Annotated in this window: 57 protein-coding genes (2 of these 57 only partly in view); 27 read left to right on the forward strand and 30 right to left on the reverse strand. The window is 70.4% G+C overall.

Going from position 1 to position 55,391, the window contains the following annotated elements:
* The 4 genes from ABD355_RS32520 to ABD355_RS32535 form a co-directional block, all read left to right on the forward strand.
* Window positions 1-914, forward strand: partial view of an ATP-binding protein gene (locus ABD355_RS32520; protein ID WP_344404459.1) — the 3' portion only. 652 nt of this gene lie to the left of the window's left edge; the window shows 914 of its 1,566 coding nt (coding positions 653-1,566); its start codon lies beyond the left edge, outside the window; its stop codon occupies window positions 912-914.
* The gene (locus tag ABD355_RS32525) at window positions 911-1,513 is read left to right on the forward strand and encodes a hypothetical protein (protein WP_344404460.1); all 603 of its coding nucleotides are present in this window, start codon (window positions 911-913) and stop codon (window positions 1,511-1,513) included. The genes ABD355_RS32520 and ABD355_RS32525 overlap by 4 nt, the downstream gene beginning before the upstream one ends.
* Window positions 1,514-1,595: 82 nt before the next feature.
* Complete coding sequence (locus tag ABD355_RS32530; protein WP_344404462.1) at window positions 1,596-2,147, forward strand: VanZ family protein; 552 nt, start codon at window positions 1,596-1,598, stop codon at window positions 2,145-2,147.
* Between the two features lie 95 nt (window positions 2,148-2,242).
* Window positions 2,243-2,446: a PspC domain-containing protein gene (locus tag ABD355_RS32535; protein WP_030929945.1), complete on the forward strand. Its 204-nt coding sequence runs from the start codon at window positions 2,243-2,245 to the stop codon at window positions 2,444-2,446.
* Between the two features lie 77 nt (window positions 2,447-2,523).
* Here the strand turns inward: ABD355_RS32535 and ABD355_RS32540 are convergent, their stop codons facing one another.
* Window positions 2,524-2,874, reverse strand: a complete 351-nt coding sequence (locus ABD355_RS32540) for an ATP-binding protein (protein ID WP_344404463.1) — start codon at window positions 2,872-2,874, stop codon at window positions 2,524-2,526.
* A gap of 140 nt (window positions 2,875-3,014) precedes the next feature.
* On the reverse strand, window positions 3,015-4,172 hold the full coding sequence (locus tag ABD355_RS32545; protein ID WP_344404464.1) for an adenosine deaminase: 1,158 nt from the start codon (window positions 4,170-4,172) through the stop codon (window positions 3,015-3,017).
* A gap of 113 nt (window positions 4,173-4,285) precedes the next feature.
* On the opposite strand from ABD355_RS32545, the gene ABD355_RS32550 reads away from it, so the two are divergent.
* Window positions 4,286-5,047 carry a prolyl oligopeptidase family serine peptidase gene (locus tag ABD355_RS32550; protein ID WP_344404465.1) on the forward strand — a complete coding sequence of 254 codons (762 nt, stop codon included), beginning with the start codon at window positions 4,286-4,288 and terminating at the stop codon, window positions 5,045-5,047.
* A 112-nt stretch (window positions 5,048-5,159) separates the two neighbouring features.
* On the opposite strand, the gene ABD355_RS32555 is transcribed toward ABD355_RS32550, so the two are convergent.
* On the reverse strand, window positions 5,160-6,122 hold the full coding sequence (locus ABD355_RS32555) for a LysR family transcriptional regulator (RefSeq protein WP_344404466.1): 963 nt from the start codon (window positions 6,120-6,122) through the stop codon (window positions 5,160-5,162).
* A 63-nt stretch (window positions 6,123-6,185) separates the two neighbouring features.
* On the opposite strand from ABD355_RS32555, the gene ABD355_RS32560 reads away from it, so the two are divergent.
* Together ABD355_RS32560 and ABD355_RS32565 are read left to right on the forward strand one after the other, a co-directional pair.
* The gene (locus ABD355_RS32560) at window positions 6,186-7,499 is read left to right on the forward strand and encodes an MFS transporter (protein WP_344404468.1); all 1,314 of its coding nucleotides are present in this window, start codon (window positions 6,186-6,188) and stop codon (window positions 7,497-7,499) included.
* A gap of 173 nt (window positions 7,500-7,672) precedes the next feature.
* The gene (locus ABD355_RS32565; RefSeq protein WP_344404469.1) at window positions 7,673-8,677 is read left to right on the forward strand and encodes a sigma-70 family RNA polymerase sigma factor; all 1,005 of its coding nucleotides are present in this window, start codon (window positions 7,673-7,675) and stop codon (window positions 8,675-8,677) included.
* On the opposite strand, the gene ABD355_RS32570 is transcribed toward ABD355_RS32565, so the two are convergent.
* Window positions 8,561-8,947, reverse strand: a complete 387-nt coding sequence (locus ABD355_RS32570; RefSeq protein WP_344404470.1) for an STAS domain-containing protein — start codon at window positions 8,945-8,947, stop codon at window positions 8,561-8,563. The genes ABD355_RS32565 and ABD355_RS32570 overlap by 117 nt on opposite strands.
* A 144-nt stretch (window positions 8,948-9,091) precedes the next feature.
* Here ABD355_RS32570 and ABD355_RS32575 point away from each other — a divergent pair, with 144 nt between their 5' ends.
* Window positions 9,092-10,012, forward strand: a complete 921-nt coding sequence (locus ABD355_RS32575; RefSeq protein WP_344404471.1) for an AEC family transporter — start codon at window positions 9,092-9,094, stop codon at window positions 10,010-10,012.
* Here the strand turns inward: ABD355_RS32575 and ABD355_RS32580 are convergent.
* From ABD355_RS32580 to ABD355_RS32615, 8 genes are all read right to left on the reverse strand, one after another.
* Window positions 10,001-10,612 carry a Uma2 family endonuclease gene (locus ABD355_RS32580; protein ID WP_344404472.1) on the reverse strand — a complete coding sequence of 204 codons (612 nt, stop codon included), beginning with the start codon at window positions 10,610-10,612 and terminating at the stop codon, window positions 10,001-10,003. The genes ABD355_RS32575 and ABD355_RS32580 overlap by 12 nt on opposite strands.
* Before the next feature lie 94 nt (window positions 10,613-10,706).
* Window positions 10,707-11,984, reverse strand: coding sequence for a thymidine phosphorylase (locus ABD355_RS32585; protein ID WP_344404696.1), 1,278 nt, complete (start codon window positions 11,982-11,984; stop codon window positions 10,707-10,709).
* Window positions 11,985-12,069: 85 nt separating this feature from the next.
* Entirely contained in the window at window positions 12,070-12,471 is a 402-nt protein-coding gene (locus ABD355_RS32590; RefSeq protein ID WP_344404473.1) for a cytidine deaminase, read from the reverse strand.
* Window positions 12,468-13,754: an ABC transporter permease gene (locus tag ABD355_RS32595; RefSeq protein WP_344404475.1), complete on the reverse strand. Its 1,287-nt coding sequence runs from the start codon at window positions 13,752-13,754 to the stop codon at window positions 12,468-12,470. The genes ABD355_RS32590 and ABD355_RS32595 overlap by 4 nt, the downstream gene beginning before the upstream one ends.
* On the reverse strand, window positions 13,754-14,881 hold the full coding sequence (locus ABD355_RS32600; protein WP_344404477.1) for an ABC transporter permease: 1,128 nt from the start codon (window positions 14,879-14,881) through the stop codon (window positions 13,754-13,756). Before ABD355_RS32600 ends, ABD355_RS32595 begins: the two co-directional genes overlap by 1 nt.
* Complete coding sequence (locus ABD355_RS32605) at window positions 14,878-16,425, reverse strand: ABC transporter ATP-binding protein (RefSeq protein WP_344404697.1); 1,548 nt, start codon at window positions 16,423-16,425, stop codon at window positions 14,878-14,880. Before ABD355_RS32605 ends, ABD355_RS32600 begins: the two co-directional genes overlap by 4 nt.
* 200 nt (window positions 16,426-16,625) lie before the next feature.
* The gene (locus ABD355_RS32610) at window positions 16,626-17,687 is read right to left on the reverse strand and encodes a BMP family lipoprotein (RefSeq protein ID WP_344404479.1); all 1,062 of its coding nucleotides are present in this window, start codon (window positions 17,685-17,687) and stop codon (window positions 16,626-16,628) included.
* Between the two features lie 289 nt (window positions 17,688-17,976).
* On the reverse strand, window positions 17,977-19,197 hold the full coding sequence (locus ABD355_RS32615) for a M20 family metallopeptidase (protein ID WP_344404698.1): 1,221 nt from the start codon (window positions 19,195-19,197) through the stop codon (window positions 17,977-17,979).
* 232 nt (window positions 19,198-19,429) lie between these two features.
* Between ABD355_RS32615 and ABD355_RS32620 the strand changes: the two genes are divergently transcribed.
* Complete coding sequence (locus tag ABD355_RS32620) at window positions 19,430-20,098, forward strand: class I SAM-dependent methyltransferase (protein WP_344404480.1); 669 nt, start codon at window positions 19,430-19,432, stop codon at window positions 20,096-20,098.
* A gap of 116 nt (window positions 20,099-20,214) precedes the next feature.
* On the opposite strand, the gene ABD355_RS32625 is transcribed toward ABD355_RS32620, so the two are convergent.
* The 4 genes from ABD355_RS32625 to ABD355_RS32640 form a co-directional block, all read right to left on the reverse strand.
* The gene (locus ABD355_RS32625; protein WP_344404481.1) at window positions 20,215-21,297 is read right to left on the reverse strand and encodes a hypothetical protein; all 1,083 of its coding nucleotides are present in this window, start codon (window positions 21,295-21,297) and stop codon (window positions 20,215-20,217) included.
* Between the two features lie 52 nt (window positions 21,298-21,349).
* Window positions 21,350-22,288 carry an N-acetylneuraminate synthase family protein gene (locus tag ABD355_RS32630; protein ID WP_344404482.1) on the reverse strand — a complete coding sequence of 313 codons (939 nt, stop codon included), beginning with the start codon at window positions 22,286-22,288 and terminating at the stop codon, window positions 21,350-21,352.
* A 14-nt stretch (window positions 22,289-22,302) separates the two neighbouring features.
* The gene (locus ABD355_RS32635) at window positions 22,303-23,532 is read right to left on the reverse strand and encodes a cytidylyltransferase domain-containing protein (RefSeq protein ID WP_344404483.1); all 1,230 of its coding nucleotides are present in this window, start codon (window positions 23,530-23,532) and stop codon (window positions 22,303-22,305) included.
* A 428-nt stretch (window positions 23,533-23,960) separates the two neighbouring features.
* Window positions 23,961-25,322 (reverse strand): DUF6716 putative glycosyltransferase, encoded by a 1,362-nt coding sequence (locus ABD355_RS32640; RefSeq protein ID WP_344404484.1) that lies wholly within the window; start codon window positions 25,320-25,322, stop codon window positions 23,961-23,963.
* A 197-nt stretch (window positions 25,323-25,519) separates the two neighbouring features.
* On the opposite strand from ABD355_RS32640, the gene ABD355_RS32645 reads away from it, so the two are divergent.
* The 3 genes from ABD355_RS32645 (at window position 25,520) to ABD355_RS32655 (ending at window position 29,188) form a co-directional block, all read left to right on the forward strand.
* The gene (locus ABD355_RS32645) at window positions 25,520-26,506 is read left to right on the forward strand and encodes a glycosyltransferase family 2 protein (RefSeq protein ID WP_344404485.1); all 987 of its coding nucleotides are present in this window, start codon (window positions 25,520-25,522) and stop codon (window positions 26,504-26,506) included.
* The gene (locus ABD355_RS32650; RefSeq protein WP_344404486.1) at window positions 26,506-27,846 is read left to right on the forward strand and encodes an alpha-2,8-polysialyltransferase family protein; all 1,341 of its coding nucleotides are present in this window, start codon (window positions 26,506-26,508) and stop codon (window positions 27,844-27,846) included. Before ABD355_RS32645 ends, ABD355_RS32650 begins: the two co-directional genes overlap by 1 nt.
* Before the next feature lie 217 nt (window positions 27,847-28,063).
* Window positions 28,064-29,188: an acyltransferase family protein gene (locus ABD355_RS32655; RefSeq protein ID WP_344404487.1), complete on the forward strand. Its 1,125-nt coding sequence runs from the start codon at window positions 28,064-28,066 to the stop codon at window positions 29,186-29,188.
* 29 nt (window positions 29,189-29,217) lie between these two features.
* On the opposite strand, the gene ABD355_RS32660 is transcribed toward ABD355_RS32655, so the two are convergent.
* On the reverse strand, window positions 29,218-29,868 hold the full coding sequence (locus ABD355_RS32660) for a TetR/AcrR family transcriptional regulator C-terminal domain-containing protein (protein WP_344404489.1): 651 nt from the start codon (window positions 29,866-29,868) through the stop codon (window positions 29,218-29,220).
* 73 nt (window positions 29,869-29,941) lie between these two features.
* On the opposite strand from ABD355_RS32660, the gene ABD355_RS32665 reads away from it, so the two are divergent.
* The gene (locus ABD355_RS32665) at window positions 29,942-31,411 is read left to right on the forward strand and encodes an FAD-dependent oxidoreductase (RefSeq protein WP_344404490.1); all 1,470 of its coding nucleotides are present in this window, start codon (window positions 29,942-29,944) and stop codon (window positions 31,409-31,411) included.
* Here the strand turns inward: ABD355_RS32665 and ABD355_RS32670 are convergent, their stop codons facing one another.
* On the reverse strand, window positions 31,412-31,984 hold the full coding sequence (locus tag ABD355_RS32670; RefSeq protein ID WP_344404700.1) for a Uma2 family endonuclease: 573 nt from the start codon (window positions 31,982-31,984) through the stop codon (window positions 31,412-31,414).
* Window positions 31,985-32,083: 99 nt separating this feature from the next.
* On the reverse strand, window positions 32,084-33,664 hold the full coding sequence (locus tag ABD355_RS32675; RefSeq protein WP_344404492.1) for an acyl-CoA mutase large subunit family protein: 1,581 nt from the start codon (window positions 33,662-33,664) through the stop codon (window positions 32,084-32,086).
* Between the two features lie 232 nt (window positions 33,665-33,896).
* On the opposite strand from ABD355_RS32675, the gene ABD355_RS32680 reads away from it, so the two are divergent.
* Entirely contained in the window at window positions 33,897-34,769 is an 873-nt protein-coding gene (locus ABD355_RS32680) for a L,D-transpeptidase family protein (RefSeq protein WP_344404494.1), read from the forward strand.
* Window positions 34,770-34,979: 210 nt separating this feature from the next.
* Here ABD355_RS32680 and ABD355_RS32685 read toward each other — a convergent pair whose 3' ends face one another.
* The 6 genes from ABD355_RS32685 to ABD355_RS32710 form a co-directional block, all read right to left on the reverse strand.
* The gene (locus tag ABD355_RS32685) at window positions 34,980-36,050 is read right to left on the reverse strand and encodes a hypothetical protein (RefSeq protein WP_344404495.1); all 1,071 of its coding nucleotides are present in this window, start codon (window positions 36,048-36,050) and stop codon (window positions 34,980-34,982) included.
* Complete coding sequence (locus ABD355_RS32690) at window positions 36,050-36,712, reverse strand: RNA polymerase sigma factor (protein WP_344404496.1); 663 nt, start codon at window positions 36,710-36,712, stop codon at window positions 36,050-36,052. Before ABD355_RS32690 ends, ABD355_RS32685 begins: the two co-directional genes overlap by 1 nt.
* A 384-nt stretch (window positions 36,713-37,096) precedes the next feature.
* Complete coding sequence (locus tag ABD355_RS32695; protein WP_344404497.1) at window positions 37,097-37,864, reverse strand: hypothetical protein; 768 nt, start codon at window positions 37,862-37,864, stop codon at window positions 37,097-37,099.
* Window positions 37,857-37,982: a hypothetical protein gene (locus tag ABD355_RS32700; RefSeq protein WP_344404498.1), complete on the reverse strand. Its 126-nt coding sequence runs from the start codon at window positions 37,980-37,982 to the stop codon at window positions 37,857-37,859. Before ABD355_RS32700 ends, ABD355_RS32695 begins: the two co-directional genes overlap by 8 nt.
* Window positions 37,979-38,596: an RNA polymerase sigma factor gene (locus tag ABD355_RS32705; protein WP_344404500.1), complete on the reverse strand. Its 618-nt coding sequence runs from the start codon at window positions 38,594-38,596 to the stop codon at window positions 37,979-37,981. Before ABD355_RS32705 ends, ABD355_RS32700 begins: the two co-directional genes overlap by 4 nt.
* A 168-nt stretch (window positions 38,597-38,764) precedes the next feature.
* Window positions 38,765-39,205 carry a hypothetical protein gene (locus ABD355_RS32710; RefSeq protein ID WP_344404501.1) on the reverse strand — a complete coding sequence of 147 codons (441 nt, stop codon included), beginning with the start codon at window positions 39,203-39,205 and terminating at the stop codon, window positions 38,765-38,767.
* Window positions 39,206-39,509: 304 nt separating this feature from the next.
* On the opposite strand from ABD355_RS32710, the gene ABD355_RS32715 reads away from it, so the two are divergent.
* Window positions 39,510-41,738: a peptidoglycan recognition protein family protein gene (locus ABD355_RS32715; RefSeq protein ID WP_344404502.1), complete on the forward strand. Its 2,229-nt coding sequence runs from the start codon at window positions 39,510-39,512 to the stop codon at window positions 41,736-41,738.
* A gap of 129 nt (window positions 41,739-41,867) precedes the next feature.
* Here ABD355_RS32715 and ABD355_RS32720 read toward each other — a convergent pair whose 3' ends face one another.
* Window positions 41,868-42,260, reverse strand: a complete 393-nt coding sequence (locus tag ABD355_RS32720; RefSeq protein WP_344404504.1) for a hypothetical protein — start codon at window positions 42,258-42,260, stop codon at window positions 41,868-41,870.
* A 167-nt stretch (window positions 42,261-42,427) separates the two neighbouring features.
* Between ABD355_RS32720 and ABD355_RS32725 the strand changes: the two genes are divergently transcribed.
* Window positions 42,428-42,922, forward strand: a complete 495-nt coding sequence (locus ABD355_RS32725; protein WP_344404505.1) for a DUF1877 family protein — start codon at window positions 42,428-42,430, stop codon at window positions 42,920-42,922.
* A gap of 978 nt (window positions 42,923-43,900) precedes the next feature.
* Here the strand turns inward: ABD355_RS32725 and ABD355_RS32730 are convergent.
* The 3 genes from ABD355_RS32730 to ABD355_RS32740 all read right to left on the reverse strand — a co-directional run bounded on the left by ABD355_RS32730 (window position 43,901) and on the right by ABD355_RS32740 (window position 46,773).
* Window positions 43,901-44,458: a hypothetical protein gene (locus ABD355_RS32730; RefSeq protein ID WP_344404506.1), complete on the reverse strand. Its 558-nt coding sequence runs from the start codon at window positions 44,456-44,458 to the stop codon at window positions 43,901-43,903.
* Window positions 44,459-44,554: 96 nt separating this feature from the next.
* The gene (locus ABD355_RS32735; protein WP_344404507.1) at window positions 44,555-45,058 is read right to left on the reverse strand and encodes a hypothetical protein; all 504 of its coding nucleotides are present in this window, start codon (window positions 45,056-45,058) and stop codon (window positions 44,555-44,557) included.
* 104 nt (window positions 45,059-45,162) lie between these two features.
* Window positions 45,163-46,773 carry a beta-N-acetylhexosaminidase gene (locus ABD355_RS32740; protein WP_344404701.1) on the reverse strand — a complete coding sequence of 537 codons (1,611 nt, stop codon included), beginning with the start codon at window positions 46,771-46,773 and terminating at the stop codon, window positions 45,163-45,165.
* A 218-nt stretch (window positions 46,774-46,991) separates the two neighbouring features.
* Between ABD355_RS32740 and ABD355_RS32745 the strand changes: the two genes are divergently transcribed.
* From ABD355_RS32745 to ABD355_RS32795, 11 genes are all read left to right on the forward strand, one after another.
* Window positions 46,992-47,510, forward strand: coding sequence for a 2-oxo-4-hydroxy-4-carboxy-5-ureidoimidazoline decarboxylase (locus ABD355_RS32745; RefSeq protein WP_344404508.1), 519 nt, complete (start codon window positions 46,992-46,994; stop codon window positions 47,508-47,510).
* A gap of 191 nt (window positions 47,511-47,701) precedes the next feature.
* Entirely contained in the window at window positions 47,702-48,082 is a 381-nt protein-coding gene (sdhC, locus tag ABD355_RS32750) for a succinate dehydrogenase, cytochrome b556 subunit (RefSeq protein WP_115906317.1), read from the forward strand.
* Window positions 48,083-48,087: 5 nt separating this feature from the next.
* Complete coding sequence (locus ABD355_RS32755) at window positions 48,088-48,570, forward strand: succinate dehydrogenase hydrophobic membrane anchor subunit (protein ID WP_344404510.1); 483 nt, start codon at window positions 48,088-48,090, stop codon at window positions 48,568-48,570.
* Window positions 48,571-48,592: 22 nt separating this feature from the next.
* Window positions 48,593-50,347, forward strand: coding sequence for a succinate dehydrogenase flavoprotein subunit (gene sdhA, locus ABD355_RS32760; protein ID WP_344404512.1), 1,755 nt, complete (start codon window positions 48,593-48,595; stop codon window positions 50,345-50,347).
* Window positions 50,347-51,108: a succinate dehydrogenase iron-sulfur subunit gene (locus ABD355_RS32765; RefSeq protein WP_145879711.1), complete on the forward strand. Its 762-nt coding sequence runs from the start codon at window positions 50,347-50,349 to the stop codon at window positions 51,106-51,108. The genes sdhA and ABD355_RS32765 overlap by 1 nt, the downstream gene beginning before the upstream one ends.
* A 107-nt stretch (window positions 51,109-51,215) precedes the next feature.
* On the forward strand, window positions 51,216-51,758 hold the full coding sequence (locus ABD355_RS32770) for a hypothetical protein (RefSeq protein WP_344404514.1): 543 nt from the start codon (window positions 51,216-51,218) through the stop codon (window positions 51,756-51,758).
* 94 nt (window positions 51,759-51,852) lie between these two features.
* Window positions 51,853-52,080: a hypothetical protein gene (locus ABD355_RS32775; RefSeq protein WP_344404515.1), complete on the forward strand. Its 228-nt coding sequence runs from the start codon at window positions 51,853-51,855 to the stop codon at window positions 52,078-52,080.
* Window positions 52,081-52,132: 52 nt separating this feature from the next.
* Complete coding sequence (locus tag ABD355_RS32780; protein WP_344404516.1) at window positions 52,133-52,543, forward strand: VOC family protein; 411 nt, start codon at window positions 52,133-52,135, stop codon at window positions 52,541-52,543.
* A 102-nt stretch (window positions 52,544-52,645) separates the two neighbouring features.
* The gene (locus ABD355_RS32785) at window positions 52,646-53,041 is read left to right on the forward strand and encodes a hypothetical protein (protein WP_099930911.1); all 396 of its coding nucleotides are present in this window, start codon (window positions 52,646-52,648) and stop codon (window positions 53,039-53,041) included.
* Window positions 53,038-53,553: a thiol-disulfide oxidoreductase DCC family protein gene (locus ABD355_RS32790; RefSeq protein WP_344404517.1), complete on the forward strand. Its 516-nt coding sequence runs from the start codon at window positions 53,038-53,040 to the stop codon at window positions 53,551-53,553. The genes ABD355_RS32785 and ABD355_RS32790 overlap by 4 nt, the downstream gene beginning before the upstream one ends.
* 11 nt (window positions 53,554-53,564) lie before the next feature.
* Complete coding sequence (locus ABD355_RS32795) at window positions 53,565-54,299, forward strand: TetR/AcrR family transcriptional regulator (protein ID WP_344404518.1); 735 nt, start codon at window positions 53,565-53,567, stop codon at window positions 54,297-54,299.
* Window positions 54,300-54,313: 14 nt separating this feature from the next.
* Here ABD355_RS32795 and ABD355_RS32800 read toward each other — a convergent pair whose 3' ends face one another.
* Window positions 54,314-55,391, reverse strand: the final stretch of a protein-coding gene (locus tag ABD355_RS32800) for an MMPL family transporter (RefSeq protein ID WP_344404703.1). It continues 1,325 nt past the right edge of the window; 1,078 of the gene's 2,403 nt are visible here — the last part of the coding sequence; its start codon lies off the right edge, out of view — the gene reads right to left on this strand; it ends in the stop codon at window positions 54,314-54,316.

Here is a 55,391-nt window from a genome sequence, read left to right on the forward strand (position 1 = left end):
CGCAGGCCGCCGCCTCGACGGTGCTCAAGCCGGTGCAGCGGCTCGGGGTCGCCGCGCGCAGGCTCGGCGAGGGCAAGCTGGACACCCGGCTCAGGGTGTCGGGGACCGACGAACTCGCCGATCTGTCACGGACGTTCAACTACGCGGCCGAGGCGCTGGAGAAGCGGGTCGAGGACATGGCCGCGCGGGACGAGGCCTCCCGGCGGTTCGTCGCCGACATGAGCCATGAACTCCGTACGCCGCTCACCGCGATCACCGCCGTGACGGAGATCCTTGAGGAGGAGCTGGAGGCGGACTCCGGGTCGATGGACCCGATGATCGAACCCGCCGTACGGCTGGTCGTCAGCGAGACCCGGCGGCTCAACGACCTCGTCGAGAACCTGATGGAGGTCACCCGCTTCGACGCGGGCACCGCACGGCTGGTCCTGGACGACGTCGACCTCGCCGACCAGATCACCGCCTGTATAGACGCCCGCGCCTGGCTGGACGCGGTCGAGCTGGACGCCGAGCGCGGCATCCACGCGCGTGTCGACCCGCGCCGCCTGGACGTGATCCTCGCCAACCTGATCGGCAACGCGCTCAAGCACGGCGGGTCGCCGGTGCGGGTGTCGGTGCGGCCCGAGGACGACGTGATTGTGATCGCGGTCCGGGACCACGGGCCGGGCATCCCCGAGGACGTCCTGCCGCACGTCTTCGACCGCTTCTACAAGGCGAGCGCCTCCCGCCCGCGCTCCGAGGGCAGCGGCCTCGGCCTGTCCATCGCCCTGGAGAACGCGCACATCCACGGCGGTGAGATCACCGCCGCCAACTCCCCCGACGGGGGTGCGGTGTTCACGCTGCGGCTGCCGAGGGACGCGTCGGCGCTGACGGAGGGGTCCGAGAAGGACACGGGGAAGAACGGGAACGCCTCATGACCGTACGACGCCTCCTGGCGCTCCCCGTTCTGGCCGCCGTGCTCACCGGCTGCGGCATCCGGCCCACCGAGGTGCCCACGGACTTCGGGGCGGCGCCCTCCCAGGTGCAGTGCTCGCCCGCCGAGCCGGACGTCTCGACGCAGGCCTCGCGCGGGCTGCCCGTGCAGGTGTTCCTGCTGTGCGGGTCCTCGCTGGTCGCCGTGGACCGGACGGTACGGGTTCCGGACGGCTCCCCGGACTCGCAGCGCCGGGTGCTGGTGGCGCAGGGGCTGCTCGACCAGCTCGCGGCGACGCCGTCGACCGCCGAGAAGGAGGCCGGGTACACCACGGACGTACGCGGCGGCATGACCGTGACCGGCCCCCGCGCCGGCGACCCCGACGACACGCTCCGGCTCAGCAACCCGCCCGGCGGCCTCACGTCCTTCGCGCTGGCCCAGCTCGTGTGCACCTTCTCCGACTCGACGGCGGCCGGGGGCGACGGCTCGGTCATCCTCGGCGGCCCCGGCAAGGAGCCGCTGCGCCGCTACGAGTGCACGGACGAGGTCCGCTCCCGCCCGGGCACCGAGCAGCCGCCGTCCACCCCGGTTACGGGCGGCTGACGTACGGGTGTGGCGGAAGCCTCATCCAGGTACCTCCGGACAAGCCGGAACCGATCCTGCCGCACCCGGCGTCTTGGGGGTCGTGCAGCGTCAAGGCTCCATCGGCGGCAACGCCGCGATCCGCATCCGTGTGACAGGGAGTGTCCTCCTTGTCGCACACCTCGCGTTCGTCGCCTGGCTCACGCTGCGCCCGCTGGACGTGCCCTGGGTGATGCCCCCCAACCTGCATCCGTTCGCCGGGATACGCGCCGACCTGGCCCTGGGCCGGCCGGAGGCGGTCCATCGCATCGGCGAGGGAGTCGGCCTCCTCGCACCGCTCGGCGTACTGCTCCCGATGGCGCACGGCAGGCTGTGGGCCTTCCCGTTCGCCTCGTTCGTCCGTACGGTCGCCGCGGGCGCGCTGGTCTCCGCGGGCATCCTGCTGCTGCAGACGGGGGTGCCCGGACGGGTGCCGGACGTGGACTCGCTGCTGCTGAACACCGTGGGTGTGGCCCTCGCCCATCTCGCCGTCGTCCCCGCGGCCCGCTCCTGGCTCCGCCGCAGGTCCGAGCGGAGGGAAGGGGCGGCCGTCCGTCAGGAGGAAGCGGTTCAGGGTCGAACCCCGACGTTTCCCAGGGTCGGGATCGCCCCGTAGAGCGACGTTTTGCCCCCTTCGTCTCCGTAGCGTTGACGGCAGATGAGGAAGCCACCAAGAGGCCCCTCCTACCGACGCTCACGAAGGAGCCGCACATGTCCGCCCTCGTCCGCCCCACCCACGGCCGCATGATCGGCGGCGTGTGCGCCGGTCTGGCGCGGCGCTTCGGAACCTCCGCGACCACCATGCGCGTGATCTTCCTGCTGTCCTGTCTGCTGCCGGGACCGCAGTTCCTGCTCTACATAGCGCTGTGGATCCTGCTGCCCTCGGAGGAGAAGGCCGCCCGCACCGCCTGGTGAGCCCCTTTTGGCAGGTACGCCGATGGGGCGCACCCCGTTCCCGGGGTGCGCCCCATCGGCGCGTTCGCGAGGCGGACTCAGCCGATCGGCATGCCGTTCACGGGCAGGCCGTGCGTGGGCAGGCTCGACTGCACCGGCAGACCGCCGAGCAGCCCGGCGACCGGCGCGGACCCGTCGGTGAGCGCACCGGCCGACGGCTGCACGGAGGACAGACCGCGTTCGAGGGTGGGCTTGCCCTGGGCCACCGCCGCCTGGGCACCCGGCAGCGCCTGGGAGACGTTCTGCGCCGGGAGCGCGCTGGTGACGGAGCCCAGCATGCCGGTGGCGTCCGGGACCGCCGGGGCCGCGTTCGCGGCGCCCGCGCCCGTGGCGGCGAAGGCGGCACCGAGAGCGGCGACACCGAGGGTCTTGGCAGCAGACTGCTTCATGAAATGAATCCTCGAAATGGGGTTGGAGAAATGTGAGCGGTGTCCACGACCGTAAACACGGGCACCCGCCCGCCGCAAACATCGAAATGCGAACGGGTTGTGAATACCCGTCCGCATTCCATACACCCCAATATCCCCGGTTACTCCTCCGAGGAGACAGAACCCCTGGTGGAGGCGGTCTGCTGGAACAGCCATTCGGACTTCAGCTCGGCATATCCGGGCTTGATCACGTCATTGATCATCGCCAGTCGTTCATCGAAAGGAATGAACGCTGATTTCATCGCATTGACGGAGAACCACTGCATGTCGTCGAGCGAATAACCGAAGGCGTCGACAAGGTGCTCGAATTCCCGGCTCATACTCGTGCCCGACATGAGTCGATTGTCGGTATTCACGGTCGCACGGAAGTGCAGTCGGCGCAGCAGCCCGATCGGGTGTTCGGCATACGACTCCGCCGCCCCGGTCTGGAGGTTCGAACTGGGGCACAGTTCGAGCGGGATGCGCTTGTCCCGTACGTACGAGGCGAGCCGCCCGAGCTTCACCGAGCCGTCGGCGTGCACCTGGATGTCGTCGATGATGCGCACCCCGTGTCCGAGTCGGTCGGCGCCGCACCACTGCAGGGCCTGCCAGATGGACGGCAACCCGAAGGCCTCACCGGCGTGGATGGTGAAGTGGTTGTTCTCGCGCTTCAGATACTCGAAGGCGTCGAGGTGCCGGGTGGGCGGGTAGCCGGCCTCGGCGCCGGCGATGTCGAAGCCCACCACCCCCAGGTCCCGGTACCTATTGGCGAGTTCGGCGATCTCCAGGGCGCGGGCGGCGTGCCGCATGGCGGTGAGCAGGGCGCCCACTCGGATCCGGTGACCGCTCTGCCGCGCAAGCCGCTCCCCTTCCCGGAAGCCCTCGTTGACGGCCTCGACGACCTCTTCGAGGGTCAGCCCGCCCTCCAGGTGCTGTTCGGGGGCGTACCGCACCTCGGCGTAGACGACCCCGTCCTCGGCGAGGTCCTCGGCGCACTCGCGCGCGACCCGGACGAGCGCGTCCCGGGTCTGCATCACGCCGACGGTGTGGGAGAAGGTCTCCAAGTACCGCTCCAGGGAACCGGAGTCGGCGGCCTCCCGGAACCAGACGCCGAGCTTGCCGGAGTCGGTCTCGGGGAGGCGGTCATAGCCCGCGTCGCGGGCGAGTTCGACGATCGTCCCCGGGCGGAGACCGCCGTCGAGGTGGTCGTGCAGCAGAACCTTCGGCGCCCGGCGGATCTGCTCCGGCGTCGGGGTGTTCGAGATGGTCTGGCTCGTCATTTCCGCACTCTACCTCCTACGCGCGTAGATCGCGGGTTGTACAACTCCGTCGATACGTAACGGTGACCGCATGGACGGGGCACGTACACCTGCGCTTCTGACACTGTTCTGTCATGGCACACCAAGCGACGCCGGTTCGACGGGCCCGGCTGGGGAGGGCGCTCGGCCCGGAACCGACGGCGGTGAGCGGAGTGGTTCTGCTGCTCCCCGGTGGCGACGAGGAGTCGGCCCGCAGACCGTCCCCCATGCTGGCGACCGCCTCCGTCCGCGCACTGGGCCGCCGCCTGGCCCGCGCCGGGCGGGAGGAGGGCCTCGCCACCCATGTCGTCCATTACCGCTACCGCGGCTGGAACGGCAGCGAGGCCCATCTGGCGCAGGACGCCTCCTGGGCCGCGGACGAAGCCGTACGGCGCTACGGCGACGTCCCCGTCTGCCTCGCCGGCCTCGGCATGGGCGGGCGGGCCGCACTGCGCGCGGGCGGGCACGAGGCGGTCAACTCCGTACTGGCGATGGCGCCTTGGCTGCCCGAGGAGGACGTCGCCGCTTCGCCTGAACCGGTGAAGCAGCTGGCGGGGCGGCGGGTGCTGATCGTTCACGGTACGAATGACGAGCGGACCGATCCCGAGTTGTCCTTCCGGCTGGCGGCGCGGGCGAAGAAGGCGAACCGGGACGTCTGCCGGTTCGAAGTGCACTCCGACGGTCATGGGTTGCATCAGTACCGGAGTGAAGTGCATGCCTTGGCAGAGGACTTCGTGATGGGGGCGTTGTTCGGGCGGTCGTTCTCGCGGCCGGTGGAGGATGCGCTGGCGGCTCCGCCGCCGTTGGGGTTGCGGATGCCGTTGGCTGCGGGGTTTGGCAAGTCGTTGCGCCGGTGACCAACTGGGGGTTCCTGTCGTCTGCGGGGTGCGGGTCGTTCCTGGCTGGTCGCGCCCACGCGGCGGAGGCGCATATCGACACAGCCCCGCGCCCCTTTCGGGGCGCCGCCGTTCAGGCTGGTAGCAAGTTGCCCCTTCTTGAGAGCAGGAACTTCTTGAAGGCTGCCACCGGGGGTGTGTCCGGGTGGCCGTCCAGCCATGCCACGCCGATCTCTCTTGCCGCTCTCGGGGCTGTGACCGTGAGTTCCACAACTCCTGGGCGGGGGAAGGCGGGTGGAGGGAGGAGGGCCACTCCGAGGCCTGCTGCCACCAGGCCCCTCAGGGTCTCCGCCTCTTCTCCCTCGAAGGCGATTCGAGGCCGGAAGCCGGCCTCCTTGCAGAGGTCGTCGGTGATACGGCGCATGCCGTAGCCCGGTTCGAGGGTGACGAAGGTTTCGTCGGCCGCTTCGGCCAGGCGGATGCGGCGGCGGGACGCCAGGGGGTGGTCGGCCGGGACGACCAGGCGGAGTTTCTGTTCGTCGAGGCGGCGGGCCACCAGGTCGGGGGCGTCGGGGACCGGGGAGGTCAGACAGAGGTCGAGTTCGCCCGCGCGCAGCTTCTCCAGCATCGCCTCGCCGTAGTTCTGGACGAGGCTGAAGCGGACGCGGGGGTGGTCGGCCCGGAAGGCGTGGATGAGACCGGGGACGGTTTCGGCGCCCATGGTGTGCAGGAAGCCGAAGGCGACCTTGCCGGTGGCCGGGTCGGCGTCGGCGCGGACCTCCTCGGCGGCGCGCTCGATCTCGGCGAGGGCGCGTTCGACGGAGTTCAGGAAGGTGCGGCCGGCCGGGGTGAGGGAGACGGTGCGGCCGCGGCGGGCGAACAGGTCGACGCCCAGGTCCTGTTCGAGGCGGACCATGGCCCGGGAGAGGGTGGACTGCGGGACCTGCATCTCCTGGGCGGCGCGCGTGACGTGCTCGGTGCGGGCGACACCGGCGAAGTGGGCGAGGCGCGGGGCGAGCAGGGAGACGATGTCCTCGGTGTCTTTTGTGTCACTGGACGGTGACAGGCGAGCTTGTGACCTCTGCTGATGCACCATGGGAACGATTATGGCGATTCCATGCATTGGACGGATGAGCGGGGTCGTACGTAGCTTCGAGGCATGTCTCCCGCCAGTACCGGGGCGTCCACCGTCGTGGGCGCCGCATCCGTTGTCCCCACTGTTCCTGTCCTCCCCGCCGTCGATTCCCGTATGACGCCGGGCGGCCCCGGATACCGCCGGATGAGCTTCGCCCTCTTCCTCGCGGGGGTCGCGACCTTCGCGCTGCTCTACTCCACGCAGGCCCTGCTGCCGCTGATCTCCGGCGAGTTCGGGGTGGCGGCGAGTGCGGCGAGCTGGACGGTGGCGGCGGCGACCGGTGGCCTCGCGGTGTTCGTCCTTCCGATGAGTGCGCTGTCGGAGCGGTTCGGGCGTCGCACGGTGATGACGGGCTCGCTGGCGGTCGCGGTGATGGTCGGGCTCCTGGTGCCGTTCGCACCTTCGCTGACCGCGCTGGTGGTGCTGCGGGCGGTGCAGGGGGCCGCGCTGGCCGGGCTGCCGGCTTCTGCGACCGCGTATCTCGCCGAGGAGGTCCGGCCGAAGGCGCTGGTCACGGCGATCGGGCTGTTCGTCGCGGGCAACAGTGTCGGCGGGATGAGCGGCCGGGTCATCACCGGGTGGGTCGCGCAGGAGTGGGGCTGGCGGGTCGCGGTCGGTGTCATCGGGGTGATCGCGGTGGTGTGCGCGGTGGCGTTCCGACTGCTGCTGCCCGCTCCGCGTCATTTCAAGGCGGGTTCGCTGCGGCCGCGGGTCCTGGCCCGCACGGTCCGCGACCACCTGTCGAACCCGCTGCTGTGCCGGCTGTACGCGATCGGCGCGCTGTTCATGACGGTGTTCGGCGGTGTGTACACGGTGATCGGTTACCGCCTGACGGAGGCGCCGTTCTCGCTGCCGCAGGGCATCATCGGGTCGATCTTCCTGGTGTACCTGGTGGGTACGGTGTCCGCGTCCACCGCCGGGCGGCTGGTGGGGCGGCTGGGCCGCCGTGGGGCGCTGTACCTGGCGGGCGGTACCACGGCGTCGGGACTGGCCCTGACCCTGGCGGGGTCTCTGGTACCGGTGCTGCTGGGGCTGGTGCTGATCACCGCCGGGTTCTTCGCCGGGCACGCGGTCGCGTCGTCGGCGGTGAGCAAGACGGCGACGACGGGGCGTGCGCAGGCCTCCGCCCTGTACCAGTCGGCGTATTACATCGGCTCCAGCGCGGGCAGCACGGTCGGTGCGCTGGCCTTCCACGCGAGCGGCTGGACCGGGACGGTACTGGTCGGTCTGTTGGCGGTGCTGGGGGTCGTGACGATCACGGTGTTCGGAACACGGGCGGCACGGGTCGCTGCGCGACAGGAACGCCGGCCGGCATCTTTCAGCCCGTCCGGCGTTTGAGGACGAGGCCGTCAGGCCGATCGGGGGTCCAAGGGGCGGAGCCCCCTGGGGACGGGACCGCCACCCACCTGCACATTCCTCTGCTCGGCACGCCATTGTCAGTGCCCTGCGCTAGCTTCGGACGTGCTGGGCGCAAAGGCGCGACACAGAACGGCCACAGGGGTGGGTGGACCATGACGACAGACCTCGACGTCAGGCTCGAGAAACACCGCGTCGAGCTGACCGGTTACTGCTACCGCATGCTCGGCTCCTCCTTCGAGGCCGAGGACGCGGTACAGGACACGATGGTCCGCGCCTGGCGCAGCTACGAGAAGTTCGAGGGCCGCTCCAGTCTGCGGTCGTGGCTGTACCGCATCGCGACGAACGTCTGCCTGGACATGCTGACCGCCGGCAACAAGCGCGCCCGTCCGATGGACCTGAGCGAGTCGACGCCCCTCGCCAGGGCCGCCCTCTCTCCCCGCCCGGACAACACCTGGCTCGAGCCGATGCCCGACGCCCGTGTGCTGCCGACCGTCGAGGACCCGGCGGAGGCCGCCGTCGCGAAGGAGTCCGTGCGCCTCGCCTTCATGGCGGCCCTGCAGCAGCTGCCCGCCAAGCAGCGCGCGGTGCTGATCCTGCGCGAGGTCCTCGCCTGGAAGGCCAGTGAGGTCGCCGAGCTGCTGGACACCTCGGTGGCGTCGGTCAACAGCGCCCTGCAGCGGGCCCGGGCGACGCTCGCCGAGCGCGAGCAGGGCGACAAGGCGGCAGCCGCGGCCGTCTCCGACCCTCTCGACGAGGAGCAGCGCAAGCTCCTGGACCGCTATGTGGCGGCCTTCGAGGGCTACGACATGACCGCGCTGACGGCCTTGCTGCACGAGGACGCCGTGATGACGATGCCGCCGTTCGACCTGTGGCTGACGGGCCACGACGACATCACGGGCTTCATGACGACCCTGGGCTCCGCCTGCGAGGGCTCCCGGTTGCTGCCGGTCCAGGTCAACGGCCTGCCGGGGTTCGCCCAGTACAAGCCGGACCCGGAGAAGGGCGGCTTCACCCCGTGGGCGGTGCAGGTGCTGGAGATATCAGACGGCGGGCTCTCCGGGTTCCACTTCTTCCTCGACACGCAGCGCTGGTTCCCGCTGTTCGGCCTGCCCCTCCACCTCGAAGCGGAGCCCGACCAGGTCGAGGAGGGCGTGTAGGGAGGGCGCCGGGTCCTGCAGCCGGATCCGGCCTCCGGCCCGCCGGGCGGCCAGCTCCAGCCGCGCCAGCAGATCCACGGCAGCCAGCCCCGGCGGCCCGATTGCGGCGACGTCGACCACCACCACCCCGGCACCGGTGGCCTCCAGCAGCGCCCGCACGTCCTCGCACAGCCCGCTCACCTCGTCACGGGTGACGGGGCCGGGCAGCACGAGTACGGCGGGTGTCATGGCATCCACGGGGGGTAGACCGGACGGGCGGGCGGAACTCATCGCGGCGCACCCGCCTGCCGGGCGTGTCCGCCGACCGGGATCACATTGACCTGCCACCCTCCTCCCCCGGAGGGTTGGGTGTATGCCCCAAGCATCAGCACCGCCCCGGATACCCGACGGCCTCCTCCCCGCCGAGGGGGCACCGTGCAGGGAGTGCTGACGGGCTTCGCGGTCATCGCGGTCGTCATCGGGGTGGGCTACGTCATCGGACGGCGGGGGTATCTCGGCGAGCAGGGGCGCGAGGTGCTGACCAAGCTGGCCTTCCATGTGGCGTCCCCGGCGCTGCTGTTCACCACGCTCGCGCGGGCCGACCTGTCGGTGATCTTCTCCAGCCGGCTGCTGGTGACGGCCATGAGCACGGCGGCCGCGGCCGGTGTCTTCGTGGCGGCCGGTGTCGTACGGGGCTGGAGTGTGGGCCGTACGACGATCGGCGCCCTGTGCTCCAGTTACGTCAACTCGGGCAACCTCGGCATCCCGATCGCGGTGTATGTGCTGGGCGACGCCTCGCTGGTGGCGCCGGTGCTGCTGTTCCAGATCATCGCGGTCACCCCGATCGCCCTGACGGTCCTGGACCTGTCCGGCAAGGGCGAGAAGGGGCCGCTGTGGCTGCGGCTGCTCACGCCGCTGCGCAACCCGATCGCGGTCGGCTCACTGGCCGGAGTGGCCGTCTCGGCGCTCGGCGTGAAGGTCCCGGCCCCGGTCATGGACCCGGTGACCCTGATCGGCAACATGTCCGTCCCGGCGGTCCTGCTGGCCTTCGGCATCTCCCTGTGCGGCAGCACGATGCCGGGGCGGGGCGCCGACCGGTTCCCCGTGTTCCTGTCGGTCGCACTGAAGGCGGTGGGCCAGCCGGTGGCTGCCTGGGCGCTGGCGGTGGGGGTGTTCGGGCTGCACGGCCACCAACTCCTCGACGTGGTGGTGACGTCGGCGCTTCCGGCGGCGCAGAACCTGTACACGTATGCGAGCAGGTACCGGGTGGCGGAGGGCTTGGCGCGGGACTCGATCCTGTTGTCGACGGTGTTGTCGGTGCCGGTGTTGGTCGTGGTAGCAGCCCTACTCGGTTGAGCCTCCTGCAAACGGCGGGAAGACACTCGTATCGACTTCGAGGTTGAAAGGCTCCGGCAGTGTCAGCTTCTCGCCGTATTCCACGGACGCGAGGACCCGGTATGTGCCGTCCTCCGGTTCTCCGTAGAGCGTGGCCGTAGGGCGACCGCTGTGCCAGGGGTCCAGAAGGAGGTAGAGCGGTGCGCCGGCTCGCGCGTATCCGTGCACCTTCTTGATGCGGTCGTGGTTGGCATTGCTCTGGGAGGTGACCTCTACCACCAGTTCTGCCTCGCTGGCATGGACACGTTTTCCTCGACGCAGCGCGGCTCTCGGCACAACGCACAGGTCGGGCTGGAACAGTCCTGCGGTTTCCGGAACGGCCAATCCGAGCGTCTGGTAGATCCCCCAATCGGAGCCGGGAGGTCGTGCGCCGTACAGGAGCTCGTGAAGCAGCTCAGCCGTGTCGTTGTGCTCTTCGGACGGCGGAGGGGGCACGGTGACGATCCCTTCGATGATCTCCACCTTGCAGCCCTCGGGAGCATCCGTCTCCTCCCAGACACGGACGATCTCGTCCCAGTCCGTGTCCCCGGGGGACTCGGACTCGGCGGCGAGTGCGCTCATGGCGGTCTCCAATCGGTCGTCACCGATCCCAGCATGCCGAACGGGACCGGCGGAGGTCCACCGATCCCGTCCACCCGAACGAGGAAAGTCCAGGTCAGGCAATACGTTCCAGCACCACCGGTGAAGCCGAGAACTCCGTGCCCGCCGCCCCGATGTCGTAAGAACCCTCCACCGCCTGGAGTGCGTACTCGAAGCGCTCGGGGGTGTCGGTGTGCAGGGTCAGCAGGGGCTGGCCCTCGGTCACCGTGTCGCCCGGCTTGGCGTGCAGCTCGACGCCCGCGCCCGCCTGCACCGGGTCCTCCTTGCGGGCGCGGCCCGCGCCCAGGCGCCAGGCGGCGACGCCGATGCCGTAGGCGTCGAGGCGGGTCAGGACGCCTGAGGACGGGGCCTTGATGACGTGCTGCTCGCGCGCCACTGGCAGCTGTGCGTCCGGGTCACCGCCCTGGGCCGCGATCATGCGGCGCCAGACGTCCATCGCGGAGCCGTCGGCCAGGGCCTTCGCCGGGTCGGCGTCCTTCACTCCGGCCGCGTCGAGCATTTCGCGGGCCAGGGCGATGGTCAGCTCCACCACGTCCGACGGGCCGCCGCCCGCGAGGACCTCCACCGACTCGCGGACTTCGAGGGCGTTGCCCGCGGTCAGGCCCAGCGGGGTCGACATGTCCGTCAGCAGCGCGACCGTCTTCACACCGTGGTCCGTGCCCAGGCCCACCATCGTGGAGGCAAGTTCCCGTGCGTCCTCGATCGTCTTCATGAAGGCGCCCGTGCCCACCTTCACGTCCAGGACCAGGGAGCCGGTGCCCTCGGCGATCTTCTTGGACATGATCGAGGACGCGATCAGCGGGATGGCCTCGACCGTGCCCGTGACGTCGCGGAGCGCGTACAGCTTCTTGTCCGCGGGGGCCAGACCGTCGCCCGCCGCGCAGATCACCGCGCCGGTGGTGTCGAGGACGTGCAGCATCTCCTCGTTCGACAGCAGCGCGCGCCAGCCGGGGATCGACTCCAGCTTGTCCAGGGTGCCGCCGGTGTGGCCGAGGCCGCGGCCCGACAGCTGCGGAACGGCGGCGCCGCACGCGGCGACCAGGGGGGCCAGCGGCAGCGTGATCTTGTCGCCGACGCCGCCGGTCGAGTGCTTGTCGGCCGTGGGGCGGGACAGGGAGGAGAAGTCCATGCGCTCGCCGGAGGCGATCATCGCGGCGGTCCAGCGGGCGATCTCACGGCGGTTCATGCCGTTGAGGAGGATGGCCATGGCGAGCGCGGACATCTGCTCGTCGGCGACCTCCCCGCGGGTGTACGCGTCGATGACCCAGTCGATCTGCTCGTCGCTGAGCTCACCGCGGTCCCGCTTGGTGCGGATGACGGAGATGGCGTCCATGGCCATGGGTGCGTTCCTTCCGAGGTTCATGGAAGTGTGCGGCCCCTCCGCTCGAAGGGTTCAAGCCGGAGGGGCCGTACGGGAGTTACTTGGTGAGATGGTCCGGGCCGAAGGCCTGGGGAAGCATCTCCGACAGGGGCAGGATTCCCGCCGGTGTCTCCAACAGCAGGTCGGGGCCGCCGAACTCGTACAACAGCTGGCGGCAGCGGCCGCACGGGACGAGGACCTCGCCGCGGCCGTCCACGCACGTGAAGTGCGTCAGCCGCCCGCCGCCGGTCCGCTGCAGCTCCGAGACCAGCCCGCACTCGGCGCACAGGCCGAGGCCGTAGGAGGCGTTCTCGACGTTGCAGCCGGAGACCGTACGGCCGTCGTCGACCAGGGCGGCGACCCCGACCGGGAAGCCCGAGTAGGGGGCGTACGCATGGGACATGGCCTCGCGGGCCAGCTCCCGCAGCGCCTCCCAGTCGACGGCGGCCTGCGGGGTCACTTGCCCTGGCCCTTCCGGTAGCGCATACCGTCCGCCTTCGGCATCCTGAGGCGCTGCGCGGACAGCGACAGCACCAGCAGGGTGACGACGTACGGGGTGGCGCCCACGAAGTCGCTCGGGACCTCGTCGGTGACCAGGTACCAGACCAGGACGCCCGCGCCCACCAGGAGGCTGATGCCGCCCTGCCAGAGCGCCTTCTTGTACAGCTTCCAGCCGGCCAGGCCCGCGAGGAGCACGACCAGCAGGAGCAGCAGCGCGTGGACGGTCGCGCCGCCGTTGCGCAGCTGCAGCGCGTCGGAGTAGCCGAACAGGCCCGCGCCCATGGCGAGGCCGCCGACGCGCCAGTTGCCGAAGATCATGGCCGCGAGGCCGATGAAGCCGCGCCCGCCGGTCTGGGCCTCCAGGTAGGTGTGCGAGGTGACCAGCGCGAGGAAGGCGCCGCCGAGGCCGGCGAGGCCGCCGGAGACGGCGACGGCCGCGTACTTGTACTTGTAGACGTTGACGCCGAGGGACTCCGCGGCGATCGGGTTCTCGCCGCAGGAGCGCAGCCGCAGACCGAACGGGGTGCGCCACAGCAGCCACCAGCTGCCGACGAACAGCAGGACGGCGAAGACCGTCACGACGGACAGGTCGGTGACCAGGCCGCCGATGATGCCGGCGAGGTCGGAGATCAGGAACCAGTGGTGGTTCTCGATGGAGTGCAGCCCGCTGGAGAGGCCCGGTACGTCGAAGTTGGGCAGCGAGTTGACCGGCGGGGACTGCTTGGGGTTGCCGCCCGCGTCGGCCGCCTTGCCGTTCGTGAAGAAGATCTTGGCGAGGTACTGCGTGGCGCCCAGTGCGAGGAGGTTGACCGCGACACCGGAGACGATGTGGTCGACGCCGAAGGTGATGGTCGCCACCGCGTGCACCAGGCCGCCGAGGACACCGAAGCCGATGCCGCACAGCAGGCCGAGCCAGGGGTTGGACTGCCAGCCGATCCAGCCGGCGCCGAAGGTGCCGAGGATCATCATGCCTTCGAGGCCGATGTTGACCACACCGGACCGCTCGGACCACAGGCCGGCCAGACCGGCGAGACCGATGGGTACGGCGAGGCTGAGCGCGGCGGAGACCTGGCCCTCGGAGGTGAGCTGGTCGGAGCCGGAGATGACGCGGACCGCGGCGACAAGCAGCAGCGCACCGGCGACGATCATGAGGATCTGGCCGATCGAGCGGCCCGAACGGCCACGTGCGGTGTCCGTCTTGGGAGCCGCGGGGGGCGGCGTGTCGGTCATCGTGGCAGTCATCACGCCACCTCCTGCTTCTTGGTCGGGGCGGCGGCCTGGGCGGCGAGCTCGGCGCCGACCCGCTGCTGCTGGCGCCTGAGGCCGTAGCGGCGTACGAGCTCGTAGGCGATGACGACGCACAGGACGATGACGCCCTGGATGACGCCGAGGATCTCCTTGTCGTAGCCCTCGAACTCGAGGTGGTTGGTGGTGCGCTCCAGGAAGCCCCACAGCAGGGCGCCGAGCGCGATGCCGACCGGGTTGTTGCGGCCGAGCAGGGCGATGGCGATGCCGGTGAAGCCGATGCCGGTCGGGAAGTCGTTGCTGAACTGGTGGCTGTCGTTGAGCAGGGTCGGCATGCCGATCAGACCGGCCACCGCACCCGAGATGACCATGCTGGTGGCGACCATCTTCTTGACGGAGACACCGCTGGCGGCGGCCGCGCTCTCGGACTGGCCGACGGTACGCAGGTCGAAGCCGAAGCGGGTGCGGCCGAGCACGAACCAGTACGCGACGCCGACGACCACGGCGATGACGATGAAGCCCCACAGCTCGCCCGCCGCGCCGGTGTTGATCTGGAAGAAGTACGAGGACTGCGGCAGCGGCTTGGTGGAGATCACCGTGCCGCCGCTCTGCAGCTCGGCGAGCTTCCCGGGCTGCAGGAGGTAGGCGATGATCGCGGTGGCGATCGAGTTCAGCATGATCGTCGAGATGACCTCGCTGACACCCCGGGTCACCTTGAGGACGCCCGCGATGGCCGCCCACAGGGCGCCGGTCGCCATGGCGCACAGGATGATCAGCGGGATGGAGATCCAGCCGGGCGTGGTCAGCGCGCCGCCGAGGACCGCGGCGAAGAACGCGGCGATCCGGTACTGGCCGTCGACGCCGATGTTGAACAGGTTCATCCGGAAGCCGATGGCCACCGAGACGCCCGCCAGGTAGTACGTCGTCGCCTTGTTCAGGATGTAGACCTGGCTGTCACTGGCGGAGCCGTAGGTCAGCATGTCGCTGAAGGCGGAGCCCGGGTTCTTGCCGGTGGCGAGGATGACCAGAGCGGTGACGACGAGCGCGGCGACGATCGCCAGCAGCGGTGCCGCGATGCCGAGGAGCAGCCGCTCCTTGTCGATGCGTTGGGTCAGCTTGTTCATCGGGCGTCGTCCTCGTGGTGCTCGGCGGAGTCCTCTGTGTGCTCCAGGTGGCCGGTGGCCGCACCCGTCATGGCGGAGCCCAGCTCCTCCGGGGTGATGGTGGCGGGGTCGGCGTCGGCGACCAGGCGGCCGCGGTACATCACCCGCAGGGTGTCGGACAGGCCGATGAGCTCGTCCAGGTCGGCGGAGATCAGCAGCACGGCCAGGCCCTCGCGGCGGGCCTCGCGGATGTGGTCCCAGATCGCCGCCTGCGCGCCCACGTCCACACCGCGGGTGGGGTGGGCGGCGATCAGCAGCTTGGGCGCGTGGCTCATCTCGCGGCCGACGATCAGCTTCTGCTGGTTGCCGCCGGAGAGGGAGGCGGCGGTGACGTCGATGCCGGGGGTGCGGACGTCGTACGCCTGGATGATGCGCTCGGTGTCGGTGCGCGCGGCCTTGATGTCGAGGAGCTGGCCGCGGGAGTTGGGCTTCTCGGTGACATGGCCGAGGATGCGGTTCTCCCACAGCGGCGCTTCCAGGAGCAGGCCGTGGCGGTGGCGGTCCTCGGGGATGTAGCCGACGCCGGCCTCGCGGCGGCCCCGGGTGGGGGCGTGCGAGATGTCGGTGCCGTCGAGGGTGATGACACCGGCGTCCGGATCGCGGATGCCCATGATCGCCTCGACCAGCTCGGACTGGCCGTTGCCCTCCACGCCGGCGATGCCGAGGACCTCGCCCTTGTGGATGGTGAAGGAGATCGCGTCGAGGATGACGCGCTCGACGCCGTCGAGGTCCGTCTGGCTCAGGTGCAGGCCGTCCACCTTGAGCAGCGGCACGTCCGTGACCGTGGACTCCTGGGTCTCCGGGGTGGGCAGTTCGCTGCCGACCATCAGCTCGGCGAGCTGCTTGGGGGTGGTGCCGGCCGGCTCGACCGTGCCGACGGTGGTGCCGCGGCGGATGACGGTGATCTCGTCGGCCACGGAGAGGACTTCGCCCAGCTTGTGGGAGATGAAGATGACCGTGAGGCCCTCGGCCTTCAGCTCGCGCAGGTTGTCGAAGAGGGCGTCGACCTCCTGCGGCACGAGGACGGCGGTGGGCTCGTCGAGGATGAGCGTCTTGGCGCCGCGGTAGAGGACCTTGAGGATCTCCACGCGCTGGCGATCGGCGACGCCGAGCTCCTCGAGGAGGACGTCCGGCCGCACGTTCAGGCCGTACGCGTCGGAGATCTCCTTGATCTTCGTACGGGCCTTGGCGCCGATGCCGTGGAGCTTCTCCGCGCCCAGGACGACGTTCTCCAGGACGGTGAGGTTGTCGGCGAGCATGAAGTGCTGGTGCACCATGCCGATGCCGCGGGCGATGGCGTCGGCGGGGTTGTTGAAGGTGACCGTCTCGCCGTTCACCGTGATGGTGCCCTCGTCCGGCTGCTGCATGCCGTAGAGGATCTTCATCAGGGTGGACTTGCCGGCGCCGTTCTCACCGCACAGGGCGTGGACGGTTCCGGTACGGACGGTGATGTCGATGTCCTTGTTGGCGACGACGCCGGGGAATCGCTTGGTGATGCCGCGCAGTTCGACGGCAGCGGGAGGGCTGGACGCGTTGATGGCGCACTCTCCTCGGGGACAAAGGGGGCTGAGGGGGAGGGCAGGCGTCGGCGACGCTAGCGCGGCAACTCCATGCTACACGCGTAGAGTTGACACATTGTTATGGCTCGGCGAGGGGCTGTGGGAACGCGCCCTCGCCGAGCCTTGGTTCGGCGGGAACCGTCAGGTCACGGGGTCGTCTTGACCTTGACGGTGCCGTCGACGATCTTCTTCTTCGCGGCGTCCAGCTGGGCCTTGATGTCGTCGATGAAGCCACCGCTGGTGGCCAGGCCGACACCGTTCTTGGCGAGCGAGTACACCTGGTTGCCGGTCAGCGGCTTGCCGTCGTGCACGGACTTGATGAAGTCGTAGACACCGACGTCCACGTTCTTGACCATCGAGGTCAGGATCGAGCTCTTGTAGGCGGCCAGACCCGGGATGTTGTACTGGTCCGAGTCCACGCCGATCGCCCAGGCACCCTTGACGCCGTGGACGGCCTCGATGGAGCCGTTGCCGGAGGAGCCGGCCGCGGAGTAGATCACGTCGGCACCGTTGTCCAGCATGCCGGACGCGGCCTCCTTGCCCTTGTCGGGGCTGGAGAAGCCGGACAGGTCGGAGCCGTGGGTCAGGTACTGGACGTCGACCTTGACGCTGGACTTGGTGTCCTTGACGCCCTGGACGTAGCCGGCCTCGAACTTCTTGATCAGCGGGGTGTCGACACCGCCGATGAAGCCGACGTGGTTCTTCTTGGTCTTCAGCGCCGCGGCGACACCGGCCAGGTAGGAGCCCTGCTCCTCGGTGAAGGTGATGCTGTCGACGTTCGGGGCGGTCGCGACCGAGTCGATGAGACCGAAGTTGACCTTCGGGAACTGCTTGGCGACCTTGTCGACCGAGGTGGCGTAGGAGAAGCCGACGGCCACGATCGGGTTGTAGCCGGCGCTCGCCAGGTCGGTCAGGCGCTGCTCGCGGTCGGCCTCGGTGTCGGAGTTCTTCGCGGTCAGCTCCTTGATGGAACCGCCGAACTCCTTCTCGGCCTTGTCGGCACCGCGCGCGGCGGAGTCGTTGAACGAACGGTCACCACGGCCGCCCACGTCGTAGGCCAGGCCGATCTTGATGCCCTTGCCGCCGCCGGAGGCGGAAGCGGAGGACGAGTTGCCCTGCTGGGAGGAAGTGCTGCCACACGCGGTGGCAGTCAGTGCGAGAGCTGCGGAAACGGCACACGCAGCAGAAAGCTTTGCTACCCGGCGCACGGGAAGGCTCCTTCACCTGACCTGAGCGCCTTGTCGGCGCTTCATGTGAGCACCATGCCAGTGCTCGGGCCCGGACGCCCCTGCGGCGTCGGCTTCGCGGCATCGTAACGCGCGTAGATGTCAGAAAAACACCCCTCTCGAAGCCGTTATCGATTCGAGGCAAACACCGTCTGAACTCGGGCTCCGACGCCGTCACACACCCGGATTTCGATGCGTGCACGATTGGCTTACGAGCATGTTGCGCCGCTCGGCGGAACGGCCCCCGAGGGGGCCGCCGGGCACGCTCGGATCACTCAGCCGCGTCCAGCAGGGCCGCCGCGGTGAACAGTTCGACACCGACGGTGATCGCCGACTCGTCGGCGTCGAAGTCGCCCTGGTGCAGATCGCGCACCGTGCGCTCGCCCGGGGTGCGGACGCCGAGGCGGGCCATGGAGCCGGGGACGTGCTCCAGGTACCAGGAGAAGTCCTCGCCGCCGAGGCTCTGCTCGGTGTCCTCGACGGACTGGGCGCCGCGGCGGGCGGTCATGGCGTCGCGCAGCAGGTCGGTCACGTCCGCGTCGTTGACCACGGGCGGGACGCCGCGCACGTAGTTGATCTCGGACTTGGCGCCGTGCAGGTTGGCGACCTCGTCGATGGCGGCGACCACGAGGTCCGGCGCCTGCCGCCAGGCCTCGATGTCGAGGCAGCGGACGGTGCCGGAGAGCTCGGCGTGCTGCGGGATGACGTTCGGGGCGTGTCCCGACTCGATGCGGCCCCAGGTCACGGCGAGACCGGAGCGGGTGTCCATACGGCGGCCGACGAGCGCGGGCACGTCGATCGCGACGCGGGCGGCGGCGGTGACCAGGTCCGTGGTCAGATGCGGGCGGGCGGTGTGCCCGCCGGGCCCGTCGAGCGCGACCTCCAGCCGGTCGCAGGCGGAGGTGATGGCGCCTTGGCGCAGGCCGATCCGGCCGGCGTCCACCCGGGGGTCGCAGTGCACGGCGATCATCCGGCCGACGCCGTCCAGCACACCGCAGTCGATCGCGTCCGCTGCGCCGCCGGGCAGCACCTCCTCGGCCGGCTGGAAGACCAGGCGCACGGGCCGCGGGAGCTTGCCCTGCTTGTGCAGCTCGGCGAGGACCAGGCCGGCGCCGAGCACCACGGTCGTGTGCACGTCGTGGCCGCAGGCGTGGGCGCGGTCCGGCACGGTCGAGCGGTACGGGCACTCACTCTTCGTGTCCGGGATGGGCAGGCCGTCGATGTCGGCGCGCATGCCGAGCATGGGCCGCCCGCCGTCCCACTCCCCGATGTCACAGACGAGACCGGTACCGGTGGCGAGGACGCGGGGCCGCAGGCCTGCCGCCTCGAGCCGCTCCTTGATGGCCGCGGTGGTACGGAACTCCTGGTTGCCGAGCTCGGGGTGCATGTGCAGGTCACGACGGAAGGCGACCAGTTCGGCATACAGCGCCTCGGGCAGCGTGCCGTCGAGCACCGCTTCCCCGGCGAGGTCGACCTCGGACTCTGGTGACATCAGTTGCTTCACCCTCTTAAGCGTAGGACGCCGGGGTGGCCAACTGACCCTCGATCAACAAAAGTTCAACCCCTGAGGGGAAGAAAATCTGGCCGCTCGACGCATGGGCAAGGGTTGTGATGGGTATACCTTGCCTTTCTCTACGCATACCACGCCCCGCGTCTGTCCGGTGGTTCCGTTCCACCTGTCGGGACCACACTGTGGGAAACAGGGGCTAGTAGGGTGCGGGCCCGTGAGCTCCGCGATACCGGGCAGCCCGGATTTCCTGTATGCCACCCGAACCTCCTACGACGCGATCGCCCGCCCGTACAGCGAGCAGTTCGCCGACCATCTGAGCGGCAGACCGCTGGACCTGGCCCTGGTCACCGCCTTCGCCGAGCTCGTCCGTGCGGCCGGTACGGCCCCTGTCGCCGATGTCGGGAGCGGGCCCGGTCAGGTCACCGCGCGGCTCGACGCGCTCGGGGTGCCGGCCTTCGGGGTCGACGTGTCGCCCGGCATGGTGGCGCTGGCCCGGCAGGCGCATCCCGGACTGCGGTTCCACGTGGGGTCCATGACCGCGCTGGACCTGCCGGACGAGACGCTGGGCGGGGTGCTCGCGCTCTACTCGATCATCCATGTCCCGGACGATCACCTGCCGGTGGTCTTCGAGGAGTTCCGGCGCGTGCTGGTGCCTGGCGGGCACGTCCTGCTGGGCTTCCAGACCGGTGCGCAGGACGGGCGGCTGCACCTGGAGGAGCGGTTCGGCCGCGAGATCTCGCTGGACTACTACTGGCGTACGCCGGATGCCGTGGCCGAGCAGCTGGTCAAGGCGGGGTTGCGGGTGGAAGCGCGGGTGCTGCGTGAGCCGGCGGAGGACGAGGTGCGGGCGCGGGCGTTCTTGCTGGCCCGCAAGGGTGACTGATCGCTCCGCGGGTGCGGCTGTGGGTTGCTTTTCGTCTGCGGCGGCGTCGTGGCTGGTCGCGCCCACGCGGCGGAGCCGCATATCGGCACAGCCCCGCCCCCCTGCGGGGCGCGGCCTCACGCCGCTGTGACCGCCGACAACCGGTGTACGTCCCGTGCCGTGCCCGTCACGCCCGACAGGAAGCCCTGTGCTCGGGGTGAGGCGTTCTGGGTGAGCCACTCGGGGTCGATGTCACAGACCGCGACGCGGACCTCCGTGCCGGTCAGGGCGAGCGGGAGGGTGTGGACGACCGTGGAGGGGAAGCTGAGGACCGTGCGGCCGATGGGCCCGCGGCGGGCGATCAGTTCCAGGGGGAGGTCGGGGCGGACTATCTCCAGGCCCGTCTCGGCGGCCAGGCGGTGAAGTTTGTCCGTGCTCTCGCGGCGGTGGGCGAAGTAGCGGGTGGCGCCGTGGGTCTTGGCCAGGGTGCGGACGGCCTCCAGGTAGCGGTCGCCGTCCACCACGCCGGTCTCCACCAGCGAGGTGCCCACCATGTCGGCGCCCTTGGTGATGCGGGGCGGGCCGAAGCGGGCCCGGGTCCAGGCGAAGTCGTTCGCCGTCACCGTCACGCCCTCCGGCTTCTCGTCCATCGGCATGGAGGAGAAGATCTCCACGTGTCGCTTGGCGCTCGGGGTGAGCCGGCGGCGGGCGGAGGACGAGACGGGGGCGAAGATCAGGTCACGGGCGCCGGGGCGGCCGCCCTTGCGGTGCCAGCGGACCAGACGTTCGCCGCGGGCGAGCTGGGCGACGAACTCCATGGTCGCCGTGCCGTCGTCGACGACGACGAGGTCACGGGCCTTGGTGATGGTCAGCAGGAGCTGTACGTAGCGGGAGAAGGGGTCGCCCATGACGACCCGGTGGGCCCTGCGCAGCAGCGGGGTGAGCCCGCCGATGGTGTGGAAGGGGGCGCCCGGACCGCCGCGCGCCTCCTCCCAGCGGACCTCGTACCCCTCGTCCCGGGCCAGCTCGGCCATCCGGCGCAGCTGACCGCGGGTCATGGGGTCGTTCGGGGACAGGACGACGAGGGTGAGAGCCGGGCCGGGTGCCTCCTGGGCCCCGAGGGCGTGGAGATGCGCCCACTCCAGCACGTTCAGCAGCTGTACCGGGCTCTCGACGAACGCGAGAGTGTGGGGGCCGGCTGACCCGGCGCGGCGGCTCATCCTACGTACGACCGTCCCGTCGTAGAGCGTTACAGGGTGTGCGGATCAGAGGTCAGACCGCGACCGGCTCGCCCGCCGCCGCGGCGATCTCCGCCTCGGCGACGACGCCCGGGACGCGGCGCAGCTTCTTCATGGGGCCGAGCTCGGAGTCGTAGACCTTCTTGACGCCGTCGCCGAGGGAGGCCTCGATGGTGCGGATGTCGCGGACGAGGCGGGTCAGGCCCTGCGGCTCGACGGAGGCGGCCTGGTCGGAGCCCCACATCGCGCGGTCCAGGGTGATGTGGCGCTCGACGAAGGTGGCGCCGAGGGCGACCGCGGCGAGGGTGGTCTGCAGGCCGGTCTCGTGGCCGGAGTAGCCGATCGGGACGTTCGGGTACTCGGCCTGCAGCGTGTTGATCACGCGGAGGTTGAGCTCCTCGGCCTTCGCCGGGTACGTCGACGTGGCGTGGCAGAGCAGGATGTTCTCCGAGCCGAGGACCTCGACGGCGTGGCGGATCTGCTTCGGGGTGGACATGCCGGTGGAGAGGATGACCGTGCGGCCGGTGGCGCGCAGGGCGCGCAGCAGCTCGTCGTCCGTGAGGGAGGCGGAGGCGACCTTGTGGGCGGGGACGTCGAACTTCTCCAGGAAGGCGACGGCCTCGGTGTCCCACGGGGAGGCGAACCAGGCGATGCCCTTCTCCTTGGAGTACTCGTCGATCTGGCGGTACTCGTCCTCGCCGAACTCCACACGGTGGCGGTAGTCGATGTAGGTCATCCGGCCCCAGGGGGTGTCGCGCTCGATGTCCCACTGGTCGCGCGGGGTGCAGATCTCGGGGGTGCGCTTCTGGAACTTGACCGCGTCGCAGCCGGCCTCGGCGGCGGCGTCGATCAGCTTGAAGGCGTTCTCGAGCTCGCCGTTGTGGTTGATGCCGATCTCGCCGACGACGTAGACGGGCTGACCGGGGCCGGCGGTCTTCGAACCGAACGTGCGCAGACGGGAGTTGGTGCTCATGGCAGGAACTGTCCTTACTTGTTGAGGGAGTCGAGAGAGGGGCCGAGGATCCAGCTGGCGATCTCTCGGATCGCGCCGTCGCCACCGGGGACGGTGGTGACCGCACGGGCGGCGCTGCGTACCACGTCGTGGGCGCTCGCGACCGCCACGGGCCAGCCCACGAGGGCGAAGCACGGGAGGTCGTTGACGTCGTTGCCGACGTAGAGCACGCGCTCGGGCGCGATGCCCTGCTCCTCGCACCACTGCTTCAGCGCGAGGTCCTTGCGGTCGATGCCGTGCAGCACGGGGATCTGCAGCTTTCGTGCGCGCGCGGCGACGACCGGGTTCTGCTCCGTGGAGAGGACCAGCATCTTGAGCTCGCTCTTGCGCAGGGCGGCGATGCCGAGCCCGTCTCCGCGGTGCACGGAGACGAACTCCTTTCCATCGGCGTCGATCAGCACCCTGTCGTCGGTCTGGGTGCCGTCGAAGTCCAGTACGACCGCGTCGATGTCGTCGGCGGTCGGGAGGGAGCCGGGCCGGCCGGCGTCGAAGAGGGGTGCCAGGGCCCGGGCCCGCGCGAGGTCGTGCGGGTCGTCGATCTCCAGCACCCGTGCCGGGTCGGTGCGTACGAGTTCGGTACGGCCGAAGAAGCGGTGCTGGTGCTTGCGGAAGCCGGGGGCGTCCATCGCGTAGGCGGCGCCGGTCTCCAGGAGGTCCTGGGGGCGGTCCTGGCGGCGGGGGCGGTACGACTTGTCGTGGTTGACGCCGTGGCCGCCGGTGACCTCGTCCTCGGCGTCCCGCCAGATGAAGCCGTGGAAGGGGGCCACGGTCACCGCGGTGTCCGCGCCGTTCTCGAGGACCGCGGCGGCCACCCCGTCGATGTCCTCGCGAATGATGAACGGGCTGGTGCACTGCACGAACACCACCACGTCGACGGCCGCGCCGTGCAGGGCCTCGTGGGCGTCCATGGCGTGCAGGACGGCGGCCTCGGAGGTCGCCGTGTCGCCGGCGATCGCGGCGGGCCGCAGCACGACCTCGGCGCCGGCCTCCCGTGCGGCGGCTGCGATGGCCTGGTCGTCGGTGGACACGACGACGTCGGTCACCAGCCGGGTGGCGAGACACTCCCGCACGGCACGGGCCACCAGCGGCACACCGCCGACGGGGGCGAGGTTCTTCGCGGGCACACCCTTGGAGCCGCCGCGCGCGGGAATCACCGCGAGCACCCGGCGCACGGAAGCGCCTCGGCCCGCTTGCGGGTTGGACATGGGGACTACTCCTTGGGCTCCTTGCGGAGTCATCGGGGCGAACGCGGCGGGGCGCTCCGCGGGCTGGGCCGATGTGCGGCTCGGCCGCGGGGCCGCGCTGGGACGTCGGTCGTCTGCGGCGCCGTCGTGGTTGGTCGCTCCCGGCGGCGGAGCCGCATCTCGATACGGCCCCGCGCCCCTTCGGGGCGCGGCCGAACCGCAGCGGACTTCGCCGGGCCTACTTGGCCTGACTGAGATGTCCGGGGCGGACAGTGCTCGCGCCGCAGCGTGTACGGCAGGCACGCCCTGTCCTGCCCCCGTGTGGGCGGTGCCCGCAACCCGCGCGCCGGCCGGCTGGAGCGCGCCTGTCTTCGCGGTGGACACCGCTCGTGCGACGGCTGCTTCTGCGGCGTTCGCCGTCGGTATGGGCGTGTTCGTCCTGTCGGTGCTCACAGCTCCCCCATCCGCCGGATGACAGGCGCCACCCGCTGTACGCCGTGCCGGTAGGCACCGCGTGCCGCGCGGCGGACGATCTGGCGGACGGGGCCCGGCTCCTTGTCGTGGGCGGGGGCTCCGGGCAGCGGGCTGCCGTCCGGGCCGAGGTGGTGGCGGGCGAGGATGCCGGGGAGGTAACCGGGCGCGGTCGCCGGTGTGTAGTACGGGGCGAGCGAGGGCAGTTCGGGCGCCGCGAGCAGCTTGGCGACGCGCTCCCGCGCCACGTCGAAGGCGCTCTCGTACGAGCCTCCCCCAGAGGGGGGACCCCCCGTCGCGACGCCCTGCCGGGCCACCCACTCCTCGTCGGCCACCGGCCGGTGCCCGGCGTCCAGCTGATCCCAGGAGGCGAGGCATCCGGAGCCGACGAAGTGGTGGTTGCCCAGGACCTCACGGATGCCGAGGTCGGTCAGGACGACCGTCGGGATGCGGCGGTGCAGGGACTCCAGCGCGGCCGTCGAGCTGATGGTGACCAGCAGGTCGGTGCGGTCGAGGACCTCGCCCATGTTCCCGTAGACGAGGCGGAAGTTGGCCGGGGGATCGAGCCGCTGGACCAGCTTCTGGTAGGGCTGCTCCTCGATGTGCGTGGTGTGCTCGCCCGGCTTGGAGCGCAGCTTCAGCAGCACCTCGCGCTCGGGGTGCAGCCGGGCGTGCCGGATCAGCCGGTCGAGCAGGTAGGTGCGGTCCCTGCGGCTGTCCGGGACGGACGGCTGCACGGCGAACACCACGGTGTAGGGGTCGTGCTCACCTTCGTAGGCCGCCCCGCCCAGGAACGGCAGTGCCACCTCGGTCACCGACGAGGCGTCGGCGCCCACCCCCTCGTACACCGCCCTGAAACGCTCCGCGTCCTGGCGGGAGTTGGCGAGGACGAGGTCCGCGCCGTGCCGCAGCAGGAGGCCGTCGGCGAGCTTCTCGTAGACGACGCCGACATAGCCGGTGACGACCACGGGGCGCCGCTCGCGGCCCTCCCACACGCGCCGCAGGCCGTGCAGCATCGCCTGTACGCCACCGCCGACGAGGGCGAGGACGAGGACGTCGTACTCCTCCTCGGCCATCGCGCGCAGGAACTCGACCGCCGTGACCTCCCGGAGGGAGTCGGCGCGCACACCGACCTCCGCCAGCTGGCGGGCGGTGGGCGTCGCCCGCCCGCGCAGCAGGAATCCGCTCAGCTCGGGACCGACTTGCGCGTCCTTGCCGGGTGCGGTTTCCATGGACGGGCCCGGGGCGATACGAGCCGCGGTCAGCGCACCCCATTTCCAGCGGGTGTCGGAGTCCGCGAGTACGGCGATTCGCGTGGGCTTCGAGGTACTTGGTGGCACGCCGAAGACGGTAAGAAGCAATTCCGAGGCGCGGCCCAACCGCACCTCAACAAAAAGTTAACAACGCCCCGCCGAGAGCCGAACTGGCCCGCGAAATCCGCGGAGCTACAGGTGATGCACCGTTCCGACACATTGAGTTCACCCCCTGTACGGGCACCGGAAAGTTACGCCGCCGACCTGCCTCTTACTCTTCTCGTGTGCCAAAGCTTTCCGTGATCGTGCCGTTCTACAACGTGCAGCAATACGCCCCGGACACCCTCAAAAGCCTTCGCTTGAACGCACAGCGGGATTTCGAGTTCGTACTGGTCGACGACCACTCGAAGGACGAAACTCCGGCGATTCTCGAACGCGCGGCCGAGGAACTCTCCGATGTGGCGCAGGTGCGGTATATCCGCCATGAGAAGAACGGGGGACTCGCCACCGCCCGCAACACCGGCCTGGACGCGGCGCAGGGCGAGTACCTGACGTTCCTGGACGGCGACGACTGGCTGGCTCCCGGCTACTTCGCCGAACTGGTCGAGGCCATCGAAGGGTTGGGCGTCGACTTCGTGCGCACCGACCATGTGCAGGCGACCGCCCGTGCGCGCAGCGTGAACAGGGTCCCCATCGGACGCCGCTGGGAGGCACTGAACCCGCGCGAGGCGATCCTGCCCGCCGACCGTTCCACCTCCGTGGACTACGCCTTCGCCTGGGCGGGCGCCTACCACCGCCGGCTCCTGGACCAGGGCCTGCTGCACTTCACCGACGGACTGCGCACGGCCGAGGACCGGCCCTGGATCTGGAAGCTGCACCGCGAGGCGGAGTCGTTCGCCGTGGTGAGCCTGCTCGGCGTCTTCTACCGGCGCGGGGTGGCGTCCTCCCTGACGCAGATCGGCGACGTCCGCCAGCTCGACTTCATCCGCGCCTTCGACCAGGTCGTCGAGGAGACGGCGAAGGACCCGGACGCGGACCGGCTGCTGCCGAAGGCGGTGCGCACCTACTGCGCGATCATCGCCCACCACGTCTCGGACGAGGACAAGTGGGAGCCGTCGGTGTACCGGCAGCTGCGGGCGCGGAGCGCGGCCGCCATCCAGCGGCTGCCGCAGGACATGCTCGGCGACGTGCTCGAGACGATGGACCTGCACCGTTCCTCGAAGCTGCGGCGGCTGCGGCGCAGGATCACGACAGCGAAGGCGGCTGCCTGATGCCCCGTACCACCCGCATCTACTGCGTTTCGACCCTGTACGGCGCCGCCACCCTGGCCGCCGCGCTGGACTCGGACTGCTTCGAGGACGAGGACCGCAGTCTGCTGCTGGTCTTCAACAACTCGGCGACCCCGGAGACGACGCCGCCCGTCGACGAGATGCCGGGCTTCGAGCCGCTGCGCGATCACTTCGACGAGATCCTGTCCTGGAACGAGGCCATCAACCCCTTCCACCCGGGCGCCTGGACCCCGCGCCAGGACGACGTCCCGCTCTTCGAGCGCTATCTGCGGCTGCTCTGGGGCCTGGGCGACGACCGGGTGGAGCTGGTCGTGGAGTCCATCCAGGTCGCCCCGGCGCTGACGGTGGCCCAGCTGTTCACCGACGCGCCCGTACACGTCTACGCGGACGGCCTGATGAGCTACGGCCCCACCCGCAACAAGATCGACCCGCTGGTCGGCACGCGTGTGCGGCGGCTGCTCCACCTGGACCTGGTGCCGGATCTGACCCCGCGGCTGCTGACCGAGTTCGACGTCCCGGCGGAGCTCGTGCCGACCGAGGCGTTCCTCAAGGTGATGGGCGAACTCGCCTCGTCCGTCGAGGACCTGCCGGTGCTGCCCGACAACTCGGCGCTGCTGCTCGGCCAGTACCTGTCCGCGCTGGGCATCCTCTCCCCCGAGGAGGAGGAGGACCTGCACGTACGGATGATGCGCGGGGCGGTCGAGCGCGGGCACCGCTCGATCGTCTTCAAGCCGCACCCCACCGCGCCGGCCCGCTACAGCCGCGCCCTGGAGACCGAGGCCGGCAAGCTGGGCGTGGACCTCACCGTCCTGGACCTGCCCGTCCTCGCCGAGGTGCTGTTCGAGCGGTCCCGGCCCGCCCTGGTGGTGGGCTGCTTCTCCACGGCACTCTTCACGGCGTCCGCGTTCTACGGCCTTCCGGTCGCCCGTATCGGTACGGCACCGCTGCTGGGCGGGCTCACGCCGTACCAGAACAGCAACCGGGTGCCGGTGGTTCTCGCCGATGCGCTGCTGCCGGACCTGGAGGGCGGCAAGGGTGAGAAGACGCTGGCCGCGAGCACGGTGGACGGGCTTCTCGACACCTTGAGCTACACGATGCAGCCGCAGATCTACCCGTCCCTGCGGACCGCTGCGGAACGTTACCTCTCCAAGCACCTGTCCACGCGCACCAAGCGGTACTTCAGGCGGAAGCGGCTGACTGCGCTGGGGCTGCCCGGGGGCATCCCGGAGCGCCTGGCGTTCCTCCCCCGCAACTCCACGGCCCGCCGGGTGGTCCGCCGGGCGCGGGCGCTGAAGAAGGCCGTAGGACGACAGGCGCCGTAGGGCGGCGAGCAGAGCGGGGCCCCCGCGCAAGTGGGGGCCCGCCGTCGGGCACTCCGCGACGGGAATTCCGAGTGAACGCGAGAAGCCAGGGCGACACTCAGATGAACTCACCGGGACCACACGGCGAATCATGGTTTTCCCGGCCAAGGCATCACTGTCATTCGGACTAACGTGCTGTGAGGCACCCGTGAGAGTGAGCGCCACCGAGGGGAATTCTGTGACCAGCACGACCGTCCGACCCGCGCCCGTCGCGCCGGTCAACCAACGGCCGGCACGGCCGCAGCCCCGCGAAACCCGGCTCCGCGCCCTGGACGGACTGCGACTGATCGCCGCGCTGATGGTGGCGGCGTATCACTACGGCGGACGCGGTGGCGAGGTCACCAGAGCCTGGGGAAGTTCCGCCGAGCACCAGTTCCCCATGCTGCACGGCTATTTCGCCTACGGCTGCCTCGGTGTCCAGGTCTTCTTCGTGATCAGCGGATTCGTGATCTGCATGAGCGGCTGGGGCCGGCCCCTGAAGTCGTTCTTCGCCTCCCGCGCCGCCCGGCTGCTGCCGGCCTACTGGGCTGCGATCCTCCTCGTGTCGGCGGTGTTCGCGCTGCCGATGGTCGCCTACAAGGCCCTGTCGCCGAGCGACACCTTGGTGAACCTGACGATGCTCCAGCAACCGCTGGGCGTGGACCGGGTGCTGGGGGTGTGCTGGACGCTCTGGGCGGAGATCCGCTTCTACGCGCTGTTCGCGCTGTGCGTCGTAGTGCCCGGGGCGACCCGTCGCCGCGTGATCCTTTTCTGCGCCGGCTGGACGCTGGCGGCGGCGATCGCGCAGGGAGCGAAGATGCCGCTGCTCGACATCGTGCTGATACCCGAGTACGCGCCCTTCTTCATCGGCGGTGTCGGGCTCTACCTCGTCCACCGCGACCGGCGCGACGTCTACGCCTGGGGCATCGTGGCCGTGAGCTTCCTGATCGGGCAGCACTACGCGGTGCGCGGCCTGTGGAACGCGTCGGCCCCGCACGCCTTCGCGCACCGCTCCTCGCTCGGCATCACCCTCATCGTCGCATTCGGCTTCGTCGCGGTCGCCGCGATCGCTCTGGGCTGGCTGAACTGGGCGAACTGGCGCTGGCTGACCGTGGCCGGGGCGCTGACGTACCCGTTCTACCTGGTCCACGAGCACCTGGGCTGGGTGGTGATCCACGCTTTGCACATCGGCCTCGGCCTGCCGTCGGCAGAGACCTTCGCCCTGACGATCGCGTCGATGCTGCTGCTGGCCTGGCTGCTGAATCGTTACGTCGAGAAGCGACTGACACCGAAGCTGCGCGCGGCACTGTCCGGACCGCGCTGAGACCTGCTCACCGGACGCCGACGCACCGCTCAGGTGCGGCCGTACCGCGCCTCGGTCCCCGCAATGACCAGCTCCAGCCCTTCCTCGAAGTGCCGGTCGTAGTCCGCGAAGAGTTCCGCGCCGACGGCCGCCGAGAGCGGGAACTCTGCGAGCCGCCGGGCCCGTTCGGCCACGTCATAGCCTTCGCGGCGTTCGTCCGGCAGCGGGCGGACGCCCTGTTCCTCGGTGACGAAACCGATGGTGAAGGCGTACGCGGTCTGGTTGGCCCGCACGGCCTCGGCGAGGCTGAAACCCGCGGCCGTGAACAGCCGTAGGTTCTGCTCCATCTCCCGGGCATGGTCCGTACCGGTGAAGCGCGCGCCGCTGTAGACCTTCGCGCCGTCGCGGTAGCGAAGCAGAGCCTCCCGCAGCCCTCGGTACGTCTTGGCCATCCGCTCCTGCCAGGTGTCGTCCGGATCGAGGGCCGCCCCGGCGACCATCCGCCGGTACATCTCCGTGGCCATCTCGTCGAGCAGTGCCTGCTTGTCCTTGAAGTGCCAGTACAGGGCGGGCGCCTTGACGTCCAGTTCCTTGGCGATGACCCGCAGGGACAGGCCGTCCAGGCCCACCTCGTTCAGGAGCCTCAGGGCGGTGTCCGCGACCCGCTTGCGGTCGAGGGGCGCGCGTCGTTCCGTACTCACACTTGACAGCTTAACAGCGTTAAGGGCACTCTCGGGGCCAGGGGAACTTAACAGCGTTAAGGAGTGAGGGATCATGAGTCGTGCTTCGGATGCCGTGATCGATGTCGTGATCGTGGGGGCGGGCCCGACCGGTCTGGCCCTCGGCGTCGACCTCGCCCGGCGGGGCGTGAACGCAGTGGTGGTGGAGAAGGCGGACGGGCTGTTCCCGGGTTCGCGCGGCAAGGGCCTGCAGCCGCGCACCATGGAGGTCCTGGAGGATCTCGGGGTGCTGGACGCGATCCTCGCGGCCGGCGGGCCCTATCCGGCCGGGATGATCTGGCGGGACGGCGAACGGGTCGGCGAGCACCGGATGTTCGACGCCGACGAGGTGAAGGAGGCGGCCGCGGACTCGGCGTTCACCGAGCCGTGGATGGTGCCGCAGTGGCGGACGCAGGAAATCCTGTTCGCGCGGCTGGAGGAGCTATGGGGGTCCCCCCGCTCGAGCGAAGCCGAGAGTGGGGGAGGGCGGGTCGAGTTCGGCCGTGAGGTCGTCGGGCTCGACCAGGACGAGGACGGCGTGAGCGTGCGCTTCGCGTCCGGTCCGGAACTTCGCGCCCGGTACGTCGTCGCCGCCGACGGCGGACGCTCGGCCGTGCGGCGCGCGCTCGGCATCGGCATGACCGGCGAGACGGTCGACCCGAAGCCGGTCCTGGTGTCCGACGTCCGGATCAGCGGCCTGGACCGCGACAACTGGCATGTCTTCCCGCCACGCGGGGACGACGACGGCTACATGGCCATCTGCCCGCTCACCGGTACGGAGGACTTCCAGCTGGTCGCCCAGTTCCCGGAGGGGACCGCGGTGGACGTCTCCCTGGACGGCATCCGCAAGGTCGCCGCCGCGCGCTCGCATCTGGCCCCCGAGGACGTAACGGAGGTCCGCTGGGCCTCGGAGTTCCGCCCGCGCGCAGCCCTCGCGGACCGCTTCCACAGCGGGCGGGTCTTCCTCGCCGGGGACGCGGCGCACGTGCACTCCCCCGCCGGCGGCCAGGGACTCAACACCAGCGTCCAGGACGCGTACAACCTGGGCTGGAAGCTGGGGGCGGTGCTGCGGGGCGGAGCTCCCGCCGCGCTCCTCGACACGTACGCGGAGGAGCGGCGCCCCATCGCGGCGCAGATGCTCGGCATCTCCACGGGCGTGCACCGCGGAGAGGTGAGGCGGGGCGCGGCGACCGTCCAGCTCGGGCTCGGCTACCGGGGGTCGTCGCTGACGAAGGACACGCGAGCCGACGCGGGGGCGGTCCGTGCGGGCGATCGCGCACCGGACACGACGATCGACGGCGTACGGCTCTTCGACGCGTTCCGGGGCCCGCACTGGACGCTGGTGGCGCTCGGCACGGAGACACCCGCCCTGGACGTGAAGTCGGTGCACGTGGTGCAGGGGTCCGCCCAGCAGCCGCACGGAAAAGGCCTGTTCCTCGTACGGCCGGACGGTTACGTCGGCTGGGCGGGCGACTCGGCGGCCGGGCTCGCGGAGTACCTCGCTCGGTTCGCCCTGCGCCAGTGATCAGTCGTCGCCGTCGAGGAGCGTGTCCACGGAGAGTTCGGGGCTGACGCCGACGGACTCGGGCACGGGCACGCTTTGGCCGCGCTTGTAGCAGACGGGGTCGGGGTACTTGCCGTCGGACGGGTCGGTGTAGAGGAGGACCTCGTCGTGTTTGCGGTCGGCGACGAGGTAGGCGGGGATGTTGGCCCGGGCGTAGACATCGACCTTGGTGGCCGTGTCGTTGGTCCAGTTGGAGGAGGTCACCTCCAGGACCAGACGGAAGACGTGCGGCGCATAGCAATTCTTCTCGACGAGGGCGTCCTTGTAATCGGCGTCGACAACGGCCAAATCCGGCACCGCGTAGTCCTCGGGCCCCGTCGGCAGCCACAAGCCGATCCCCGCCACCGTTCTGAGCCCGGCCTTCCGGTCTCCCGCTTTGTGGCACTCCACGATCAACCAGGAAAGCGTCACTTGATGAGGCCCATCCGGCGGCGGTGTCACAACAATGCTCCCGTTGAGGATCTCCACCCGGTGCCCGGGCAGCTCCTCCCAGAGCCGGTCGGCAGCATCAGAAAGCGACGACTCGTGCAGCATCACAGCCACGGCACCCTCCTTTCGGGAACACCCTCCACGAGATTAACCGGGGCCGGGCCGTTTCCGCCCTCGATCACTCATTCGAGGGAATCACCCCGTTCAGAAGGCGTCCGACGGCACGTAAGTCCCCCAGACCTCCCGCAACGCGTTGCACACCTCGCCCACCGTCGCCCGCGCCCGCAGTGCGTCCTTCATCGGGTAGAGGACGTTGTCCTCGCCCTCGGCCGCCTTCTTCAGGGCCGCCAGGGCCGCGTCGACCGCCGGCTGGTCACGTTCGGCGCGCAGCTTCGCCAGGCGTTCGGCCTGCTGGGCCTCGATGGCGGGGTCGACGCGGAGCGGCTCGTAGGGCTCCTCCTCGTCGAGCTGGAAGCGGTTGACGCCGACCACGACCCGCTCGCCGGAGTCGGTCTCCTGGGCGATGCGGTAGGCGCTGCGCTCGATCTCGGACTTCTGGAAGCCGTGCTCGATCGCGTTGACCGCGCCGCCCAGCTCCTCCACCTTGGCCATCAGCTCGACGGCGGCCGCCTCCACGTCGTCCGTCATCTTCTCGATGACGTAGGAACCCGCGAAGGGGTCGACGGTGGCCGTCACATCGGTCTCGTAGGCCAGCACCTGCTGGGTGCGCAGGGCGAGGCGCGCGGACTTGTCCGTGGGCAGCGCGATCGCCTCGTCGAAGGAGTTCGTGTGCAGCGACTGGGTGCCGCCGAGGACCGCGGCCAGGCCCTGGACGGCGACGCGGACCAGGTTCACCTCCGGCTGCTGGGCCGTCAGCTGGACGCCCGCGGTCTGCGTGTGGAAGCGCAGCATCAGCGACTTCGGGTTCTTCGCGCCGAACTCCTCCTTCATCACGCGGGCCCAGATGCGCCTGGCCGCACGGAACTTGGCGACCTCTTCGAGGATCGTCGTACGGGCCACGAAGAAGAAGGAGAGCCGGGGCGCGAAGTCGTCGACGTCCATGCCGGCGGCGACCGCCGTGCGGACGTACTCGATGCCGTCGGCCAGGGTGAAGGCGATCTCCTGCGCGGGGGAGGCGCCCGCCTCGGCCATGTGGTAGCCGGAGATCGAGATCGTGTTCCACTTCGGGATCTCGGACTTGCAGTACTTGAAGATGTCGGCGATCAGCCGCAGGGAGGGCTTCGGCGGGAAGATGTACGTGCCCCGCGCGATGTACTCCTTCAGCACGTCGTTCTGGATCGTGCCGGTGAGCTGGGTGGCCGGCACGCCCTGCTCCTCGCCGACCAGCTGGTACATGAGCAGCAATAGGGCCGCGGGCGCGTTGATCGTCATCGACGTCGAGACCTTGTCCAGCGGGATCCCGCCGAACAGCACCCGCATGTCCTCGACGGAGTCGATCGCCACGCCGACCTTGCCGACCTCGCCGTGCGCGATGGGGGCGTCGGAGTCGTGGCCCATCTGGGTCGGCAGGTCGAAGGCGACCGACAGGCCCATCGTGCCGTTGGCGATGAGCTGCTTGTAGCGGGCGTTGGACTCCACCGCCGTGCCGAAACCGGCGTACTGGCGCATGGTCCAGGGGCGGCCCGTGTACATCGACGGGTAGACACCGCGGGTGAAGGGGTACCGGCCGGGCTCGCCCAGCTTCTCGGCCGGGTCCCAGCCCGCAAGGTCCTCAGGCCCGTAGACCGGTTCGATGGGGAGTCCGGACTCCGACTCGCGCGCCATGGTGTGATGCCTCCCGCTGAGTTACTGGCCAGTACAGACCGACCCTCCTGCGGACTGTAGCGGTGTGCGTGCAGTCGGTGGAGGGAAGCACGCTGGGAGCTTCCTCACAGCGGTTTTGCGGTCTCCGTCACAACCATGCCCCGCCGTTCGCAACCCGTCATCCGCGGGCAGCATCTCAGTCAAACGCGGGGCTGTCGGTTGCATCGGTGAGACGACGGGGGGCGCTGTGCGTATGACGGGCGTGGGGAGATCGATCGCTGCTTCGGCAGTACTCGCGGCGCTGGCCGCCGTGTGCGGCTGCACCGTGCAGGGCACGGACGGCAAGGGGAACTCCCCCGTGCACATCCAGCTGCCGGGCAGCAAGGCTCCCTCCGGCACATCCGGCTCCGATTCCGGGTCAGGCTCCGGCTCCGATTCCGGGTCAGGCTCCGGCTCCGGCGACAAGCCGGGCGCTTCGCCCTCGACGGCCGGTTCCGCCGTGCTGTGGTCCCGCGGCGACTCCGGGGACGACGTGCGGGAACTCCAGGCCCGGCTGCGTCAGGTCGACTGGCTCTTCGACGGTCCGACCGGGTCGTACGACGACCTGACCGAGGAGGCCGTGAAGGGCTTCCAGGGCAAGCGCGGGCTGCCGAAGACCGGCCGGACGGACACCGTGACCTGGCAGCGGCTGCTGAGGATGACGCACGAGCCGGGGAAGTGGGAACTGTATCTGATGGGCGGTCAGCCCGCGGGTCCTGCCGATCCGCGGTGTCTGACCGGGCGGGTGCTGTGCATCGACAAGACGAGCCGCACCCTGCGCTGGATGATCGACGGGCGGACGGTGTCGACGATGTCGGTCCGCTTCGGCGCGACCGGCACGCCCACCCGCGAGGGCGTCTTCCACGTGTACTGGAAGTCCCGCCACCACTGGTCGACGCTCTACGACTCGTCCATGCCGTACGCGATGTTCTTCAGCGGCGGCCAGGCCGTGCACTACTCGTACGACTTCGCGGCCCGCGGTTACGCCGGCGCCTCGCACGGCTGTGTCAACGTCCGGGACGAGTCGGCGATCGCGGATCTGTACGCGCAGGTGAACGACGGCGACAAGGTCGTCGTGTACCGGTGAGCCCCCGGAGCCGGGGAGAGAAGTGAGTGGGGCGCGGGCGGAACCGGGGGAACGTGTCCCGCCCGCGCCGATGCACGAGCCGTGGGTACGGGGGGAACCCCGGCTCTGTGCGACGGCCGATGACCAGTCGGCTCACTCAGTACTGCGCGGGTGGGGCCGAAAACGTTACTGGCGGGCCGGAGAAAATTTCGCGAGCTGCAAAACCGCAGGTCAGAGCGCGCTGTACGTCGGCTTCGGGAACGGGGTCGGTGTCGTCACCAGCTGCCTCGGCAGAAACGGCGGGAGGGAGGGCGGTGTGACGGTGGGGCCGGGGGCTATGTGATGGCCGTCGCCGTCACCACCCTGATCCCCCTGGTCGCCGCCCTTGCCGTTGTGGTTGCCCTGTCCGCCCTTGCCCTTGCCGTCCTCGTCGCCGCCGCCGCGGGACGCGCCGTCGGTGCCGGCCAGGACGTTCTTGCAGTACTTCCAGACGCGGGCCGCGCCGGAACCGCCCGCCGCGCCCTCCAGGGCCCGCCTGCGGTCGCCGGTGAGTTCCTTGCCGTCGCGCACGTCGCGGCAGGCCGCCGGGGCACCCAGCCACCAGCCGCCGCCGGTGGCCTGCCCGTCCTGGGAGCCGGAGCCGGGCTTGGCCGAGGAGCCGCCGCCGGTCGAGCCGTGCCGGGTCGTCGGGCCGGCGGACGGAGAGCTGGTGCCGTCGGGGGTGGTGTCGCCCAGGGCGCTGTTCTGCGAGGGGGACACCAGCGGGCGGTTGGGGCTCGCGCCGACCGAGACGGAGGCGACGGGGCCGGGCTCGTCGTGGCCGAACGGCGTCGGGAGCACCCCGGAGGTCGCCGCGAACGCGACACCGCCGACCATGCCGGCGGCCAGGGCGGCCGTCAGCCCGAAGCGCGCGGGCCGGCCCCAGCGGGAGCGCCGGGGGGCCGCGTCGGAACCGCCGATGCGGACGAGCCCGGCATCGGAGGCCCGGGAGCGGGAACGGTGCCGCCCGGCGGCGACCTGCTCGGGGAGCGCGCCGGACCGGGCCGCCCGGAAGGCGGCCAGCGCGGCGGCCTCGCCGGGGAGTTCGGCACTGCTCAGCGGGGCCTCGACGATCAGCCCGTCGAGGGTCTTCGCGAGCCGTTCGGCCTGGTCGCGGGAGGCGGGGTCGACACTTTCGAGTGACTCTCCGCGCAGCAGGAGCTCCGCCGTTTCGCGGTCCAGCCACCGGTCGGGGCTCGGGCCCGCGGCGGAGCCGCCGGCGGGCTCCGAATCCCCCGGAAAGGCACAGCGCTCGTCGGCCATCACATGTCCTTCTGCGTCCGCGCAACGCTTTGCGTCACACTCGCGGACGTCACCGCGCGGTCGCGCGGTTCCCTCTGGAGCGGCAGCCCGTCCAGGCCGACGCTCGATTCCGGATCCTCGCCGAGCAGTTCCGCGAGCCGCTTCAGACCACGGTGCGCCGCGGTGCGTACGGCACCCGGGCGCTTGCCGAGCGTCTCGGCGGCGGTCTTGGCGTCGAGGCCCACGACCACGCGCAGCACGACGGCCTCGGCCTGGTCCTGCGGCAGCCGGGCGATCAGCGAGAGGGTGTGGTCGGTGGCCAGGGACTCCATGGCCTCGCCCGCGGTGTCGGACTCGGCGGCCCTGCCGGTCAGTTCCGTTTCGTCGCCGCCGATCGCCGGGCGGCGGCCGCGCATCCGTATGTGGTCCAGCGCACGGTTGCGGGCTATCCGGGCGGCCCAGCCGCGGAAGCGGTCCGCGTCGCCGCTGAACCGGTCCAGATCACGGGCGATCTGCAGCCAGGCCTCGGACGCGACGTCCTCGGCGTCCGGATCGCCGACGAGCGTGCGGACGTACCCGAGCAGCCGCGGATGCACGGCCCGGTACACAGTCCGGAACGCGGTCTCGTTCCCGTCCTGTGCCGCAAGCACCGCGGCGGTCAGCTCCGCGTCGTCCCCCAGCACCCGATGGTTCCTCGTTCGATGGTCGCGGCGTCGAGGCCGCCGATCGTTGCGATGGTCTGCGATGGTCGTTCGTCTTCCGCGCCCGGCGCGAAAGGCACGTTACGACCTGAAACCGCCGCTCGTCCATGTCCGTACCCCATGCAACCACCCTGCGGAGGGGCTCCCTGTACCCGGGGTGTGACAGAAACCGCACTCTCGGCGCTGTAGAGAGTACGGGCCGCCGCGCGGCCCGACCGCGCGACGGCCGGGGCCTCTCCTGTGGGGGGTGGCGGCCCCGGCCGTTGCTTCGGTTGCCGCTCCCGACGGCAGACGTCCGGGGGCGTGAGGGCCGTACCGGGGCATGCCGAGTCGGCTGTTTTCGCCGCTCGTGCCTTCAGCCGGTGGTCAGTTGCCGCTCTTGCCGCTCGCCTTGCCGGTGCTCTTCTCCGGCTTCCCGGACTTGCCGGAGCCATCGCCCTTGCCCTTGTTCCCGGCCTTCGCGGTGTTCTCGGCCTTGGCGGTCCTGTCGTCCTTGCCCGGCTCGGGGGTGGCCGTCGACTGCCCGAGCTGCTCGGCGCAGTAGGCCGTGACGTTCGCCTCACCGCCCGCGGCCGCGATCAGCCGCTGCCAGGCCGCCGAGTCCAGCGCCTTGCCGTTGCCGTCGACCTTCTTCTCGTACGCCCGGCAGTGCGCCTCGGTGTCCTTGGCCGTCTCCGGCTGGTCCGGTGTGGCGGCGGCACCTGGCGTGCCGGAGGCCGTCGCGGAGGGCACTGCCGGCGCGTGCCGCCGCTGCCGGGCCGCCTGTCCGTCGTCGTGCGAGGCGCCGCCCACCGAGCCGATCGCCGCGAACGCGACACCGCCCATGGTGAGTCCGGCCAGGGCCAGCGTCAGGGTGGCCCGCAGGGAGCGACGGGTCCGGCCGTGCTCACGCGGGCGCCAGTCGTCGCGGCGCCGGGTCCGCGCGCGTAGCGCCCCGGCGTCGCGGGCGGCCCGGAACGCCGCGACGGCCCGCTGCTCGGCGTCGGCGTCGAGCGCGCCCGCGCGCATCGCGTCGGCGAGCAGGCCCTCCAGTACGGGTCCGGCAGGCCAGTCCTCGGTGCCCGACAGGGTCCCGCCGGGGTGTACGCGCCGACGGCCGCCGGGGGCACTGCCGTCGCTCTGCCGTTCACCCATGTCCGTATCCATCCGTGTCCGACGGCCGGCCCTCGCGGCCGTCCCTGCCGTCGTTGACGTTCATCGCGTCGTTGATGTTCATTCCGTCGTTGACGTTCGTTTCGCCGTCGACGTTCATTTCGACTCCCCCAGCGTCCGGGGATCCTCATTCGTCACACCTGGGGCGCCCAGCCGGGCCGCGAGGCGCTTCAGCCCGCGGTGCGCGGCCGTGCGCACGGCGCCGGGGCGCTTGCCGAGGACGCGGGCCGCCGCGGGGCCGTCGAGGCCGACGACGATGCGCAGCAGTACGGCCTCGGCCTGGTCGCGGGGCAGGCTGCGGACCAGCTCCAGGGCGCGCTCGGTGGAGAGCGCCTCCAGCGCCTGGTCGTAGGTGTTGTGGGTACCGGGCAGCTCCAGTACGTCCTGTTCCAGCGCCGCCGACCGGGGCCGTACCTTCTGCCGGCGCAGATGGTCCAGGGCGCGGTGCCGGGCGATGGTCGCGGTCCAGCCGCGGAAGCCCGCCCCGTCGCCCTTGAAGCGCCTGAGGTCTCGGGCGATCTCCAGCCAGGCGTCGGAGGCGACGTCCTCGGCGTCGTCGCCGACGATCCCGCGCAGATAGCCGAGCAGGCCGGGCTGCACGATCCGGTACGCGACCGCGAAGGCGGCCTCGTCGCCCTCCTGGGCCCGCGCGACGGCCGCGCCCAGCTCCCCGTCGTACGGCTGCACGGGGCGGGGTTCGCGTCCCTGGCGCAACAACTGTCCTCGTTCGTACGAGTGCGAAGGTGGCTCTGCCGAGCCCGCGCCGCGCGTCACCTCGGTCCGTGCGCGCGCCTTCACGACCCTCTGCGTCAGGCGTCACGGAAGTGTCACAGCCGGTCGGATGTCACGGGTGTGCAGCATGTGCCGCCGTGCTGAACGCCCTCATGCGGCGGCTCGCCTCGCCCGTCCGTGCAGCTTCAGACAGAAGAGCTGGAGGGAGTCCTCGGGGCCGCCGGTCTCGAAGCGGTTGACGACCTTCCCGAGAGGGTTCCAGACCCGCCCGTCCGGCATCCGCACGCCGACCGGCTGGCCGAAGTACCCGCGCTGCTGGGCGTCGAAGTCCACCCATACGGCCCCCGCGCGACGGACGAGCACCTCACCGACGTACGCCCCCAGCCCGAAGAGCGTGCCGCGCGCCCGCTCCAGGTCGGCGCCGCCCTTGCGCAACCCGTCGATCATGAAGTCGACGACCCGCAGACTGCGCTCGGAGTAGTCCAGCGGCAGCCGGTTGCGGGCGGTGACGCGCGAAACGAGGACGGCCGCACACGCCCGCATCTCGCTCGCGCACGGCACGCGCGTGTGCGCTTCGCCCACTTCGTCCATGAGATGGCTCCCCGTTCGCTCGGCCCGGGAAGTCGCGGAGCGCTTCCCCCCTTCAGGAAGCGGCAGCGAGGCCACGAGCATCACCGGTCAGAGACGTGTCGATCGCCACACGAGCAAGTGAAGAAGGGCGGGCGTGCCGCCTGCCGGCGGGGACCGGGCACGCCGGCCGCCGAGTGACGTTTGGCCAGGGCCGAGCGCTGTGTGTAAGTGCCACCTGCTCTGTGACAGGTGTGGCAGTCATGGTCCTTTTCTAGGGGTGGGGTAAGTGAGTCCTCGCGGTACGCGTGCGTACAGACCGCTGAGCATGAAGCGACGGGCGTGGATCACGCTCGGCGCGGTGGTACTGGGCGGCGGAGGTGTGGCGACGTACGCGATCGCCGGCCCGTCCTCCGGGCACGGCCAGGCCAAGCGGCCGGTGAAGGTCTACGCCCTGGCCCTGCAGAACGCGGCGAGCGGCAAGCGGGAACTGCCGCGCACGCAGACCAAGCAGTTCTCGATGCTCGGCGTCTCCTGGAAGGACGCCGGGAAGCGGCTGCACGGCACCGCCCAGGTGCGCACCCACAGCATCGAGACCGGCGAGTGGACCGCCTGGAAGGACCTGGAGGCGAACGTCGACCCGCTGGAGGACCCGAAGGCGGGCGCCGGCGCGCGCGGTGCCTCCGAGCCGCTCTGGGTCGGCCCCTCCGACGGCGTGCAGGTCCAGGTCGTACGCAAGGACGGCTCCGCCGGCTCCGCCCTGCCCAAGGGGCTGGAGGTCAACCTGGTCGACCCGGGCGTGGCGACCGCCGCCGAGCAGAAGGCCGCGCCGGCCGCGTACGTGGCGGATGTGACACCCTCGGACTCCGTATCGCCGACGGACTCCGCGTCGCCCACCGACTCGGTTTCTCCGACCGATTCCGCGTCGCCGACCGATTCCGCGTCGCCGACGGACTCCGCCTCCCCGAGCGACTCCGCGTCCCCCTCGACGAGCACCTCCGCGAGCCCCACGGCCGGCACGCCCACCGCGCCGCCGTCGACCGTGCCCGAGCCGCCGATCGTCTCGCGCGCCGACTGGGGCGCGGACGAGTCGCTCAGCCCGGACCCGTCGGAGTACAACGCCGATGTGAAGGCCGTCTTCGTGCACCACACGGACGGCACGAACGACTACTCGTGCGCCGACTCGGCGGCGATCGTCCGGGGCATCTATGCGTACCACACGCAGACCAACGGCTGGAACGACATCGGCTACAACTTCCTGGTCGACAAGTGCGGCACGATCTTCGAGGGCCGCAAGGGCGGTGTCGACCTCCCGGTGCTCGGCGCGCACACCTACGGCTGGAACCGCGAGTCGGCCGGCATCGCGGTGCTCGGTGAGTACACCTCCACCAGCGCCAGCAACGCGGCCCTGGAGTCGATCGCCCGTATCGCGGCCTGGAAGCTCGGCCAGTACAACGCCGACCCGGCGACGACCGTGCAGCTCAAGGCGGGTGCGACCCAGACGAACTACTTCGCGACCGGCTTCACCGCCGGTAACTCGTACACCTTCAACCGGATCTCCGGCCACCGGGACGGCTACAACACCCAGTGCCCGGGCAACTCCCTCTACGCCCAGCTGCCGACCGTCCGCGCCTGGGCGTCCGGCCCGGTGCAGGGGCTGAAGCTGACCTCGCTGTCCGGTGCGGGCCTGTCCGGCTCGACGTACTACACCAAGGGTGCCGTCACGGCGAACTGGTCGACGACCACGCCGGGTTCGCTGATCTCCAGGTTCGAGCTGCTGGTGGACGGCAAGGTCGCCGCCACGGCCTCCGGCACGTCGACCTCGGTGGGCGCGACGCTCGCCCTGGGCACCCACAGCGTCGCCGTGCGGGCCGTGCACCAGTCCGGCAAGACCACGACGACCGCCGCGCTGAACGTCGTCGCGGAGACGACCGCGCCGACCTTCACCACCGCGCCGAAGCTCTCCCTGCGCACCGGCACGGTCAACACCGGCGCCGTCCCGGTCACCCTCGGCTGGAAGGCGACCGACAACGCCGCCCTGAAGTCGGTGAGCCTGCTGACCCCGACGACGGCCACCTTCGGCCCGACCACCACCAGCTCCAGCCGCACCGCCGTGTCCGGCACCGCGAGCACCTGGTCGATGAAGGCGTACGACTACGCGGGCAACACCCGTACCTCGTCCGCGTCCTTCACGCCGGTGATCCTTCAGGAGACCTCGGCCACCAAGTCCGGCAGCTGGACGGCGCGTTCCTCCACCAGCTACCTGGGCGGGAAGTCGTACTCCAGCGGCTCGACGGGTGCGAGCCTGACCTGGACCTTCACCGGCCGCTCGGCCTCCTGGGTGGTCAGCCGTGCCTCCACCTCCGGTCAGGCGTACATCTACGTCGACGGCGTGAAGGTCAGCACCGTCGACCTGAAGTCGTCGACCACCCTGTACCGCCAGGCGATCTGGACGAAGACCTGGTCGTCCAGCGCCAAGCACACAGTGAAGATCGTGGTGGTCGGCACCAGCGGCCGCCCGACGGTCACGACGGACGGCCTGGTCTACATCGGGTAGCGATATCAACCCGCCGCTGTCTCCCGGCAGTTCACATCGCCGTGTCCACCGGTTCGGGCGTCCGCTCCCACGCAGTTTGCGGGGTGGGCGCCCGGGTCCGCGTTCATAACGGCGATTTCGCCGCCGCGGTCACCTTCGGACGCCGTCGGTCGCGTCCCGGCACAGCAGCCGCAGCGAACCGTCGCCGTGCCAGCAGCGCCGGGCCTCGTCGAAGGGGTCCCACATCCGGCCGTCGGGAGTGCGTATCCAGTGGTCGCCGCCGGTCGCCCACCACTCGGCGCCCACCTGACGGACAATCACTTCACCGGCGTACGCCCCGAAACCGCGCAACACGCTCTCCACCGCGGCGTACGGCGCCCCTTCCTGCCGTATCCCCTCGATCATCCGGTCGACGCGCCACAGGCTCTGCGCCGAGTAGTCGAGGCGCAGCCGGGCGCCCTCACGCATGGCCGCGACCGCGTCCGCCGCCCACCGCACGGGCTTGGTCGCCGCGCTCGGCCTCGTCTCGTGGAAGGTAGTCACATAGACAGGAGCGGGGTCGGCGGGCCATCCGTCACGCGATTTCCGGGGAGTTCCCGATACCGGCGCAGTACCGCCCCACCGCCGCCGCAGGACGGTCACAGGACTCCCTCAGGTGCGAGCTTTGCCCGGGAGTGACGCTTCGCCCCTTCCGTGCGCTCCTCTCACTGATGAGCCCGTACTTCCATCTCCGCGCGGTGCCGCCCTCGGCCCTGCGCAACAGCGCGACCTGGCTGCAACGGCTGTTCGAGGACGACTGGGACACCGTGCGCCGACGGATCGACCGCCACCGGGAGGAGATGCTGGACCACCACTACGTCGACCACGACACCCTCTACGCGGGCGCACCCCCGCACCGCGCCGAGGAGGGCCCCCGCACGCACGTGGTCCTCGGCGGCCGCCCGATCCCGCACCACGCCCCCGAGGCCCCACCGTTCCTCCTGCTGACCGCGGCTCAGACGGCCAGGGTGGCGGCTTTCCTCACCTCGACCGACATCGAGACCCTCTGGCACCAGGCCCGCAACCACCTCCTCCCCCGCTACGGCGGCCCCACCACCGAACAAGAAACCCACACCCTCATCACCGCGACCCACCGCGACCTGACGGCCTTCTACCAGCAGACATCCGAGTACGGCGACGCGGTGGTCAAGTGCCTGCTGCGCTGATTTCCCGCCCTGGGTGCAGGTTGCCCTTCGCGGCGCGGGGAGACGGCTTCTCCCCGAGGACACCGGAAGGGGCTTCCCCGAGGGGCACGGGAAGGCGGCTCCTCCGGGCGCACCGGGAGCGGCTTCCCCGAGGGCGCCGGAAGGGGCTTCCCCGAGGGCGCCGGAAGATGACTTCCGCGAGGGGCACGTGAAGGCGGCCCTTCCGGGCGCACCGAAAGGCGGCTTCCCCGAGGGGCACGCGAAGCGGCTTTACCGGTGGCCCCGGGAGCGGCTTTCACCGAGGGAGCACGACAAGCGGCCTCTCACCTGGCGCCGGGAACGATTTTCCGCGAGGGGGCGCGGCAAGCGACCTCCCCCCTGGCCCCCGGAACGGCTTTCACCGAGGGGCACAGCAAGCGGCCTCCCCCCTGGCCCCGGGAACGATTTTCCGCGAGGGAGCACGGCAAGCGACCTCCCCCCTGGCCCCCGGAACGGCTTTCACCGAGGGAGCACGGCAAGCGACCTCCCCCCTGGCCCCGGGAGCGGCTTTCACCGAGGGAGCACGACAAGCGGCCTCTCCCCTGGCGCCGGGAACGATTTTCCGCGAGGGAGCACGGCAAGCGACCTCCCCCCTGGCGCCGGGACGGCTTTCACCGAGGGGCACAGCAAGCGACCTCTCCCCTGGCACCGGGAACGGCTTTCACCGAGGAGCACGGCAAGCGGCCTCCCCCGTGGCCCCGGGAACGGCTTTCTCCGGGGCGTCGGCAGCGGCTTTTAGGGGCGCGGGGCTGTATCGACATACGGCTCCGCCGCGTGGGCGCGACCAGCCACGACGCACCCGCACCCGAACCCGAACCCCGCCCAACAACCTCCACCGCCCCACCCTGTCTCGGGGGCGCCGGCAGCGGCTTCCAGGGGCGCGGGGCCGTATCGATGTGCGGCTCCGTGGGCGCGCGACCAGCCACAACGCACCGCAGCCGCCCGCAAACCGTCACCGCCCTACCCCCGACGCGCCCTCCGCGAGACGACTGCCTGCAAAACCCGCCGCCCCTCGATCGACACCTCCAGCGCACGGCGCAGCCCACCCGCCCCATGCCCCGCAAGCAACTCGAGTACGGCGACCTGTCGCCGCAACTCTGCAGCGACGAGCGGCGACATCCCCTCAGTACGCCCCTCCCGCCGGGAGTCGACGGAGGACGCCTCGTCCTCCAGCGGATCCAGCATCCGATGAATCTGCAGCGCAGCGACCGAGCACGCATCCGCCCACACCCGCACCTGCGCCCCGGACCGTTCCACCGGCGCGGCCTCCAGCATCCGGCGGGCCAGCAGCGCCGCCTCGCCCTCGCCCGGCTCCTCGGCAGCGCCGAGCCTCCCGCGCGCATGCTCCAGCCGCTCGCCCCAGTCACCGACGTCACCGGAGTCCGCGAGGCTGGCCCACAGCGGCCGCAGGATCTCGTCGTCACCGCCCAGCAGCGGCACACACCGATCCAAACAAGCCAACCCGCTGGCGGCCAGTCCGCGGTCGTCGGCCTGAGCGATCAGTTCCACCAGGCTCATCCACGCCTCCTTCTGCGGGTCCCGTACCGGGCCCAGCAGGGCTCTTCCCTTACGGAGCCCGCACTTCCCCTTACTGCGTGCGACGGCCCGGGAGTGTCACAGCGGTACCACACCGAGCCGGTCGAGCAACTGGAAAAAGAGGTTTTCGGCCAACGGATCGGCATCGGCGGTCAGAACGTCCAGCAACGGCCCGGTCTCCACGTCGTGCCCCGCCTCGGCGGCCCAGGCGACCGCCCGGTCGGCGGCGTCCCGCGGCTCCAGGAAGTAGTCCTCGATCGTGAGCCCCTCGCTCCCGGCGCCGAGGTACCCGGCCATCGCGGCCCGCGCGAGACACGTGGTCCACGCCCCGCTCTCGGGCGCCGCCGCCTCCACCACGACCGAGGCGCTGTCCATGACGTATCCGAAGAGCGCGGGCGCCCCGGTCGCGGCGGCGAGGACGTTCATGTTCCCGACCTCGCCGTCCCCGCTCGGGTACTCCCAGACCTGCCAGCCACCGGCCGCCGACGACCGCTGCAGCATGCCCTTCGCCCCCGCGAGCGCATCGAGCTCCGCAAGCGGCCGCTCGCTGCGGCCCACGACGAAGTACCCCCAGTAGCCCATCCCGGCCCCCCACGGCTGTGTCACCTTCGACTCGCGCCGAATACACCACAGTCGTACGACAGTTCGCAGCTGTATGGGCCAAGAAACCCGCCGGCCGGGCGCGCTCAGCCCAGCCGGCCGGCCAGTGCCTTGAACTGGGTCCACGACAGCCCCGGCTGTCCCGGGTCCCACAGCTTCTGCACCGTCGCCCGCAGCGGCATCCGGATCCCGGCCGCGACCTGGTCCTGCGTCTGGGAGTTCGACAGGTCGCACCACACGGCGAAGGATCCGCCGAGAATCTGCCCGTCGTACTGCGCCGGCACCGCCTGTGTGCCGCGCACGACGCGCGGCGTCCACTGCTCGTAGATCCGCTGCCCGGTCGGGTAGACGAAGTTGTTGGGCTGCCCGAGGACGTAGTACAGGAACTCGTCGTTGTAGTTGATCAGCTTCCGCCCGGCGCTCAGATACTCCACCGGCTGCCGCGCGCCGATCTCCTTGCCCGTCCAGTACGCGACCTGCAGATCCTTCGCCGGCTGCACGGACGTCCCGCGGAAGAACCCGTCGTTCCACACCCGCATGGTCCGGCCGTGGGCCCGGATCGTGCCGGCCCGGTCGTTGAGCCACCCGGTGGTCAGATCGGAGACGGTGCCACCGGGTCCGTACTTGTTCACCGCGGCGGCGGCCAGCTGCGGATAGGAGGCGGCCGGGTTGGACACCATCAGGGCCAGGTACTCGTCACCGCCGAGATTCCACTGGTTGCCGGGGAAGAGGCCGGCGTACTCGTTGAGCAGATCGTCGACGATCTTGGCGGCGGCCGGCTTGGAGATGTCGACGGCCCCCTTCGCCGCCACGCCCTGCGCATTGCGCAGCTGCAGATCGGGGTGAGCGGCGATGACGGCCCCCAGATGCCCGGGCGAGTCGATCTCGGGCACCACGGTGATGTGCCGACTGGCGGCGAGATCGACGATCTGCTTCACCTCGGCCTTCGTCAGATGCTGCTGCGAGACGATCTCGGGGTGCGTGTCGGACTGGATCCGGAACCCCTGGTCGTCGGAGAAGTGCAGCCCCAGCTGGTTGAACTTCAGGTCCCCGAGCTCCCGCACCCGGTCCTCGATCCAGCCGGCGGTGAAGTGCTTGCGCGCGATGTCCAGCATGAAGCCGCGCACCGGCTTGGCCGGCTGGTCCCGCACGATGCCCTCGGGCGCCGTGCCGCCGCCGTGCACCTCCTGCTTGAGCGTCCGCGTGCCGTAGAACACACCGGCGTCCGACGGCCCGCTGATGTTGACCCGGCCACCGCGCACGGTCATCGCATACGACTCCGGGTTCGCCCCGTCGCCGTCGCCCAGCGCCAGCCGTACGTCCCCGGCCTGCACGTCGTCCTTCTGCCCCGCGTACGTCAACCCCAGCTCACCGGCGATCAGACGACCCTCGTCGGCCAGATCGGCATCGTTCACGACGACCCGCTCACCACGCGCCGGACGCCAGCCGGGCCCGCGGGCCGCGGTGTGGGAGCGCACGGCGGGGATGGTCTGGGGAGCCTTCGACAGGGCGTACGAACGGGTCGGGAGCGGCGCCGGGCTCCCGCCGCCCGAGGCGCTGGCCGCCGCGCCGGATCTGCCGTCGGACGGCGACTGCCGCTGCGCGGACCCGGCAGGCCCGCTGTCGTCGCCGGAGGCCCAGAATCCCAGGCCGATCCCGAGCGCGACGGTCCCGGCGATCGCGCCCGCGACGATCATGCGCCGCTGCTGCTTCGCGTTCTGCGCCGGAGACCGGCGCCTGTGCTGGCTCACAGCGTCAACCTAAAGCCCATGGACAACACGACGCGTCCACCACGCGTTCCGAAACTCTCTCTTGCGGGTGAAATTCGGGCATCCGTCGGACACCCCGCGCCCAATCTCGATAACGTAAGACCACATCCTTCGCAGCTCTCACAGCATCCTCTGCCGAAACACACGTGACGCCCACACACCTTCCTGGCCGAGTCGCCGCCATACCGACGCTGCCCAGCATCCTGGACGCCTTCAACGCCGCGCCCGCGGAAGAGGCCCGCAAGCTCCTCCTGGACTGCCTCCGCAGCCTCCGCTGGGCCCACCGGGTCGCAGACCACCGCCCGTACCCGGACATCGACTCCCTGCTCGCCGCATCGGACGAGGCGGCGTACGACCTGTCCCCGACGGACCTGTCGGAGGCCCTGGCGGCCGAGACATTGCCGACGTTGCCGGACGAGACCTACGCAGTCGCCTACACGGCCCTGAGGGCGGCGCACGCGGCGTACGAGGCAAAGTTCGGCCACGCCTTCGTGATCTGCCTGGACGACCTGCCTCCGACCGAGGCCCTGGACCACGCACTGGCAGGCATCCGGTCACGTTTGGCAAACGATCCGGAGGAAGAACGGGTGGTGGCGGCAGAGGAGCTCCGCCGGCTGGCAAGAGGGCGGCTGGTCAGGTTCTTCAGGGGCGCGGGCTGTAAATAACAGGACACCCCGCCCCAGAAGCCGCAAACGCTAACCCATACGCGTGCCACATTGATCACACCGGTAGGCCCCCTGTAAGCGTCAAGCCGACGGCTGGCTACCATGCTGGGGGCCGGTGGACCGTACCCGGCCGGGCCCGACCGACAGGCAAAGCCGGCGCGGCCCCAATCCCCGCTCCCGGAGGGACTTCCGTGCCGGCTGGAACGCTGTACCGCGGCCGGGAAGGAATGTGGTCCTGGGTGGCTCACCGAGTCACCGGCGTCCTCATCTTCTTCTTCCTGTTCGTTCACGTGCTGGACACCGCTCTCGTCCGTGTCTCACCCGAGGACTACGACAAGGTCGTAGCCACGTACAAGACCCCGATCGTCGCGTGCCTGGAGTACGGCCTCGTCGCCGCCATCCTGTTCCACGCACTGAACGGCCTGCGCGTCATCGCCGTCGACTTCTGGTCGAAGGGCCCGCGCTACCAGAAGCAGATGCTCTGGTCCGTCGTAGGCCTGTGGGTCGTGCTGATGCTCGGGGCGATCTACCCCGTCCTCGGTCACGCCGCTCGTGAACTGTTCGGGAGCTGACACCGATGGCCACCACTGAATCCACCGCGTCCGGGATCGGCCCCGTCGAGGGCGGCTCGCTCTACAACGTGGACAACCCGGCGCCCCTCATCGAGGCCCCGCGCAAGCGCACCAAGAAGACCCCGAAGTCGACCCGGGGCAACTTCGAGATGGCCGCCTGGCTCTTCATGCGCCTGTCCGGCATCGTGCTGGTCGTCCTGGTCCTCGGCCACCTGCTGATCCAGCTCGTGCTGGACGGCGGCGTGTCCAAGATCGGCTTCGCCTTCGTGGCGGGCCGCTGGGCGAGCCCGTTCTGGCAGGTCTGGGACCTGCTGATGCTGTGGCTCGCGATGCTGCACGGCGCCAACGGCCTGCGCACGGTCATCAACGACTACGCGGAGCGCGCGAACACCCGGCTGTGGCTCAAGGGCCTGCTCTACACCGCCACGGTGTTCACCATCCTGCTGGGCACGCTGGTGATCTTCACCTTCGACCCGAACATCCGCTAGGCACGGGGCTGAGGCAACCACCATGAAGATCCACAAGTACGACACCGTCATCGTCGGCGCCGGTGGCGCGGGCATGCGCGCGGCCATCGAGTCCACGAAGCGCAGCCGCACCGCCGTGCTGACCAAGCTCTACCCCACCCGCTCCCACACGGGCGCCGCGCAGGGCGGCATGGCCGCGGCGCTGGCCAACGTGGAGGAGGACAACTGGGAGTGGCACACCTTCGACACGGTCAAGGGCGGTGACTACCTGGTCGACCAGGACGCCGCCGAGATCCTGGCGAAGGAGGCCATCGACTCGGTCCTCGACCTGGAGAAGATGGGCCTGCCGTTCAACCGCACCCCGAACGGCACGATCGACCAGCGCCGCTTCGGCGGTCACAGCCGCAACCACGGCGAGGCCCCGGTCCGCCGGTCCTGCTACGCGGCCGACCGCACCGGCCACATGATCCTCCAGACGCTGTACCAGAACTGCGTGAAGGAGGGCGTTGAGTTCTTCAACGAGTTCTACGTCCTCGACCAGCTGATCACCGAGGTCGACGGCGTCAAGAAGTCGGCCGGCGTCGTGGCGTACGAGCTGGCGACCGGCGAGATCCACGTCTTCCAGGCGAAGGCCGTGATCTACGCGTCCGGCGGCTGCGGCAAGTTCTTCAAGGTGACGTCGAACGCGCACACGTTGACCGGTGACGGCCAGGCCGCGGTGTACCGGCGGGGCATCCCGCTGGAGGACATGGAGTTCTTCCAGTTCCACCCGACCGGCATCTGGCGCATGGGCATCCTGCTGACGGAGGGCGCCCGTGGTGAGGGCGGCATCCTCCGCAACAAGGACGGCGAGCGCTTCATGGAGAAGTACGCGCCGGTCATGAAGGACCTCGCGTCCCGTGACGTCGTCTCCCGCTCCATCTACACGGAGATCCGCGAGGGCCGCGGCTGCGGTCCCGAGGGCGACCACGTCTACCTGGACCTCACGCACCTCCCGCCGGAGCAGCTGGACGCCAAGCTCCCGGACATCACGGAGTTCGCGCGGACGTACCTCGGCATCGAGCCGTACACGGACCCGATCCCGATCCAGCCCACCGCGCACTACGCCATGGGCGGCATCCCGACGAACGTCGAGGGTGAGGTCCTCAGCGACAACACGACGGTCGTCCCGGGCCTGTACGCGGCCGGCGAGGTCGCCTGCGTGTCGGTGCACGGCGCCAACCGCCTGGGCACCAACTCGCTGCTCGACATCAACGTGTTCGGCCGCCGGGCCGGTATCGCGGCGGCGGAGTACAGCCAGCAGGCGGACTTCGTCGAGCTTCCGGAGAACCCGGCGGAGCTGGTCGTCTCGCAGATCGAGCGACTGCGTACGTCCACCGGCACCGAGCGCGTGGCGGTCCTGCGCCGCGAGCTGCAGGAGACCATGGACGCGAACGTCATGGTGTTCCGCACCGAGCAGACGATCAAGACCGCGGTCGAGAAGATCGCCGAGCTGCGCGAGCGCTACAAGAACGTCGCGATCCAGGACAAGGGCAAGCGGTTCAACACCGACCTGCTGGAGGCCGTCGAGCTGGGCAACCTGCTCGACCTGGCCGAGGTCATGGCGGTGTCGGCGCTGGCCCGCAAGGAGTCCCGCGGCGGTCACTACCGCGAGGACTACCCGAACCGCGACGACGTCAACTTCATGCGCCACACCATGGCGTACCGCGAGGTGGGCGACGACGGCACCGAGTCCATCCGTCTCGACTACAAGCCGGTCGTCCAGACCCGCTACCAGCCGATGGAGCGTAAGTACTGATGGCAACCCCCGTTCTGGACAAGGTGGAGGCGGAGTCCGCCGCGTCCCCTTACATCACCGTCACCTTCCGCGTCCGCCGGTTCAACCCGGAGGTCTCGGCCGAGGCGACCTGGGAAGACTTCCAGCTGGAGATCGACCCCAAGGAGCGCGTCCTCGACGGCCTCCACAAGATCAAGTGGGACGTCGACGGCACGCTGACCTTCCGCCGCTCCTGCGCCCACGGCATCTGCGGCTCGGACGCGATGAGGATCAACGGCAAGAACCGCCTTGCCTGCAAGACCCTCATCAAGGACATCAACCCCGAGAAGCCGATCACGGTCGAGCCCATCAAGGGCCTGACGGTCCTCAAGGACCTCGTGGTCGACATGGAGCCGTTCTTCCAGGCGTACCGGGACGTCATGCCCTTCCTCATCACGAAGGACACGAACGAGCCCACGCGTGAGCGGCTGCAGAGCGCCGAGGACCGCGAGCGCTTCGACGACACCACGAAGTGCATCCTGTGCGCCGCGTGCACCTCGTCCTGCCCGGTCTTCTGGAACGACGGCCAGTACTTCGGCCCGGCCGCCATCGTCAACGCGCACCGCTTCATCTTCGACTCGCGCGACGAGGCCGGCGAGCAGCGCCTGGAGATCCTCAACGACCGTGACGGCGTGTGGCGCTGCCGTACGACCTTCAACTGCACGGACGCCTGCCCGCGCGGTATCGAGGTCACGAAGGCGATCCAGGAGGTGAAGCGGGCGTTGATCACGCGCCGCTTCTGACGTTTCGTCACAGCAGGCAGTACCAGGGCCGTTCCTCCCGGTGGCGGGGGGAACGGCCCTGCTGGCAATATGAGTCGTTCACGGCGTGGAAAACGGGGGACGACAGCGTGACCGAGCAGAATCCGTACGGTGGCGGAGCGGGCCAGTGGGGCCCGGGCACCCCGCCGCCCGCGCAGCCTCCCACGACCCCGCCGCCCGGCTACGGATACCCCCACCCCGGCCCGGCGTACGGCTATCCACAGCAGCCGGCCCCACCGCCCCACGGCTTCCCCCAGCAGTCGGCCGGCCCCGCCCCCGTGGGCGGCGCCCCGCTCCTGTCCATCGGGGACATCACGGTGGTGGGCGACCAGATCATCACGCCCGCCGGCAACCTCCCCCTGCGCGGCGCGGTGTGGAACGCCACCGACCTGTCGCACACCGAGGAGAAGATCCCGACGCACGCCATCGTGCTCGCGATCGTCTTCTTCGTCTTCTGCCTCCTCGGCCTGCTCTTCCTGCTGATGAAGGAGAAGAAGACCACCGGCTACATCCAGGTCACCGTGACGAGCGCGGGCCGACACCACTCGACGATGATCCCGGCCTTCGGCCCGCAGTACTTCGCCCAGGTCATGGGGCAGATCAACTACGCCCGCTCGCTGAGCAGCATGTGATCCGACCCTTTTTCGTACGTCCCCCGGGGACTCCGGGGAGACCGATGCCAGGCTCTTCGTCGCGTCGGCTCACGACGAGGAGGGACTGATCACGGTGCGGCGAACGGGAGCGTTCCTGCGCCGCGCGGGCAAGAGGACCGCGGGCGCCGGGCGGCTGCGCCGGGCGCTGCACCTCTTCACCGGCCCGGGACCGCGCGCCCGCCGTCCGGTGCTCGGCGTCAGGACGGTCGAGTTCCACCTCGACCACGCGTACGCCGAGCTGGGCGTCACGCCCCGCATGGGCCACCTCGGCAGAAGGTCGGCTGCTCGCCCGGGCGAGTGACCCCGCACGGCCGGTCACGACGGGGCGCGCACCCCGCTCCTATTCTGACGGTATGTCAGATGACCAGTCGTACGAACTGCTCGGATTCGACAACGTGCTGCTGCCCGTCGGGGATCTCTCCGTGGCGGTCGACTTCTACGGGCGCGCCGGGTTCACGGTGGGCTTCCGGTTCGACGAGGCCGGCATCGCCCTGCTGAAGGTCGGGGGCGAGACACCGGGGATCCTACTGCGGCAGGAGGAGGAACTCGGGCACCGGTCGCCGCCGTGGCCCTCGCCCCGCGTATGGATCGAGGTGGCCGACGCACGGAAAGCGGCCGACTCCCTCGCCGCGGCGGGCATCCCGCTTCTCGACGACCCCTTCTCCGTCGCCACCGGCTGGACCGCCGAGATCGCCGACCCCTGGGGGAACGTCATCGGGTTCACCGACTACAGCAAGCGCCCGGAGCTCGGCCGCCGCCCCTGACGGCCGCCCACCGGCGACGCCCCATCCTGCTTGAACGTGTTCAAAAACAGGTCTACAGTCATCCCTGTCAGCGTTTTGAACGCGTTCAAGAAGGGGTGGGGCATGGACCGCACGGTCATCGCCTACGTCATCTACCTGCTGGTCAGCATCGCGCTGACCATCTGGGTGGCCCGCACGCTCAGCCGCAACGGACGGATCTTCCTCGCCGACGTACTCAAGGGGAACGAGAAGCTCGCCGAGGCCGTCAACCACCTCCTGGTGGTCGGCTTCTACCTCGTCAACCTCGGCTTCGTCGCCCTGTATCTGAGCGGCGACGAGACCATCGAGGACACCCGGGGGATCTTCGAGGCCCTGTCGACCAAGCTCGGTGTGGTGCTGCTGGTGCTCGGTGTGATGCACCTGGGCAACGTGTACGTCCTCAACAAGATCCGGCGGCGCGGGATGCTGGAGCGGGAGCAGGTGCCGCCGGTCGCGCCGCAGGACTGGGTCGGGGCGTGAGCGACGTGAGCGCCGTGAAGGCGGACCGGGTCCCGGTCCACCGGCTCACCGTCCTGTACGACGCCGAGTGCGCGCTCTGCGCCTTCCTGCGCGACTGGCTCGTACGGCAGCCGCAGCTCGTGCCGCTGGAGTTCGTGCCCGCGGCCTCGGAAGAGGCCCGGCGGCGCTTCCCGGGCCTCGATCACGGCGCCACCCTCGACGAGATCACCGTCGTCGGCGACGCCGGGCAGGTCTACCGGTCCGCCGCCGCCTGGATCGTCACCCTGTGGGCGCTGCGCGAGCACCGGCCGCTCGCGCACCGGCTCAGCACCCCGTCGGGGGCGAAGCTCGCCAGAGGCGCGGTCCTCGCGGCGGCGAAGTGGCGGGGCGCGATGTGGGGCGGGAAGCAGGGGGGCGGGCAGCAGTGGGGCGGGCAGGTGTACCGCCGTGCGGACGGGTGGGCGTACCACCCGGGCCAGGGCTGGACGTACAGCGCACCGGGCTGCGACGGCGGCTCCTGTGTCACCCCGTAGGCTCTCTTTCCGTGCCTGCGAAGAACGACGGCCCCGACGAGGGCGGCAACCCCAGCAAGTCCGAGCAGACCCGTGCGCTGATCCTGGAGACCGCGATGCGGCTGTTCCAGGAGCGCGGCTACGAGAAGACGACGATGCGGGCCATCGCCCAGGAGGCAGGGGTCTCCGTCGGCAACGCGTACTACTACTTCGCCGGCAAGGAACATCTGATCCAGGGCTTCTACGACCGGCTCGCCGCCGAGCACCGGGTGGCGATCCGGGAGGTCCTGGACCGGGAGACCGATCTGGAGGCACGGCTCGCGGGCGTCCTGAAGGTGTGGCTGGACATCGCCACGCCGTACCACGAGTTCGCGGTGCAGTTCTTCAAGAACGCCGCCGACCCGGACAGCCCGCTCAGCCCGTTCTCCGAGGAGTCGGAGCACGCGCGCCTGGAGGCCATTTCGGTCCACCGGGAGGTGCTGGCGGGTGCGACGAAGACGAAGGTCCCGGAGGAACTGCGGGACGTGCTGCCCGAGTTGATGTGGCTCTCCCAGATGGGTCTCGTCCTGTACTGGATCTTCGACCGGACCGAGGGGCGGGAGCGGAGCTACCGGCTGGCCGAGCGGGGCGCGCGGCTGACGGCCCGTGGGGTGGCGCTGGCGCGGTTCCGGGTGCTGCGGCCGCTGGTGCGGGAGGTGCACGAGCTGTTCACGGACTTCCTGCCGGGGATGACGAAGGTGCTGCCGACCCCCGGCAAGTCCTCCTGAGGCGCGGGACGCGGTCAGTTCACCGCGTCCACCTCCCCCTCCGCCAGCTCCACGTCGTACACCAGCGGCCCGTCCGTCACCACGACCTGTGCCGCCCGTGAGCCGTACGACGTCGCGCTGGTCGCCAGCAGATACGTGCCCGGTGCGGGCACCGACAGGATGTACGAGCCGTCCGCGAGTGACCTCACCCGGTCCAGTTGGCGTCCGCCCTTCGACAGCAGCGTCACCAAGGCGCCGTCCACGGGTTCGCCGTCGGCGGAGCGTATGAAGCCGTGGACCACGGAGGCGGGGCCTTCCCCGAGTTGGGGCTCGGCCTCCTCACTCGGCTCCACCGCCAGGTGCGGAAGCCTCTTCTCCAGCCAGGCCGGCAGCCACCAGTTGGAGGTGCCCAGCAGATGCATCGCAGCGGGCACCAGTGCCGTACGCAGGATGAACGCGTCCAGGGCCACCGCGGCGGCCAGGCCGACGCCCGCCATCGCCGCCCCCGAGTCGCCGCTCAGCACGAAGGCCAGGAACACGCAGACCATGATCAGGGCCGCGGAGTTGATGACCCGGCTGGTCTCCGCCAGGCCGACGCGCACCGCGCGGGCGTTGTCGCGCGTGTGCACCCATTCCTCGTGCATCCGGCTCACCAGGAAGACCTGGTAGTCCATCGAGAGGCCGAACAGCAGGGACAGCATGATGACCGGCAGGAAGGCGTTGATCGGGCCCTCCTTGCCGAGGCCCAGCAGGTCCAGGCCCCAGCCCCACTGGAAGACCGCGACGAGGACGCCGAAGGAGGCGGCCGCGGCGATCAGGTTCATCAGGGCGGCCGTCAGCGGCACCACCAGGGAGCGGAAGGCGATCAGCAGGAGCAGGAAGCCGAGGCCGATGATCGTCGCGATGAACAGCGGCAGCCGGTCGCCGGTGACGGACGCGAAGTCCTTGGAGACCGCGGTCACGCCGCCGACATGGGCCTTCGCCCCGGCCTTCGGGATCACCTCGTTGCGCAGCGTGTCGATCAGGTCGTCCGTCTCCTTGGACTGCGGTGACGTCTTCGGTACGACCTGGATGACCGTCACGCCCTGCGCGGGCGGCAGGGCGGCCACGCGG

This window comes from Streptomyces longisporus, from assembly GCF_039532765.1.
GTDB lineage: Bacteria > Actinomycetota > Actinomycetes > Streptomycetales > Streptomycetaceae > Streptomyces > Streptomyces longisporus.

What these genes read in the sequence shown, in the direction of transcription:
- ABD355_RS32735 (WP_344404507.1), bottom strand. Translation starts at nt 45,058, where the DNA reads ATGGGCTACTGGGGGTACTTCGTCGTGGGCCGCAGCGAGCGGCCGCTT.
- ABD355_RS32555 (WP_344404466.1), bottom strand. Translation starts at nt 6,122, where the DNA reads ATGGTGCATCAGCAGAGGTCACAAGCTCGCCTGTCACCGTCCAGTGAC.
- ABD355_RS32600 (WP_344404477.1), bottom strand. Translation starts at nt 14,881, where the DNA reads ATGAACAAGCTGACCCAACGCATCGACAAGGAGCGGCTGCTCCTCGGC.
- ABD355_RS32565 (WP_344404469.1), top strand. Translation starts at nt 7,673, where the DNA reads ATGACGACAGACCTCGACGTCAGGCTCGAGAAACACCGCGTCGAGCTG.
- ABD355_RS32625 (WP_344404481.1), bottom strand. Translation starts at nt 21,297, where the DNA reads ATGAGCCGCCGCGCCGGGTCAGCCGGCCCCCACACTCTCGCGTTCGTC.
- ABD355_RS32580 (WP_344404472.1), bottom strand. Translation starts at nt 10,612, where the DNA reads ATGAGCGCACTCGCCGCCGAGTCCGAGTCCCCCGGGGACACGGACTGG.
- ABD355_RS32785 (WP_099930911.1), top strand. Translation starts at nt 52,646, where the DNA reads ATGGACCGCACGGTCATCGCCTACGTCATCTACCTGCTGGTCAGCATC.
- ABD355_RS32730 (WP_344404506.1), bottom strand. Translation starts at nt 44,458, where the DNA reads ATGAGCCTGGTGGAACTGATCGCTCAGGCCGACGACCGCGGACTGGCC.
- ABD355_RS32680 (WP_344404494.1), top strand. Translation starts at nt 33,897, where the DNA reads ATGACGGGCGTGGGGAGATCGATCGCTGCTTCGGCAGTACTCGCGGCG.
- ABD355_RS32765 (WP_145879711.1), top strand. Translation starts at nt 50,347, where the DNA reads ATGGCAACCCCCGTTCTGGACAAGGTGGAGGCGGAGTCCGCCGCGTCC.
- ABD355_RS32710 (WP_344404501.1), bottom strand. Translation starts at nt 39,205, where the DNA reads ATGGACGAAGTGGGCGAAGCGCACACGCGCGTGCCGTGCGCGAGCGAG.
- ABD355_RS32615 (WP_344404698.1), bottom strand. Translation starts at nt 19,197, where the DNA reads ATGTCACCAGAGTCCGAGGTCGACCTCGCCGGGGAAGCGGTGCTCGAC.
- ABD355_RS32550 (WP_344404465.1), top strand. Translation starts at nt 4,286, where the DNA reads ATGGCACACCAAGCGACGCCGGTTCGACGGGCCCGGCTGGGGAGGGCG.
- ABD355_RS32585 (WP_344404696.1), bottom strand. Translation starts at nt 11,984, where the DNA reads ATGGACGCCATCTCCGTCATCCGCACCAAGCGGGACCGCGGTGAGCTC.
- ABD355_RS32675 (WP_344404492.1), bottom strand. Translation starts at nt 33,664, where the DNA reads ATGGCGCGCGAGTCGGAGTCCGGACTCCCCATCGAACCGGTCTACGGG.
- ABD355_RS32715 (WP_344404502.1), top strand. Translation starts at nt 39,510, where the DNA reads ATGAAGCGACGGGCGTGGATCACGCTCGGCGCGGTGGTACTGGGCGGC.
- ABD355_RS32740 (WP_344404701.1), bottom strand. Translation starts at nt 46,773, where the DNA reads ATGATCGTCGCGGGCGCGATCGCCGGGACCGTCGCGCTCGGGATCGGC.
- ABD355_RS32685 (WP_344404495.1), bottom strand. Translation starts at nt 36,050, where the DNA reads ATGGCCGACGAGCGCTGTGCCTTTCCGGGGGATTCGGAGCCCGCCGGC.
- ABD355_RS32670 (WP_344404700.1), bottom strand. Translation starts at nt 31,984, where the DNA reads ATGCTGCACGAGTCGTCGCTTTCTGATGCTGCCGACCGGCTCTGGGAG.
- ABD355_RS32755 (WP_344404510.1), top strand. Translation starts at nt 48,088, where the DNA reads ATGGCCACCACTGAATCCACCGCGTCCGGGATCGGCCCCGTCGAGGGC.
- ABD355_RS32695 (WP_344404497.1), bottom strand. Translation starts at nt 37,864, where the DNA reads ATGGGTGAACGGCAGAGCGACGGCAGTGCCCCCGGCGGCCGTCGGCGC.
- ABD355_RS32700 (WP_344404498.1), bottom strand. Translation starts at nt 37,982, where the DNA reads ATGAACGTCGACGGCGAAACGAACGTCAACGACGGAATGAACATCAAC.
- ABD355_RS32595 (WP_344404475.1), bottom strand. Translation starts at nt 13,754, where the DNA reads ATGACTGCCACGATGACCGACACGCCGCCCCCCGCGGCTCCCAAGACG.
- sdhA (WP_344404512.1), top strand. Translation starts at nt 48,593, where the DNA reads ATGAAGATCCACAAGTACGACACCGTCATCGTCGGCGCCGGTGGCGCG.
- ABD355_RS32650 (WP_344404486.1), top strand. Translation starts at nt 26,506, where the DNA reads ATGCCCCGTACCACCCGCATCTACTGCGTTTCGACCCTGTACGGCGCC.
- ABD355_RS32780 (WP_344404516.1), top strand. Translation starts at nt 52,133, where the DNA reads ATGTCAGATGACCAGTCGTACGAACTGCTCGGATTCGACAACGTGCTG.
- ABD355_RS32545 (WP_344404464.1), bottom strand. Translation starts at nt 4,172, where the DNA reads ATGACGAGCCAGACCATCTCGAACACCCCGACGCCGGAGCAGATCCGC.
- ABD355_RS32535 (WP_030929945.1), top strand. Translation starts at nt 2,243, where the DNA reads ATGTCCGCCCTCGTCCGCCCCACCCACGGCCGCATGATCGGCGGCGTG.
- ABD355_RS32525 (WP_344404460.1), top strand. Translation starts at nt 911, where the DNA reads ATGACCGTACGACGCCTCCTGGCGCTCCCCGTTCTGGCCGCCGTGCTC.
- ABD355_RS32570 (WP_344404470.1), bottom strand. Translation starts at nt 8,947, where the DNA reads ATGAGTTCCGCCCGCCCGTCCGGTCTACCCCCCGTGGATGCCATGACA.
- ABD355_RS32665 (WP_344404490.1), top strand. Translation starts at nt 29,942, where the DNA reads ATGAGTCGTGCTTCGGATGCCGTGATCGATGTCGTGATCGTGGGGGCG.
- ABD355_RS32540 (WP_344404463.1), bottom strand. Translation starts at nt 2,874, where the DNA reads ATGAAGCAGTCTGCTGCCAAGACCCTCGGTGTCGCCGCTCTCGGTGCC.
- ABD355_RS32630 (WP_344404482.1), bottom strand. Translation starts at nt 22,288, where the DNA reads ATGAGCACCAACTCCCGTCTGCGCACGTTCGGTTCGAAGACCGCCGGC.
- ABD355_RS32560 (WP_344404468.1), top strand. Translation starts at nt 6,186, where the DNA reads ATGTCTCCCGCCAGTACCGGGGCGTCCACCGTCGTGGGCGCCGCATCC.
- ABD355_RS32635 (WP_344404483.1), bottom strand. Translation starts at nt 23,532, where the DNA reads ATGTCCAACCCGCAAGCGGGCCGAGGCGCTTCCGTGCGCCGGGTGCTC.
- ABD355_RS32725 (WP_344404505.1), top strand. Translation starts at nt 42,428, where the DNA reads ATGAGCCCGTACTTCCATCTCCGCGCGGTGCCGCCCTCGGCCCTGCGC.